Consider the following 55,455-nt stretch of genomic DNA (forward strand, 5'->3'; position numbering starts at 1 on the left):
GGTCGGCCGCGTCCGGTTGCCCGCCCGGGCGTCGGGGCCGGCCACCACGCCGGTTCCGGCCGTGCTGCTCGCGGAAGGCCGACCTGATGCCCACCACCACCCAGCCCGGCCCTGACGGCGGCGGCCAGGCCGACGGCCACAGCCGGCGCCGGCGGCCACCCCTCGAAAGCGGGGTGGCCGCCGGCGGGGTCCGCGGATGGTCCCGGTGGGCCCGGTGGATCGGCCTGAGCCGTTGTCAGCGGGCGTCCGGGGACGGCAGGAAGCGGGTGTCGCGGAAGTAGGCGAGGTAGCGGGCGATCACCTCCGCGGTGAGCGCGGGCGCGTGGACGCCCAGGGCCGCGACGGTGGCTGCGGTGGCGCGGGAGTCGAAGTGCCGGGCCTCGGTGGTGCGCGGTGCCCGGCCGGGCTCGCCCAGGAAGAGCTGGGCGGCGTTGTCGGGGGATGCGGCCACGGCGTGCTGCCACTGTTCGGTGGGGAGGGTGTCCACCCGGTAGCCGGCGGTGCGGGCGGCGTCGAAGACCGCGTCGAGGGCGGGCGGGTCGGGGTGGGTGTGCTGGAAGGTCTCGGTGCCGTCGCGGTCGGTGGTGCAGAGCGCGACGATCGAGGCGCTGACGAAGTCGACGGGCACCCAGCCGGTGGAGCCGGGGGGCAGGTCGGGGACGGCGTGGGCCTGGAGGCAGCCCTTGACGAGCTGCCAGAGCAGGTCGTGCTCCTGGCAGGCGCCGGTGCCGGTGTCGCCGCTGATCCGGCCGGGGCGGTGCAGGGTGACCGGCAGGCCGCGTTCGCGGGCGAGACCGACCAGGCCCTCGGCGACCCACTTGCTCCGGGAGTAGCCGTCCGGCAGGGCGTGGGCCGGGCCGGTCGGGGTGCGCTCGGTGATGCGGGCCGGACCCCCGGTCGGGGCGTGGACGCCGGTGGTCGACACGTAGTGCAGGCCGGGGGAGCCGGAGTCGGCGAGCAGGCGCAGCAGCTCCTCGGTGCCGGCCACGTTGGCGGGGCGCAGGTCGGCGTAGCCGGCCGCGAAGTGCACGCGGGCGCCGTTGTGCAGGACGGGGCCGAGGCGGCGGACCAAGGCGGCGCGGACCTCGGGGGTGAGCGCCAGGCCCGGGGTGGCGAGGTCGCCCGGGACCGGGTGGATCAGGGGGCGGTACCGGTCGTGCCAGAGGCCGTAGTGGCGCAGGTTGGCCTCCAGGCGGTGGGCTCCGTCGTGCTCGTCCCGGGCGCGGACGAAGCAGTCGACGGGGCCGCCGGTGGCGTCGAGGAGGTCGCGGAGCAGGTACGCGCCGAGGAAGCCGGAGGCCCCGGTGAGCAGGGGCCGGGAGGAGGGCCGGGAGGGGCGGGCCCGGCCGGTGATGTCCGGGGCCAGGCGGACTTCTGACGCCCAGTCGATCCGTTCGGGGGCCGTGCTGCTGCCGCCCAGCAGACCGGCGACGCCTTCGACGGTCGGGGCCGCGAACAGTGCGCGCAGCGGCAGCCGTCGGCCGAAGCGCTCCTCGATCTGCCGGGCCAGGGTGACGGCGAGCAGGGAGTGGCCGCCGAGGGCGAAGAAGTCGTCGGTGGCGCCGACCGCAGGCAGCCCGAGGGTCTGCGCGAAGACCTCGCACAGCGCGCGTTCGCGCTCGGTGCGCGGGCCGCGTCCGGTGGTCCGGGGGTCGGCGGGTGCGGGCAGGGCCCGGCGGTCGGTCTTGCCGTTGGGGGTGACCGGCAGGGCGTCGAGGCGGACGTGGGCGGAGGGCACCATGTGCTCCGGCAGGACGGCTGCCAGCAACTCCCGTACCCGGTCGCCGTCCGGGGCGTCGTCGGACCCGTGGGCGGCCACGGTGTAGGCGACCAGGCGCCGGTCGCCGGGACGGTCCTCGCGGACGACGGCGCAGGCGGCGGCGATGCCGGGCAGGGCGGTGAGGGCCGCCTCGATCTCGCCGAGCTCGATCCGGAAGCCCCGCAGCTTGACCTGGTCGTCCACCCGGCCGAGGTACTCCAGCTCGCCGTGGCGGTCCCAGCGGGCGAGGTCGCCGGTACGGTACATCCGGCTCCCGTCGGCTGCGGCGGGGTCCGCGACGAACCGGGTGGCGGTGAGCCCGGGCCGCCCGTGGTAGCCCCGGGCCAGGCCCTCGCCCGAGACGTACAACTCGCCCGCCATGCCCGGCGGTACGGGTACCAGCCGGTCGTCGAGGACCTGGACCCGGGTGCCGTCGACGGGGGCGCCGATCGGCACCGTGCGGTCGGGGGCGAACGGCCCGTCGGGGTGCTGGAAGTCGCTCATGGTGGCGCAGACCGTGGTCTCGGTGGGCCCGTACGCGTTGACCAGGTGCCGGCCGCGGGACCAGGTGCGGGCCAGGGCGGGCGGGCAGGCCTCGCCGGCCAGCACGATGGTCGTCCCGGCGGGCAGGGAGTCGGGCGGCAGCACCGCGAGGGCGGCCGGCGGGAGGGTCAGGTGGGTGATGCCGTGGTCGCGGACGCGGTCGGCCAGGGCCGGGCCGGGGAGCAGCGCCTCCTTCGTGTCGAGCTCCAGGCAGGCCCCGGCGAGCAGGGCCATCGAGAGCTCCCAGAAGGCGGCGTCGAAGCTCACCGAGGCCAGCTGCAGGACGCGGGCGGCCGGGGTGACCCGGAGGCGTTCGCGCTGGGTGGCGGCCATCGCCGCGATGCCCCGGTGGGTGACGACCACGCCCTTGGGGCGGCCGGTGGAGCCCGAGGTGTGGATGACGTAGGCCGGGTGCTCGGGGCGGGCGGTCGGCAGCGGCCCGGACAGGGCGGGGTGGTCGTCGCCCGGGTACAGGTGGGGGACGGTGCCGGCGGGGAGGCGGTGGTGCAGCTCGGGGGTGGTGAGCAGCAGCCGGGGCGCCGCGTCCGCCAGCATGTGGGCCAGCCGGGCGGCCGGGTAGTCGGTGTCCAGGGGCAGGTAGGCGGCGCCGGCCTTGAGGACCGCGAGCAGGGCGACGGGCAGGGCGGCGTCCCGGGGCAGCGCGACCGCGACCCGGTCCTCGGGGCCGACGCCGTGGGCGGCCAGCTGCCGGGCCAGGGTGTCGGCGCGGGCGTCGAGCTGACGGTAGGTCAGGGTGGTGTGCGGGTCGCGGACGGCGGGTGCGTCGGGGGTGTCGCGCACCCAGGCGGACAGCAGCTCGGGGAAGGTCGCGACGGCGGCGTTGGGGCCGGTGCCCCACCGGGCGAGCCGGGCCCGGTCGGTGGGGTCGAGCACCTGGTAGGCGTGCAGGGGCAGGTCCGGGTCGGTGGTGACGGCGTCGAGCAGGCGGACCAGCCGGTCGGCCAGGGTGTGGACGGTGTCGGCGTCGAAGAGGTCGGTCGCGTAGTCGACGCTCCCCAGCAGCGTGCCCGGTACGGGCCCGGCGTCCGGCGTCTCGGCGAAGGTGAACGACAGGTCGAACTTGCTGGCGCCGAGATCCAGCGGCACCGGGTGGACGGTGAGGCCGGGCAGGTCGACGGGGGTGGCCCGGGTGTGGTTCTGCAGCACCAGCATGGTCTGGAACAGCGGGTGGTGCTGGGCCCGGGCCGGGTTGAGCAGCTCGACCAGCCGCTCGAACGGGACGTCCTGGTGGGCGTGCGCGGCCAGGTCGAACTCCTTGACCCGGTCCAGGAGTTCGCCGAACGTCGGGTCGCCGGAGAGGTCGGTGCGCAGCACCAGGGTGTTGACGAAGAAGCCGACCAGGTCGGCGGTGGCCGCGTCGGTGCGCCCGGCCACGGCGGTGCCCAGCGGGACGTCCTCCCCAGCGCCGTGCCGGGACAGCAGCAGCGCCAGGGCGGCCTGCAGCACCATGAAGGGGGTGCACCGGCCGGCCCGGGCCAGGGCCTCGATCCGGCGGGTGGTGTCGGGGCCGACGGTGAAGTGGTGGGTGGCGCCGTCGTGCCGGGCGACGGCCGGCTGCGGGCGGTCCCGGGGCAGCTCCACCCGCTCCGGCAGCCCGGCCAGGGCCTCGCGCCAGAAGGCGAGTTGACGGCCCACCGGGCTGTCGGGGTCCTGCTCGTCGCCGAGCAGTTCACGCTGCCAGAGGGTGTAGTCGGCGTAGTCGACGGGGAGCGGGCTCCAGGCGGGGGCCGCTCCCGCCAGCCGGGCCCGGTAGGCGGTGCCGAGGTCGCGGACCAGCGGAGCCAGCGAGGAGCCGTCGGCGGCGATGTGATGGATCACCAGGACCAGGACGTGGGTGCGCTCGGCGAGCCGCAGCAGCACCGCCCGCAGCGGCAGGTCCTGCTCGACGTCGATCGGCTCGGCGACGGCGGCCGCGATCCGGTCCGCGTGCTTCTCCTCGTCGACGGACTCCAGCGTGAACGGCAGCCGGACCTCCTCGGGCGGGAGGACGTGCTGCACCGGCCCGTCCGGACCGGCCGGGAAGACGGTGCGCAGGGCGGAGTGCCGGAGCAGGACGTCGCGCAGCGCCAGCCGCAGGGCGTCCGGGTCGAGCTCGCCTTCGAGGCGTACCGCGAAGGGGATGTGGTAGGTGGCGGAGGGGCCGTCGAGGCGGTGCAGGAACCACAGCCGCTGCTGGGCGGGGGAGAGCGGGAGCGCCTCGGGGTGCGGGCGGGCGGTCAGGGGCGGCCGGGCCGGGCGGCCGGCGTCCGCCAGGGCGGCGGCGAGCGAGGCGACGGTGGGGTGCTCGAAGAGCGTGCGGATCTGCGCCTCGGCGTCCAGCGCGGTGCGGATGCGGCCGACCAGCAGGGTGGCGAGCAGTGAATTGCCGCCGAGCGCGAAGAAGTTGTCCTCCGCGCCGACCCGGGCCCGGCCGAGGGTCTCGGCGAAGAGCGCGGCGAGGATCTCCTCCCGGGCGCCGCGCGGCGCCCGTCCGGTGGCGGCGGTGGTGGCCCCGGTGGGGGCGTCGGGTGCGGGCAGCGCGGCGCGGTCGAGCTTGCCGTTGGCCGTCATCGGCAGGGCGGCCAGCACCTGCACGCTCGGCGGCACCAGGTGGGCGGGCAGCCGGCGGGCCAGGTGGGCGGTGAGAGCGGCAGGGTCGGCCGTGCGGCCGGCCGCCGGGACGACGTACGCCGCCAGGGCGCGGTCGCCGGGCCGGTCCTCCCGCACCACGACGCAGGCGGCCCGCACCGCCGGGTGGTCGCGCAGCGCGGCCTCGATCTCGGCGGGCTCGATCCGGTGGCCGCGGAGCTTGACCTGCTGGTCGGCGCGGCCGACGTGGACCAGACCGATGCCCGGGGCGCGGCGCACCAGGTCGCCGGTGCGGTACATCCGGCTCCCGTCGGCCGCGAAGGGGTCGGCGACGAAGCGGGTGGCGGTGAGGCCCGGCTGCCCGAGGTAGCCGCGGGCCACGCCGGGGCCCGCGAGGTACAGCTCGCCCTCGGCGCCGTCCGGGGCGGGGCGCAGCGCGCCGTCCAGGACCAGCGCCCGTACGCCGTCCAGTGGTCGGCCGATCGGCGGGACGCCGCCCGGGGCGTGCTCGGCGGGGACGCGGTGCAGCAGGGCGAAGGTGGTCGCCTCGGTGGGCCCGTACGCGTTGAGGACGCGGGTGGCGGGGTACGCGGCGGCGAGGTGCTGGAGCACGCCGGGGGCGGCCGCCTCCCCGCCGCCGGCGGCCAGCCGCAGCAGGCCGAGCGCGCCGGGGTCGGTCTCGGCGAAGACGTTGAACAGCGCCGTGGTGAGGAAGGCCGCGCGGGCGCCGTGCCGGGTGACGGCCTCGCGCAGCTGCTCGGGCTGGAGCACGCCGTCGGGGGCGAGGACGACCCGGCCGCCGCGCAGCAGCGGGACCCAGAGCTCGAAGGTGGCGGCGTCGAAGGCGTAGGCGGAGTGCATCAGCACGGCCTCGCCCGCCCCGTCCCGGCTCCAGGTGCGGTCGGCGGCGAGTGCCGCGATGTCGCCGTGGGTGACGCCGACGCCCTTGGGCCGGCCGGTGGAGCCCGAGGTGAACATGGTGTAGGCCAGCCGCTCGCCGCCGGCCGGGGCGGGCAGCGGACCCGGGGCGTACGGCCCGCCGCTGGTGACGCGGCCGGTGTCGTCCACCGTCAGCACCCGTACCCCGGGGCCGAGTTCGCGCACCCAGGGGTGGGTGGCGTGGGCGGCGTCGACGATCAGCAGGCGGGGGGCGGCGGCCGCGGTCACCTGGCCGAGCCGCTCGGCGGGCCAGCGCGGGTCCAGCGGCACGTACGCGGCACCGGCCCGGAGCACCCCGAGCGGGGCGGTGACCTGGGCGGCGGAGCGGCTCAGCAGCAGGCCGACGCCCTCCTCGGGTGCCGCACCGAGACCGGTCAGTGCCTGGGCCAGGAGGTCGGCCCGGGCGGTGAGCTGACGGTAGGTCAGGCCGGTGGCGGAGCCGGTGACGGCGAGCGCGTCCGGGTGGGCGGCGGCCCGGCGGGCGACGGCGGCGGGCAGGTCGGTGGCGCGGACGTCCGCCACCGGCTCCGGGCCGGCCCCGGCGGCGAGCAGGGCCTCGGCCTCGCCGTCCAGCAGGACGGAGACGGTGTCGGCGCGGACGTCCAGGCCGTCGGCCAGCGCGGTCAGCAGCGTCCGCATCCGGGCGGCGGTGCGGGCCGCCCAGGCGCCGTCCAGCAGCTCGGGGCGGTGGGCGAAGGTGAGGCGCAGGGTGGCGCCGGGGGCGATGGTGAGGGTCAGCGGGTAGTGCGCGGCGTCGGCGCCCTCGATCCCGGTGACGGCCAGCCCGGGCAGGCGCCGCCCGGCGGCGGCCAGGCCCTCCTGGTCCAGCGGGTAGTTCTCGAAGACCGCCAGGGTGTCGAAGAGGGTGTCGAGCCCGGTCGTGCCGCTGATCTCGGCCAGGCCGGTGTGCTGACTGCCCAGCAGCCGGGCCTGCTCGTCCTGGAACCTGGCCAGCAGCCCGGCGAGGCTCTCCCCGGCGCGCAGGGTCAGCCGGACCGGCACCGTGTTGATGAACAGTCCGATCATCGACTCGACGCCGGGCAGCTCCGGCGGCCGTCCGGAGACGGTGGTGCCGAACACCACGTCGGACCGGCCGGTCAGCCGGGCCAGCAGCAGGCCCCAGGCGCCCTGCACCAGGGTGTTGAGGGTCAGCCGGTGGGCACGCGCGGTGGCGCGCAGCCGCTCGGTGGTGTCCCGGTCCAGTTCCAGCACCACGCGCTCCGGCAGCCCCCCGACCCGGCCCTGCTCCGCCGGGCCGCGCCCGGCCAGCAGGGTGGGGCCCTCCAGCCCCGCCAGCGCGGTGCGCCAGGCGTCCAGCGCGGCGGCCCGGTCCTGCCCGGCGAGCCAGGCGAGGTAGTTGCGGTAGGGGGTGACGCGCGGCAGGGCGGAGTCGTCGCCGTGGCGGGCGTACAGCTCGAACAGCTCGCTCAGCAGCAGCGGCAACGACCAGCCGTCCAGCAGCAGGTGATGACTGGTCATCACCAGCCGGTGGCGGTCCGCCCCGGTGCGCAGCAGGGCGAACCGCATCAGCGGCGGATCGGCCAGGTCGAACCGCCGGACCCGGTCGGCGGCCAGGAACTCCCGCAGCCGGTCGGCCACCCCGCCCGGGCCCTCACCCGCCGTCAGGTCGTACGTGCGCAGCGGCACCGGCACCTGCGCGGCCACCGCCTGCACCGGCTGGTCCAGGTCCTCGTGCAGGAAGCCGACCCGCAGGTTGGCGTGGCGCCGCAGCAGCGCCGCGACGGCGGCCCGCAGCGCGGCCGGGTCGACGGTGCCCTCCAGGGTGAGGACGAACTGCGCCGTGTAGACGTCGATCGCGGCCTGGTCGTACAGGGCGTGGAACAGCATGCCCTCCTGCAAGGGCGTCAGCGGAAGTACGTCCTCGAGTTCGAACCCGGTCATGCGCGTCCACCCCACTTGGTCTTCAGTCGGTCGAGTTGGCCCTGGTCGAGGGTGACCAGGGGAAGGTCGGACGGCGTCAGGCCGCCCGCGCCGGGCTGCTCCGCGTGGTCGGCCAGCGCGCGCAGGGCCCGGTCGAAGGCGTCGGCCAGGGCGCCGACCTCCGCCCGGTCGAGCAGCTCCGCCGCCCAGGTCCAGCGCACCACCAGCCGCGGGCCGGCCGGGCCGTCCTCGGTGTGTGCGTTGATGTCCAGGACGTGGTGGACCGGCATGTCCCGGTCCTGGGCGGCCGGGGCACCGCCGTCGGGCAGCACCTCCCAGTCGCCGCCCTGCCCGGCCGCGGCGTACCGGCCGAGGTAGTTGAAGCCGATCTGGGGGTCGGGCGCCCCGGCCAGCCGGGCGGCCGCCACCGGGTCGAGGTGGCGGAGCACGCCGTACCCGATGCCGTGGTCGGGCACCGCCCGCAGCTGCTCCTTGACGCGCTTGACGGCGCGGTCCACCACGGCGGCGTCCAGCCGTTCCGGGTCGCGCGGGTCCGGCGGGCCCGGGTCGAGCAGCACGGGGTAGAGGCTGGTGAACCAGCCGACCGTCCGGGAGAGGTCGAGCTCGGCCGTGAGCTGTTCGCGGCCGTGGCTCTCCAGGTCGATCAGCACACCGTCACCGGCCTCACCCCGCTGGGCCCGCAGGCTGCGGACGGCGAGTGCGAGGGCGGTGAGCAGGACGTCGTCCACCCCGGCGTGGAAGGCGGCGGGGACGGTGCTGAGCAGCGCCTCGGTGGCGGCGCCGGCCGGGTGGGTGGTGAGGGTCCTGGTCCGGGCCGCGGTGTCCCGGGCCGGGTCCGGCTGACGGGTGCTCAGGGGCGCGGCCACGGCGTGGGCCTGCGCCTCCCAGCGGGGCAGCTCGGCCGCCCGGGTGCCCTGCTCGGCGGCGGTGGCGAGCAGCCGGGCCCAGGCCCGGTAGGAGGTGGGGACGGATGGCAGTGCGGCCCCGGGTCCGGAGGTCCAGGCGGTGACCAGGTCCTCGGCCAGGATGCGCCAGGACACCGCGTCCACCGCCAGGTGGTGCACCAGCAGCAGCAGCCGTCCGGGCACCCCCGGCCCGGCGTCGCACCAGACCGCCTCGACCACCTCGCCGTGCGCGGGCCGCAGCCGGCGCCGGGCCTGCTCGCCCGCCTCGGTGAGGACCGCGCGGACCTTGTCCTCCGCGTACCCGGCCGTGTCGATCCGGGCGAGGCGGGGGGCGATCCGCACCGTGCCCCGGGGCAGCGTCTCCAGTCCGGGGGTGCCCCCGGCGGTGCGGGTGACGCGGACCCGGAGCATGTCGTGGTGGTCGACCAGGGCCTGCAGCGCGGCGGTGAGCCGCTCCTGGGTGGCGTCGGCGGGCGTGCGCAGCACCGCGGACTGGTTGTAGCCGTCGGTCGGCCCCGGACGGTCCAGGAACCAGGCCGCGATCGGGGTCAGCGGCATGGTGCCGACCCCGTCGTCCACCGGGGCCGCCGTCCGCGCGCCGGCGTCCTCGGCGACCAGTGCGAGCGCCTCGGGCGTGCGGTGCAGGAACACGTCCCGGGGGGTGATCCGCAGCCGGAACTCGCGTACCCTGCTGACCAGTTGGATGGAGAGGATGCTGTCACCGCCGAGCGCGAAGAAGTCGTCGTCGGTGCGCACCCCGGGCAGCCGCAGCACTGCGGCGAACGCCTCGCACAGGGCTTGCTCCCGCTCGGTGCGAGGCCGTCCGCCCGCCCGGTCGGCCACCGGGGCGGGGAGCGCGGGCGTCGGCAGCGCCCGCCGGTCGGTCTTGCCGTTGGCCAGCAGCGGCAGCGCGTCCAGCCGGACGAAGACCGACGGGACCATCGACGGCGGCAGCACCGCGGCCAGCCGGGCGCGCAGCTCGCCGTCCTCGGGGACGGCGGCCCGGCCGGAGGCGGCCACCGTGTAGGCGACCAGCCGCTGTTCGCCCGGACGGTCCTCGCGGACCAGCACACAGGCGGCCCCGACGCCCTCGACCGCCGTCAGCGCGGCCTCGATCTCGCCGGGCTCCATCCGCACGCCGTGCAGCTTGACCTGGTCGTCGGCCCGGCCCAGGTAGCCGAGCCGCCCGTCCGCGTCGCGCCGCACCAGGTCGCCGGTGCGGTACATCCGGCTGCCGTCGGCGGCGAAGGGGTCGGCGGTGAACCGGCCGGCGGTCAGGCCGGGCCGGCCCAGGTAGCCGCGCGCCAGGCCCTCGCCCGCCAGGTACAACTCGCCCACCACGCCCGCCGGGACGGGGCGCAGCGCACCGTCCAGGACGTACGCGCGGGTGTTGTCGACGGGGTGCCCGAGCGGCACCGAGCCCTCGCGGTCCCCGCCGCCGTACCGGTGGGCGGTGGCGTCGATGGTCGCCTCGGTCGGCCCGTACAGGTTGTGCGTCTCCACGCCCCAGGCCCGTACGGCGCGCTCGGCCAGCGCCACGGGCAGCGGCTCACCGCCGCACAGGACGGCCCGCAGCGCGGCCGGCGGCTCCTCGTGCTCGGTCTCGCCGAGCACCAGGGCCAGCAGCGAGGGCACGAACTGAGCCACCGTCACCCCCTCGGCCCGCATCCGGGCCAGCAGCGCGGCCGGGTCGTGGGTCAGGTCCGGCGGCACCGGGCAGGTGGCACCGCCGTGCAGCAGCGGCAGCCAGGTCTCCCAGACCGAGGCGTCGAAGCCCGGCGAGGTGCGGGCCAGCACCCGGTCGGCGTCGGTGAGTTCGAGGTGGTCCGCCATCCAGGCCATGTGATTGGTGAGCGCGGCGTGGGTGACCACCACGCCCTTGGGGCGGCCGGTGGAGCCGGAGGTGTGGATGACGTACGCGGCGTCCAGCGGCCCGGGGGTGTCGAGGTCCGCCTCCGGGCCGGTGGGCGCCCCGTCCACGGTGAGCACCGGGACCGGCAGCACCGGCAGCGCCGCGCGGACCTGCTCCGAGGTGAGCAGCAGGACCGGCCGGGCGTCCTCGACCACCGACCGGAGTCGGGCGGCCGGATGGTCCGGGTCGAGCGGCAGCCAGGCCGCCCCGGCCTTGGCCACCGCCAGCATCGCCACCACCTGGTGGGCCGTGCCCGGCAGGGCCAGCGCCACCACCTCCCCGCGTCGGACACCCCGGCCGCGCAGCAGCCGGGCCAGCGCGTCGGAGCGGAGGTCGAGTTCGGCGAAGGTCAGGCTGCGGGCGCCGTCCCGGACAGCGAGCGCGTCGGGGGTGCGGTCGCGCTGGGCCCGGAACGCCCCGGGCACGGTGCGCTCGGGCACCCGACGGACCGCGCCGTGCCCGGCCCGCAGCAGGGCGGCCGTCTCCTCCGGCGCCAGCACGGTGACCGCACCCACCCGCTGTGCGGGGTCGGCGCCGAGCGAGCCCAGCAGCCGGACCATCCGGTCGGCGAGCGCGCGGGCGGTGGCGGGCGCGAACAGGTCGGTGGCGAACTCGAGCGTCCCGTCCAGGCCGTCAGGGCCGCCCCGCTCGTCCCGGCGCTCGGTGAAGGTGAAGGTCAGGTCGAACTTGCTGATGCCGGTGCGCACCTGCTGCTCCGTCACCGTCAGGCCCGGCAGTTCGACGGCCGCGCCGGCCTGGTTCTGCAGCACCAGCATGGTCTGGAACAGCGGGTGGCGGCTCTGGGTGCGCTGCGGGTCCAGCGCGTCCACCAGTCGCTCGAACGGCACGTCCTGGTGGGCGTAGGCGGCGAGGTCGAAGTCCCGCACCCGGTCCAGGGCCTGATCGAAGGTCGGGTCGCCGCTCAGGTCGGTGCGCAGCACCAGCGTGTTGACGAAGAAGCCGACCAGCTCGTCCAGCGCCTCGTCGGTGCGCCCGGCCACCGGGGTGCCGAGCGGGATGTCCTCGCCGGCCCCGTGCGCCCGGAGCAGCACGGCGAGTGCGGCCTGGAGCACCATGAACAGACTGCTGCCGCGCGAGCGGGCCAGCTCGCCGAGCGCGCGGTGCGTCGCGGCGTCCACCGGGAAGGCGAACGCCTCGCCCCGGTGGCTCGCGACGGCCGGGCGCGGCCGGTCGAGCGGCAGGTCGAGCAGGTCGGGCAGGCCGTCGAGCGCGGAGCGCCAGTACGCGAGCTGCCGCGCGGCCGGTGTGGCGGGGTCGTCCTCGTCGCCGAGCAGCGCGCGCTGCCAGAGGGTGTAGTCGGCGTACTGGACGGGCAGTTCGGGCCAGTCGGGGGCAGTCCCGCCGGTGCGGGCGCGGTAGGCCGTGCCCAGGTCGCGGGCGAGCGGCTCCAGCGACCAGCCGTCCCCGGCGATGTGGTGCAGCAGCAGCACCAGGACGTGCGCGTCCTCACCCAGCCGGAGCAGCCGGGCCCGGACGGGGCGCTCGCGGCTGACGTCGAAGGTGTGCGCGGTCTCGGCGCTCAGCACGGTGTCCAACTGCGCCGGGTCGACCTGGCGGGGCGTCAGGTCGAGGTCGGCGCCCGCCGCGTCCAGCACCCGCTGGCTCGGCACCCCCGCGGTGTCCGGGAAGACGGTGCGCAGGCTCTCGTGCCGCCCGACCAGGTCGGCCAGGGCCCGGGCGAGGGCGTCCCCGTCCAGCGGCCCGTCCAGCCGGAGCACCAGCGGCACGTTGTAGGTGGCGCTCGGCCCCTCGAAGCGGTGCAGGAACCACAGTCGCTGCTGGGCGGGGGAGAGCGGCATCGGGTCGGGCCGGTGGGCGGCCCGCTCGAGGCGGGCGCGGGCCGTGTCCGCGCCGTCGAGGGCGGCGGCCAGCCGGGCCGGGGTGGGGTGGTCGAAGACGGTCCGCACCTCGACCTCCAGGTCGAGCACCGCGCGCAGCCGGGCAGCCAGCCGGGTGGCGAGCAGCGAGTGGCCGCCGAGGGCGAAGAAGTCGTCGTCCGCGCCGACCGCCGGGCGGCCGAGCAGGTCGGCGAAGACCGCGCAGACCACCTCCTCCCGGGCGGTGCGCGGCGCCCGGCCCGGGACGCTGGTGGACTGGGCCGGGGCGGGCAGGGCGGCGCGGTCCACCTTCCCGTTCGGGGTGAGCGGGAGCGCCGCCAGCGGCACGATCGCGGACGGCACCAGATAGGCGGGCAGCACCCGGGCCAGCTCCAGGGCGAGCTCCCGGGCCAGCCCGGCCGGGTCGGCGCCGGTGCCGGCCGTGGGGACCACGTACGCGACCAGCCGACGGTCGCCGGGCAGGTCCTCGCGGACCAGAGCGAAGGCGTCGGCCACCTCGGAGTGGGCCGACAGGGCTCCTTCGACCTCGCCCAACTCGATCCGGTAGCCGCGCAGTTTGACCTGTCCGTCGGCCCGCGAGACGTAGGCGATCTGTCCCTCCGGGGTCCAGCGGACCAGGTCGCCGGTGCGGTACATCCGGCTGCCGTCGGCGGCGAACGGGTCGGCGACGAAGCGTCCGGCGGTCAGGCCGGGGCGGCCCAGGTAGCCGCGGGCCACGCCCCGGCCGGACAGGTACAGCTCGCCGACCACGCCCGGGGGCACGGGGGCGAGGGCGGCGTCCAGGACGTGCAGCCGCATGCCGTTCAGCGGCCGCCCGATCGGCGGCGGCCCGGCCGGGAGGTCGGCGGTGACGGCGTACCGGGTGGCGAAGGTGGTGGTCTCGGTGGGTCCGTAGACGTGCAGCACCCGGGCCCCGGGTGCGGTGGCGGCGACCCGCTGCATGGCGTCGGGCGAGGCCAGCTCGCCGCCCGCGCAGACCACCCGCAGGCCGGTGAAGGCGCCCGGGTCGGTCTCCGCGATCACGTTGAACAGCGCGGTGGTCAGGAAGACCGCCGTGACGCCGTGGTCGTGGACGGCGGCGTCCAGGGTGCGGGCCTCCAGCAGCCCGTCCGGGGCGACCACCACCCGGCCGCCGTTCAGCAGCGGCGCCCAGATCTCGAAGGTGGAGGCGTCGAAGACGTACGCGGAGTGCATCAGCACCGCGTCCGCGGCGCCGTCGGACCACGCGGCGTCCTCCGCCAGGGCGGCGACGTCGGCGTGGGTGACGCCGACGCCCTTGGGCAAGCCGGTGGAGCCGGAGGTGAACATCACGTACGCCAGGGAATCCGGGCCCGGCACCCGCTCCGGACGGCTGGGCCGCCCGGGCGCGCCCCGCAGGACCCGGCCCTGACGGTCCAGCACCACCAGCGGCAGGGTGGCCGCCCGGCCGGCCACCCACGGGGTGGCGGCGCTCTCCTCGTCGACCAGCAGCAGGCGGGGCTCCGCCACGGCGGCGACCCGGTCCAGCCGCTCGGCGGGCCAGCGGGCGTCCAGCGGGACGTACGCGGCCGCCGCGCGGACCGTGCCGAGCGAGGCCGTCACCACGGCGGCCGAGCGACCCAGCAGCACGCCGACGGCGTCCTCCGGGCCGATGCCGTGACCGGCCAGGACGACCGCGAGCTCGGCGGAGGCCCGGCTCAGCTCGGCGTAGGAGAGGGTGACCGCGCCGTCGGTGACGGCGGGGGCGCCGGGCGTGCGGTGCGCCTGGCGGGCGAACAGCGCGGGCAGGGTGGTGGCGGCCGGCGGCAGCGGGTGCGCCGCGCCCCAGTGCGAGACCCGGCGGTGCTCCTCGGCGGTGAGCAGCTCGTACCCGGACAGGCGCTGGTCCGGTGCGGCCACCGCCTGCTCCAGCAGCCGCACCAGCCGGGCCGCCAGCGCCTCGGCGGTGGCCCGGTCGAACAGCGCGGTGGCGTACTCGAGCCCGGCGGAGAGGACGGCGGCCGTGCCGTCCGGGCCCGGCTCCTCGCCGAAGGAGAAGGTCAGGTCGAACTTGCTCAGGCCGTTGTGGACCAGGCGCTGCTCCACGGTGAGGCCGGGCAGTTCGGGGCGGGTGGCCTGCTGGTTCTGCAGCACCACCATGGTCTGGAACAGCGGGTGGTGGTCCCGGGCCCGGACCGGGTTCAGGCTCTCCACCAGCCGCTCGAACGGCACGTCCTGGTGGGCGAACGCCGCCAGGTCGAACTCCCGCACCCGGTGCAGGAGCTCACGGAACGTCGGGTCGCCGGAGAGGTCGGTGCGCAGCACCAGCGTGTTGACGAAGAAGCCGACCAGCTCCTCCAGCGCCTCCTCGCCGCGCCCGGCCACCGGGGTGCCCAGCGGGATGTCCTCGCCCGCGCCGTGCCGGTGCAGCAGGGCGGCCACGGCCGCCTGCAGCACCATGAACAGGGTGCTCCCGGTGCCCCGCGCGAGGCCGAGCAGCGCGGTGTGCAGGGCGGGCGGGAGGTCGAACTCCACCACCGCGCCGCGGGCGTCTGCGGTCGCCGGTCGGGGGTGGTCCAGCGGCAGGTCGAGCAGGGCGGGCAGACCGGCCAGCGCCCGGCGCCAGTGGTCGAGCTGACGGGGCAGCAGCTCCCCGTCCTCGCGCAGCAGTTCGCGCTGCCAGAGGGTGTAGTCGGCGTACTGGAGCGGCGCCGCCGGGAGCGCTCCCGCGGCCTGCGGGCCGGTCAGGCGGGCCCGGTAGGCCTCGGCGAGGTCCCGGGTCAGTGGGCCGAGCGACCAACCGTCGCCCGCGATGTGGTGCAGCACCAGCACCAGCACGTGGTGCCCGGGCGCGGCGCGCAGCAGCCGGGCGCGGAGCGGCGGGTCGGTGAGCACGTCGAAGGGCTCGCCGACGGCGGCCAGCACGGCCGCCTCCAGGTCCTTCGGCGCGGTGCTCTCCACCGGTGGCCGGGGCGCGGCGGCCTCGGCGGGGAGGACGAGCTGACGGGGCGTGCCGTCCCGTTCGGGGAAGACGGTGCGCAGGGCCTCGTGCCGGTCCACCACGTCGAGCAGGGCGCCGCGCAGGGCGTCCGGGTCCAGGGTGCCGCGCAGCTCCAGGACCAGCGGGAGGTTGTAGGTGGAGCCGGGGCCGTCCATCCGGTTGAGGAACCAGAGCCGGCTCTGGGCGGCGGACAGCGGCAGCGGGTCGGGGCGGTCGGCGTGGCCGGTGCGGGTGAGCGCGGGCCGGCCGGGCGCCGCCGGGTCCAGGACGCGGGCCAGCGCGGCGGCGGTCGGGTGCTCGAACAGGGTGCGCACCGTCAGGTCCGCGCCGAGCACGGTGCGGATCCGGCTGACCACCCGCATGGCCAGCAGCGAGTGCCCGCCGAGGTCGAAGAAGCTCTGCTGCGGTCCCACCGAGGGACGCGCCAGCACCTCGGCGAAGATCCCGGTCAGCAGCTCCTCCCGCAGCGTCTGCGGGCGGGCTCCGGCCGGTGACGGGGTGTCGGCGGGTACGGGCAGGGCCCGGCGGTCCACCTTGCCGTTGGGCAGCAGCGGGAGCCCGTCCAGCAGGACCACAGCGTCGGGCACCAGATGGTGGGGCAGCACCTCGGCCAGGGCGTCCCGCAGCGCGGTGGCGGTCGGGGCCGGCTCGGCCGGGACGGCGTACGCGACCAGGCGCGGCCGCCCGGGGAGGTCCTCGCGGACCAGCACGCAGGCGGCCGTCACCCCCGGCAGCTCCAGCAGGGCGGCCGCCACCTCGCCGGGTTCGATCCGGAACCCGCGCAGTTTGACCTGGTCGTCGGCGCGGGCCACATGGTGCAGCAGGCCGTCCCCGTCGAACCGGGCCAGGTCGCCGGTGCGGTACATCCGGGCCCCGGGAGCCTCGAAGGGGTCGGCGACGAACCGGGTGGCGGTGAGCCCGGGGCGGTCGTGGTAGCCGAGGGCGAGGTTGGCGCCGGCCAGGTACAGCTCCCCGGTGACACCGGGCGGCACGGGGCGCAGCCGCCGGTCCAGCACGTAGGCGCGCATGCCGTCGACCGGCCGCCCGATGGGCACCGATCCGGTGCGGGCCTCCCCGGCGTCGGAGCGGCCGACGCGGTGGGCGGTGGCGTCGATGGTCGCCTCGGTCGGCCCGTACAGGTTGTGCGGCTCGGCCCGCCAGCGGTCGGCGACGGCCTCGGCCAGGGTGCGCGGCAGCGTCTCGCCGCCGCACAGGACGGCGCGCAGGCCGGCCGGCGGTGCGGCGTCGGTGTCGTCGGCGTTGTCCGCGAGCAGCAGGGCCAGGTGGGAGGGGACGAACTGAGCCACCGTCACGTCGAAGCGGCGCATCCAGGCGAGCAGTTCGCGCGGCTCCCGGTTGGCTCCGGCGGGCGTCACGCAGACCTCGGCGCCCTGGGTGAGCGGCAGCCAGAGCTCCCAGACCGAGGCGTCGAAGCTGGTCGAGGTACGCGCCAAGACCCGGTCGTCCGGGGTGAGGTGGAGGTGGTCCGCCATCCAGTCCATGTGGTTGGCGAGGGCCAGGTGCGGGACGACCACACCCTTGGGGCGGCCGGTCGACCCGGAGGTGTAGATGACGTAGGCCGGGTCCGAGGGGCGCGGACGGGGGAGGGGGCCGGGAGCGGCCGGGGCGCGGAGCTCCGGGTCGTCCAGGCCGAGCCGGGGGAGGTCGCCCGCCGGGAGGTCGGCGGGGACTCCGGCGCCGGTGACCAGCAGGACGGGCCGGGCGTCCGCCAGCATCTGCCGGACGCGGGCGGGCGGGTAGTCGGGGTCGACGGGGACGTAGGCGGCCCCGGTCCGCAGCACGGCCAGCATGGCGACGGCGGTGTCCACGGAGGGCGGGACGGCGAGCGCGACCAGCGTGCCGGGCCCGGCACCGCGCCGGCGCAGGGCGTGGGCCAGCGCGTCGGCCCGGGCGTCCAGCTCGGCGTAGCCGAGCCGGGTGTGCGCGTCCCGGACGGCGGGGGCGTCCGGGGTGCGGGCCGCCCAGGCGGCGACCGCCTCGGGCACGGTCCGCGAGGGCAGCGGGCGGCGGGCGCCGAGCCCCAGCTCCAGCACCCGCGCGCGCTCCTGCGCGGTGAGCGGGTCGAGGTCGCCGACCGTCCGGTCGGGAGCGTCCACCGCTTCGGCCAGCAGATGGGCGAACCGGTCGGCGAGCGCCCGGGCCGTGCTCCGGTCGAACAGGTCGGTGGCGTACTCCAGGTACCCGCCGAGCGCGGTGCCCGGGCCGTCCCCGTCCCCGGTCCTGGCCGTCCCGGCCGTCTCGGCCAGCGAGAAGGTCAGGTCGAACTTGCTGGTCCCGGGGTGCCGGGACAGGTCGCGGACGGTGACCCCCAGCAGGTCCAGCTCCGCGCGCTGCTGGTTCTGCAGCACCAGCATGGTCTGGAACAGCGGGTGGTGGCCGGCCGAGCGCTCCGGGTTGAGGCCCTCGACCAGGCGCTCGAACGGCAGGTCGGCGTGGGCGAACGCCGCGAGGTCGAACTCCCGCACCCGGGTGAGCAGTTCGCGGAAGGTCGGGTCGCCGGAGAGGTCGGTGCGCAGCACCACGGTGTTGACGAAGAAGCCGACCAGCTCCTCCAGCGCCTCGTCGGTCCGGCCGGCCAGTGCGGCGCCGACCGGGATGTCGGTACCGGCACCGTGCGCGCGCAGCGTCACCGCGAGCGCGGCCTGGAGCACCATGAACGGCGTGCAGCCCGACTCCCGGGCGAGCCGGACCAGGCGCGCGTACGCCTCGGCGGGCAGCTCGAACGGCACCGCGTCGCCCCGGTGGCTCGGCGCCGCCTGGCGCGGGCGGTCCAGGGGCAGCGACAGCAGGTCGGGCGCGCCGGCCAGGGCGCCCCGCCAGAAGGCGAGCTGACGGGAGGTCAGGCTCTGCGGGTCGTCGTCGGCGCCGAGCAACCCGCGCTGCCAGAGCGCGTAGTCGGCGTACTGGACGCGCAGGGCCGGCCAGTCGGGGGCGGCGCCCGCCGTCCGGGCCCGGTGGGCGGTGGCGAGGTCCCGGCAGAGCGGGGCCAGCGACCAGCCGTCCGCGCAGACGTGGTGCAGCACCAGGACCAGCACGTGCCGGTCCGGCCCGGCCCGCAGCAGCCGGGCACGCACCGGGAGGTCGGTGGTGAGGTCGAAGGGCGCCGCGGTCAGCCGGTCCACCACGGCCCTGGTCCACTCCTCGGCCGGCTCGCCGGGCGGGAGCGCCTCGACGGTCAGCGGGACCAGCGGCAGGGCGGCCTGCGGGGTGAGCACGCTCTGTTGCGGCGTGCCGTCCCGTTCGGGCAGCACCGTCCGCAGGCTCTCGTGCCGGGCGACCACGTCCCCGAGCGCCGCGCGCAGCGCCGCGGTGTCCAGCGGCCCGTCCAGGGCGAGGACCAGCGGGAGGTTGTAGGTGGCGTCCGCGCCCTCCGCCTGGTTGAGGAACCACAGGCGGCGCTGCGCGGAGGACAGCGGTACGGGTTCGGGCCGGGGCCCGGCGGCGACGGCGGGCCGCACCGGCCCGGCCGGGCCCAGCACGGCGGCCAGCCCGGCGACGGTGGGGTGCTCGAACACCTGCCGCAGGGTGGGCTCGGTACCCGTCGCGGCCCGGATCCGGCCGATCAGCCGGGTGGCGAGCAGCGAGTGGCCGCCGAGGGCGAAGAAGTCGTCGTCGACACCGACGGCCGGCAGCCCGAGCACGTCGGCGAACAGGGCGGCGAGCAGCTCCTCCTGCGGGGTGCGCGGGGCGGCGGCCCCGGCAGCGGTGGGGCCCTGCGGGGCGGGCAGCGCCTGCCGGTCGAGCTTCCCGTTCGCGTTCAGCGGCAGCGCGTCGAGCAGCACGAACGCGGCGGGCACCAGGTACGCGGGCAGCACCCGGGCGAGCGCACGGCCCAGCTCCGGACCGTCCGGCCGGGCTCCGGCGGCGGGCACCACGTAGCCGACCAGCCGGGGGTTGCCCGGGACGTCCTCGCGGACCAGCACGCGCGCGTCCCGCACACCCGGGAGGGTGAGCAGGGCGTACTCGATCTCGGCGAGCTCGATCCGGAAGCCGCGCAGCTTGACCTGGCCGTCGGCCCGTCCGACGTACTCGACGGTGCCGTTCCCGGTCCAGCGGACCAGGTCGCCGGTGCGGTACATCCGGGCGCCGCCCGGGGCGTGCGGGTCGGCCAGGAACCGGGTGGCGGTGAGGCCGGGGCGGCCCAGATAGCCGCGGGCGACGCCGGTGCCGCCCACGTACAGCTCGCCGACCACGCCGGCCGGCACCGGGCGGAGCGCCTGGTCGAGCACGTACAGGCGGGTCCCGTCGAGCGGGCCGCCGATCGGCGGCACCCCGTCGGGCCCGGGCCGGACGTGGTGGCGGCTGGCGAAGGTGGTGGTCTCGGTGGGGCCGTAGACGTGCAGCACCCGGGTCTGCGGCGCCGCCGCGGCGGCGCGCTGCATCAGCTCCGGCGAGGCGGCCTCGCCGCCCGCCGCGACCACGCGCAGGCCGGCGAACGCGGCCGGGTCGGTCCGGGCGATCTCGTTGAACAGCGCCGTGGTCAGGAAGAGCGCGCTCACTCCGTCCCGGGCCACGGCCGCCGCCAGCGCCCGGGCGTCCAGCACCCCGGGCGGGGCGACCACCACCCGGCCGCCGCGCAGCAGCGGGGCCCAGATCTCGAAGGTGGAGGCGTCGAAGACGTAGGCCGAGTGCATCAGCACCGCCGTGCAGGTGTCGCCGCTCCATGCGCTGTCGGCCGCCAGGGCGAGCACGTCCGCGTGCGAGACGCCGACGCCCTTGGGCAGGCCGGTGGAGCCGGAGGTGAAGACGGTGTACGCGAGCCGGTCGGCGCTGATCCGCCGGGGCAGCGGGCCCGGTCGGTCCGGGGCACCCCGCAGCACGGTGCCGAGCCGGTCGACCACCAGCACCGGCAGCCGCCCGGCCGCGCCTTGCACCCAGCCGCTCCCTGCCGCCTCCTCGTCCACCACCAGCGCGCGGACCCGGCCGATCTCGGCCACCCGGTCCAGGCGCGCGTCCGGCCAGGCGGCGTCCATCGGCACGTACCCGGCACCGGCGGTCACCGCACCGAGCGAGGCGGTCACCACGGCGGCCGAGCGGCCGGTCAGCACACCGACGCCGTCCTCCGCCCGCAGGCCCCAGCCGACCAGTTGGCCGGCCAGCGCGGCGGCGGCCAGCTCCAGCTCCCGGTACGAGAGCGTCAGCGGGCCGTCCACCACGGCGGGGGAGCCGGGCGCGCTGCGGGCCTGTGCCGCGAACGCCTCCGGCAGGCTGGTCACCGTCAGGTCGGCGGGCAGCTCGGTCCCACGGCCCTGGTCCAGCAGCTCCGCCGCGGCCCGGCCCTCCGTCAGCGGCAGGTCGTTGACGAGGGTGGCGCTGTCCGCAGCGGCGAAGGCGGTCAGGAAGCCGATCACGGCCTGCTGGTGCAGCCGGACGTCCTCGGGGTCGTACAGGTCCGGGTTGGTGTCGAAGCCGATCAGCGGGCCGGTGCCCTCCGACCGTTCCGACACGAACAGCGAGACGTCGTCCACCGGGCCGATCGACAGCACCCGGGAGGTGGCCCGGCTGCCCGCGAACTCCAGGTCGTAGTCGTACCCCATGATGTTCACCACGAGGTCGGTCAGCTGTGCCACCCCGTCCGCCTGGTGGAGTTCGCGTGCCAGCTGCTCCCGGGAGAAGCGCCGGTGGCGCAGGGCAGCGCGCATCTCGCCGGCGACACCGCGCACCAGCTCCTCGACCGTCAGCCCGGGAGTGAGCGCCAGCGGTACGGGAAGCACGGTGGCGGTCATGCCGATCGCCTCCCGCAGCCCGCCGGGGCGCCCGTGCGAGGCCAGGCCGACGCAGACCTCCCGCCGCCCGGTGACCCGCCCGGTGTACGCGGCGAGCGCCGCGACCAGCACGGCGCTCCAGGTGGTACGGCCCGCCTTCGCCAGCCGCCGCAGGCCGTCGAACACGGCGAGCGGCAGCGTCTCCCCGGTGTGCAGGGCCGTCGCGGTCCCGCCCGGGCCCGGCAGGCCGGTCCGCCTGCGCAGCAGCGGGAAGCCGCCCCCGTCCTCGTTTCCATTGCCGGCGCCCGCCCGCCCGGCGAACCGCTCGGTCCAGTAGGCGCGGTCGGCCTGGTACCGGTCCGAGGCGCGGTACTCCGCCTCGTCCGCCACCAGGGCCCGCAGCGAGTCACCGGGCGGCTCCGCCGACGTGAGGTCCTCGCCGCCCGCCGCCCGGGTGTAGAGCTCGGCCACCGACCGGGCCACCAGGGCGCCGCTCAGGCCGTCCATCGCGATGTGGTGGTACCGGACGTACCAGTGGTGCAGCTCAGGCCCCAGCCGCAGCAGCGCCCAGTGGTGGGTGGGCGACGCCAGGTCGTCGACGGCGGCCATGTCCTCGGCCATGTACCGCTCCGACGCCGCCCGGGGGTCCTCGGCGCCGGCCAGGTCCACCAGGCGCAGCCGGTTCGTGACCCGGGCCGGGCGGACGATGCGCTGGTAGGGCTGCCCGTCCTCGGTGACGAACGCCGTGTTGAGGCTCTCGCAGTGGTGGACCACGCGGTCGACCACTGCGGCGAAGAGTCTCTCGTCGAGCGTTCCTCTGATCTCCAGGCATTCTCCGATGTTGTACTTCGGACTGCCGGGATCGAATAATTGGCCGTACCACACTCCCTCCTGGGCCGCAGTCAGGGAGAGGAGGCCAGGGGCGGTTTCCACCGTGCGGACAGGGCTGTTTTCGGGCATGCCGACGACACCTTCGGTGAGGTTTTCCAATGGTGAATGGATGGATTGACGCAGGGCGCCGGTCAGCCGCACACGGCTGACCGGGCACTACCCCGAGGCGGTCAATCCAACGACCGGGAAAATGCGTTCGAATCTCCGGGGAGCACTGGACCCGGCAGCGAACGCTCGCGCCAGTCCGACGGCGCGTCAGCCCGCGTCAGCCGGCGTCGGCCTCCATGGCTGCCACCAGGCTGGCGGGGCGCATGTCGGTCCAGGCGCTCTCGATCAGCTCCAGGCAGTCCTGTCGCGAACCCTCTGCCCCCACGCGCCCCCAGCCCCCCGGCAGGTCGAGCTGTGCGGGCCACAGCGAGTACTGTGCCTCGGAATTCACCAGTACGACGAAGCGTCCGGATTCGTCATCGAATGGATTGCTCATAGGTCCCCACCCCTTGTCGGTAGTTCGTCGCCCGTCCTCGACAGGCCGTGGTCCCGAGTGCGCCGGTGCGCGTATCCCCGATTTGCATGCGCCGGGCCCGGGCGTGCGGGCCGTGCGGGCCGTGCGGTACCCGTGACGGCGTACAGCTTCCCTCGGAAAACATATCTATGCATGTCACTTATGAAGATTAATCCTGGGCAACATGGGCCTTGCGATGATCGCCGGAAGCCAATCGGTCATGTGCGCGAATGGAGCGGCATCTTTGTCATATGCCTGTGGCCAGTCCAGGCCGTGCACTTGATGTCGAGACATCGATTAATCATAGTCTGTCCATATTTATCCACCAGGGGTTGGCCGGCGTGCAGCCGGGCACGTGATTGCTCCCCTGGCCCCTGTTCACTCCGGTGGCGCCTCCGCGCGCCTCATCTGCGCCTGAGTGCACCGGGTGATCCGGGCATCGGTCGGCCGACTGTCCGCTCCCGTTCGCTGGCAACAGCCCGTCGCCGGCGCGGGGGCAGGGCCGGGTGCCGGCCGGCCGACGGCCTCGGGCGGGGGCGCGCTGTGCAGGTTTCTCCGATGTGCCATGACGCAGTACCACCTCCAGGTCCGAGTCAGCCCCCTATCGACCAATCCGATCAGGTGTTCGAATAAGATCGCAACTCGTTACCGCAGGTAGAGCAGCCGTGACGCCCGTCCGGCGTCGGCTGGTGAGCGTGCGGCAAGGCCGTTGCCTTGGTCTCCCCGACCGACCCGCCGACCGGTGGCGACCGGTGCGGAGACCACCCAGAGGCGTCCGGGTGGTGAGGATCCGGGCGGGGTGGTGCTATTCGTTCAGGGGGTCCCGCGGAGTGTGAGGGAGCCGGTGATGGCCAGGCCGATCTGGTCGGGTGTGCTGAGTTTCGGGCTGGTGACGGTGCCCGTGGCGTTGTACTCGGCGACGCAGTCCCATTCGGTGTCGTTTCGGCAGTTGCAGCGCGGGACGGCGGACCGGGTGCGCAACAAGCGGGTCAATGAGCGCACCGGTGACGAGGTGGGGTTCGGCGACATCGTGAAGGGCTACGAGCTCACCGAGGGCCAGTACGTCGTCGTCGAGCCCGAGGAGCTGGAGCGCCTGTCGCCGGGGCGCTCGAAGACGATCGAGATCACCGCGTTCGTCGACCTGGCGGAGGTGGACCCGATCTTCTTCGACACCACCTACTACATGGGCCCCAAGGGCAAGGAGTACGTGAAGGTCTATCACCTCCTGCTGAAGGCCCTGGAGAAGTCGAACCGGGCCGGGCTGGCGCTGTTCGCGATGCGCGGCAAGGAGTACCTGACCGCGGTGCGTGCCGAGGGCGGGCTGCTGGTCGCCCACACGATGCACTTCGCCGACGAGGTCCGTGACCCGCGCCGCGAGGTCGACAACCTCCCCGACCAGGACGCGGCCGTCAACGACCGGGAGCTCGCCGCGGCGCAGCAGCTGATCGACATGCTGGCTGTGGACTGGGACCCGGAGGCCTGGCATGACGACTACGCCGAGCAGGTCCGGGCGCTGGTGGAGGCCAAGGCGGCGGGGGAGGAGATCGCGGTCTCCGAGGGCCCGGCGGAGAAGGCGACCAACGTGCTGGACCTGATGGAGGTCCTCAACCGCAGCCTCGAGAGTGCCGGTACCCCGGCCAAGGCAGCCAAGACCACCGCGAGTGGAGGCGGCGCTCGCGCGGCGAAGTTCGCCGGCCGTGCCTCGACGGCTTCTGCCGGTTCCTCCTCGGGTCTGGCGCCGAAGGCTGTCGGGGGGAAGAAGACCACGTCCGTGAAGGCCGCCTCGTCGAAGCCGTCCACCAGCGCGACCGGCAAGCGCCGCAGCGCGGCGGCCGGCCGGGCGAAGGAGGACCTGGGTGCTCTCACCAAGGCGGAGTTGTACAAGCGGGCCACTGACCTCGGCATCGCCCACCGCTCCACCATGACCCGCGACGAACTCCAGAAAGCCGTCGCCAGTGCCTCCCGCCACCTGCGTGCCGCCTCCTGACACGAGAGCGGCCCGGGACGTGCGGCGCGGGGCTGCCCCGGGATCGTCAGTGGGCCCGGCTACCGTCGCGCACGTGAGCTGCGAACCTCCTCCCACCGACCCGGGCCCTCCCGGCGTGATGCCAGTGGACACCCTGGTGGCCGACGTCGTCGCCGACACAGTGCTCACCGCCGATCTGGCGGCCGGCCGGTGGCTGGCTGCCGAGCTGGACCGCCAGGGCGACCAGGTGTTGTGGGAGGGGCTGCTCGCTGTGCTGCGCCCACTGGCGGCCCGCCCGTTCCACGGCAGGTCGGAGCAGGAGGGCGTGGAGTACCTGCGGCGAATCGCACGGGGGCCCTGCGATCCGGTGACCGCCTGCTGCTTGGGTCTGTCGGCTGCCTACCGGGAGCTCGGGGAGTACGCCGCGCACGAGGTCTGGGAGCGCGCCCCCGCTGACTTGCACCGGCCGGTGTTTCTGCAGAAGCTCGTTTCCTATTGCACATCGATCGGCACGCCGGAGGGGGAGCGTCTGCGTGCGGCCCAGGCCGTCGCGTTGTCCCGCGGCGTGTACCGCAACGGCCCATAGTCGAAGGCGATGAGCCGCTCGCTCTCCCGGCTGCTGCTACCCTCGGTCGCCCCCGCGTCGGCGACCGGGAACTGGGCAGGTCAAAGCCGGTGACATACAGGTGGGGCCGATCTACAGTGCGCTGTACACGATCAGCGAGAGCGGGGAGGCCGGCCGATGGCAGGCGAACAGCGGCGGGACAGCCTGTGGGGCGCGGTGCCGGACTCCGAGTGGGACGCGGTAGGCGGGGACAGCAGCTGGGGCTTGGCCGACTTGGCCTGGGGCGGCTTCGCGGCCGACAGCGTGTGGGGCGTGAGCGGGCGGGACAGCTCTTGGGGGCTGACCGATTCGAACTGGGGCGGGTAGGCTCCCGCCACCACACTGCCGGGGCGGGCCCCACACCCCCTGGCGCAGCCGGCGTCTGGCCGAGCAGTAGCCAGGCGCCACCGTTGGGTCCCAGGCAGCGCCTGGGACCCAACGTCGTCTCCGGGGCGGTACTGCTCCGGCCGTCAGGCGCCGGCGCCGCTGTGGAAGCGCACGGTCAGGCCGTACTCGATCGCGATGATGACCTGATGCCTGACCTGCAAGGGTGCCACCACGGTCCGGGCCTGCGAGTCCTGGAAGAAGAAACACGTCGTCCATTTGTTCGCGATGCAGGGGCACGTGCGGGGCGAACTTCCCCGTGCGGCCCGCGCGTTCCCTGGGCCGGGGTCATGGCCCAGGGGAACGCGGGTGCCATCAGCTGTCCTGTGCGTCGTCCGGCTTGCGGAAGCGGTGCAGCAGCAACGCGCCGATAGCTGTCAGGAGTGCGCCGGCGCCGGTGGAGGCGCCGATGGGTGCGCCGGTCTCGGCGAGCCGGCCGACGTCGCCGGACCCGCCCTCGTCACGGGTTTCGCCGTCGGGGTTGACGTGCGGGTGGATGACGGGCGTGACCGGGTCGGGCCGGGGAACCGGCCGGGGTTCGGGCTTCGGCTCCGGCTTCGGTTCGGGCGTCGGTTCGGGCTTGGCGTTGGGGTCGGGGACGTTGACGTTGAACGTGGTCGCGGAGTCGATGGAGCCGTCCCCGTGAGTATTCTCGGCCTTGCCGACCAGCAGCCCGAACGCGGAATCCGGGTCGACCCTGTACGTCACCGTCCAGGCGGTGGCCCAGGTTTCGCTTTGCGTAGCGGCCATGCAGGTGGCGGTGGATCCGTCGTCGGCGATGATTTTGGCGTGGGTGCGGTCCTCGCAGGGGGAGATGTCGGTGATGACGACACCGGGCGGGGCGGTGAAGACGACCCGGTGGGTGTTGTATGCCGCAGTGCCGTCGAGTTGCTTCAGGGTGAAGTCCGCCGTCCCGGTCTGGCCGCGCCGGGTGCTGGGCACCGCGTCCTGGGTGAGCCGCCCGAGCGAGTCGGGGACGTTGACGTTGAACGTGGTCACCGATGCGGAGGAGCCGTCCGCCGCGAACAGCTCGGCACGGCCCTGCAGGAGACCGAACGCCGAATTGTCGGAGACGTAGTACGTCACCGAGTAGGCCGTCGCCGAAGACCCTGCCAGGGTGGTGCAGGTGGCGGAACCGGCGTCGGGGGCGATGTCCTTGGCCGCGGCCGTGGGGCAGGTGACGTCGGAGATCCCGATACCGGCCGGGGCGGTGAAGACGACTTTGCCTGCGGTGACCGCGCTGCCGTCGGCCTGCTTCAGGGTGAAGGTGGCCGTGCCCTCCTCGCGGCGTTTGCTGGTGGGCACCGCGTCCTGGGTGAACCGCTCCCCGGCCCGGGGCTTCCGCGGCTCGGCGTCCGGCTTGTGGGGGGTTCCGGGTTCAGCCGGCAGGGCGGGGTTCGGGCCGGTGGGTGCCACCCCGGCGGCCGGCACGGCTGCGGGTACGGTCCCGACCGCCACCGAGGACGCCACCGGGGACGGCACCGGGGCCGCTGCGACGGCCTCCGGAACGGCGACCGGCCCGGCGGCCTTGGTGGCCGTACCCGCACCGGTGGTGGCGGCCCGGACAGGGGCGGCCAGCCTGGCTGCCGCAGTGGTGGTGGCCTTCTCGGCTGGCGGCTGCAGCGTGGCCGGAACGGTGACGGCCTTGGCCGCGGACGGCTTCGACGGGCCGGTGGCCGGCAGATGCCTGGTCAGGGCGTTGCGGGCCGGGGCGCTCAGGACCTGCTTCACGGGAACGGCCGCGTCGTGCGCCGCGGCGCGTTCGCGGTGTCCGTCGCCGACTGCCGCGGCCGCGGTCCCGGCGGCGGGGGCCAGAAGCCCGGCAGCGACGACCAGGCCGGCCAGGGCCCGGGTGTGGTTCTGCGTCATGGGTGTGTTTCCCAGAGGGTCGTGTGCCGGTGTCGTGCAGCCGCCCGGTTGGCGTCGCACGCACACAAGACCATTCCTAGGACAATCGGACGGACATTGGCCGGTGCGGATGAGGCGTGTTCACTCGTTTGCCGCACCGCACTGGGCTGGATGCCGGATCCTGCCGCTACCTGTGTTCCAGGTCGTCGGGCCGGTCGCGCAGGAAGGCCCTCAGCTGCACAGGCACGACTTCGCCATCTCATCCCCGGCTCCCACAACTCGACATGCCCGTCCCACCACGCCGAACCAACCACCGGGTAGATCGAAGACGACCCCTGAGCCCCTACCTCCGTCAGCGGGCGAGGGTGACGGTGAGGTCGGTGTTGTCGCAGTCGGAGGCGAGGTTGCGCAGGGCGTTGTGTTCGGTGGGGTCGACGGTGAGGTTCCAGCGGGTCTTGATGGCGGTCCAGTCCTGCAGGTAGGTGCAGCGGTAGGCGGTGGCGGTGGGCAGCCACTGGGCGGGGTCCTTGTCGGCCTTGGACCGGTTGGACTGGAAGCTGACGCCGATCAGCGCCCGGGGCTCATCGAGGTCGTTGGCGTAGGTCTGGCGCTCGGCGGCGGTCCAGGCAGATGCTCCGGAGTCCCAGGCCTCGGTGAGGGGGACCATATGGTCGACGTCGATCTTCGAGGCGTCGGTGTGGTGACGTCGTCGTACAGGGACAGCCACTGCCCGCCGGTCAGCGCGCACTTGGCGCCGACCGTCGGCGCGACAAGCGCCTCGGCGAGGATGACCTCCTTGCGGGCGTCGCACCCGTCGCGGTCGGCGTCCACCCAGTGCCGGAACGCGCTGCGGACGTATCCGGTGCGGTCCTCGTCGGCTTCGGTGAGCTGCTCGATCGCCTCGTACAACGGCACGGTGACGATCTGTCCGTCCTCCCGCCGCGCCCCAGCCGGGGATCCGCCGGCGGCCTGGGCGGGCGCGGCGGCCAGGGTGGCGAGCAGGGCCGCTCCCGCGGCGATGGTGAGCGCTGTCCTGGCCAGGGCAGGGATCCGCAACGTGACTCCTTCGTCGACGACTTGTCGTGGACCTTCCTATCGCCCTGGTACGGATCTTGAGTACCCGTCAGCTGGCGGGCCACCCCAAAGAGGGAGAAGTCATATCGGCCCGCAGCCGTCCGCGATCAAGGGCCTGCTGCCAGGCCGCGACCGCGACCAGGACGGGCATCGCGTACTGCTATGGCTGTCAGTCGTAGGTCAGGGGCCGCCACTGGTACGAGACGGCATTCATGACGAGCCCGCTCCTGACCCAGGTTGCGCCAGCGATCGAACCGTTCGCCCTCTCACCGGGCCCGGAAGCCCGGGCTGCACTGAGGCCCGGTATGGACGTGCGTGAGGTGGCGTGGCCCTTCACTGAGGTGGACATCACCGACCTCGACGCCTTCATCGACAGGTGGCCCACCTGGCTGGCCAACGCCGCAAACGGACAGCTGAACCAGCCCAGCACCATGCCGGAGCAGCCGACACAAGGAACCTGGAGATAACCACGAAGCGGAGGCCGGGTCCGCCCGGAGCACCTCACTATCAGAGTTGCAAGAAGCCGTTACCCGCAGGGTGACGGCCTCTTGCAACATCCCGATCCGGTTCCCCAGCGCCCGGCCCTCCCTGACGCTGCGCCAGGGTGAGCACTGGGTCAGGCTGGGTCGGCCGGGATGAGGGTGATGCCGTTGTCGGTGACGATCAGGATGTTGCCGTCCTGGTCCTGGCCGGCGCAGTCGGGGCAGCAGTCCTCGGCCGAGAGCAGGCCTGCTTTGTACGGGTCGGGGGCGAGGACCAGGCCGAGGGCCCACACGCAGGCTGTGCGGCGTTCGGCTTCGGTGAGTTCGACTGCGACGGGGTGGACGGCCTCGTCCGGGAGGCCGGAGCCCCAGGCCCGTTGGTAGAGGGCGGCCATGGTGTTGAAGGCGGTGCTCTGGGGGCTGTTGTGGGCGAGCAGTTCGTCGGGGAAGCCGCCGTAGGTCTCGGACACGATCAGGCAGGCCCAGCCGACCAGGCAGGCGGTGGTGGCCGGGTCGGCGGCGACCGGTTCCAGCCCCTGCTCGATGCACGGCTTGCAGTCGTCGATCGTCGCGTCGTAGAGCGCGGCCACCGCAGCGAGGTTCACCGGCAGTCTCGGTGAGGGGTAGGGGATGGAGTACCTGCGGGCGTTGTCTTGGCTGTGGTCGTGCACGTGGTCCGCCGGCATCTGCCGCTCCTCGGCTCGAAGGCTGTCTTCCCAGCCTTCCATCACCCCCGCGCCCGGCGGGCACGGTCACCCGATCGAGGGCCGTCCGGGCTGTTCCCGCCCGCAGGGGCGGCCGGGCAGGGGATGATCGGCGGGTGCTCGCTGACCTGACCACTGCCCGACGGCGGCTCGGCGGTGCCGCCCGCGAGCGCGGCAGCCTGCTCGGGGCCGGGCTGGTGATCTGGTGCGACACCCTGGCCGCCCCGCAGAGCGTGGACGAGGTGACCGCCGACCTCACGCTGCTGGAGATCCCCCACCTGGCGCTCCCGGTCGCCCGGGCCACCGCGGCGGCCCGGCCTGCGCCCCCGGCCCGGCGCCGACGTCCGGATCGCCCAGGGCCGGCCGCTGGAGGCGGTGCGCCGCCAGGCGCCGTCCCTGCTCCGCTCGGCCGCCCACGGCGCACCGGTGGACAGTGAGTTCGACCTGGCGGTGTGGGACCTGGACTCGGACGGGGTCGCGGTGCCGGCCGGGGCGGTCCAGGGTTACGCGGCGGACTGGCCGCACTGGCTGGGTTGGCAGGCCACCGAGATGGGGCTGACCTGTCCCTGCCGGAGCGACCTGCGCCCGCAGGCGCCGGACGACTTCCGCCGGGCGTTTCGGGTGCCCGGCGGAGGGCTGGGGTGGCCGCTGCGGCTGCTGTGCGAGGGGTGCCGCTGGGACCTGGCCGACCCGGCCTCCGCCGACAGCCGCTGACCCGCCCGACCACGATTAACAATCTTGGCGAGCTCCCTGCGGCCGGTGAAGGCCGTGCCGGCGGGGAGCCCGCCGAGGTTCGTCAGGCGGTCAGGCGATCTTGAACAGGACGGTGGCGTTCTTGCCGCCGCCACCCTCCCAACTGCAGGAGCGCCCGGCCGGGGCGTCGCAGCCGTAGGAGTTCGAGCCGGAGAACGGGTTGTTCCAGCGAATGGTGAGGGTGCCGCCACCCTCCATCGAGTACACCGCCTGGCCTTCCGTCCCGGTGGCGAACCCCTGGGACTCGGTCTGCCAACTGGCCACGGTGTAACCGCCGTTGGAGCCGATCGTGTAGGGAAGCTCCTGGCCGCTGCTCCAGATGCCGTGGGACAGGCTCCAGCTGGGGTTGAACAGAGAGAGCCTGGAGGCGTTGGCGACGTTGACCTTGACGCTCCGCAGCGGAGTGACGGCCGCGACGGAAGCGGAGTCGGCGTGCACCGCGGCAGTGGGCGCGGCCTGTGCGGCTGGGGCGAGGACCGAGCCGGTGCCGGCGACGGCGGCCAGCGTCAGTGCCACGGCGGACAGACGGCGAGAAGGTGCGGGGCGTGCGAACATCTGAGGCCTCTCTGAGGGGAACAGCGAAGATCGTTTCCCCGCTCAGGCCATCGTTCGTGCTCCGCCCGTAGGCCGTCCATCGTGGAAGACCACGGGATTAGGCCACGGCGAGCCGTCCGGTCGTCCTCCCGCTCGCTTCTCCGCGCCCGGTCCGGCCGCCCCGCCGAGCCCGGAGCAGCTGGATCGCCAGGCGCGGAACGGCGTCCCGGCGGAGGCTTCCACCACACCCTCGACCCCGACGCCGTGCGGCCGTGCCGGGTGGAGGCTGACCCGCCCGCCGTCGGAGCTGCTCAGCTGGGGCCGTCCGCTGCCGGCTAGGGAGCGTATCGAGTCGTGATCAATCTGTGGGATGTGCCTTCGTGGCACGGCCCGGTCCGGTAGACCGTCTTGCGTGACGCGAGTTCAACTGACTGATGATGAGTGGGAGTTCATCGAGCCGTACCTGCCGATCGGCGAGTACGGCCCGTACCCCGAGCGGCTGCGGCAGCAGTTCGAGGGTGTGATCTGGCGGTTCAAGACGGGCGGGCAGTGGCGGGAGATGCCGACGGAGTTCGGCGCCTGGTCGACCGTCCACAACCGCTTCCGGCAGTGGCGCAACGCCGGGGTCTTCGAGGCCCTGCTGGAGGGCACGATCGCGGAAGCCGCGAAGCGCGGTGAGGTAGATCTGTCCCTGGTCAGCATCGACTCCACCACCGCCCGGGCCCACCACGACGCGGCCGGCATGCACCTCGACGGGGACGTCGTCACCGCCCTGGAGAAAGCCGCCGCCGAGGAGGAGAAGGCTAGGTCAAAGGGGGCGGCCTCGAAGAACAAAGCGGGCAGGAGGCCGAAAGCGATCCCGCGCGAGAGGAGCGAAGACGCATCCGGCGTCGGCACGGACTCCGACTGAAGGCCGCCCTGCTCGGCAGGTCCCGGGGCGGACTCACCAGCAAAATTCATCTCGCCGCGGACCGCGGATGCCGTCCGCTTGCACTTGTCCTGACCGCCGGACAGGCCGGGGACAGCCCGCAGTTCATCCCCGTTCTGAAGAGGGTGCGGGTGCGCGGGCCCGTCGGCCGTCCCCGCACCCGGCCGGACGCGGTCGCCGGGGACAAGGCCTACTCGTCCCGCGGAAACCGCGCCCACCTGCGTAAACGCCGAATCAAGGCGGTCATCCCGGAGAAGAAGGACCAGGCCGCCAACCGGAAGAAGAAGGGCTCCGGAGGCGGCCGCCCCGTCAGCCACGACGCCGACCTCTACAAGGAGCGGAACACCGTCGAGCGCGCGATCAACAGGATGAAGGCGTGGCGCGGCATCGCCACCCGCTACGACAAGACTCCGGGCAGCTACCTCGCCGGCCTCCACCTCCGCGCCTCGATTATCTGGATCAAGGACCTCACGCGAAGCTCCACTTGATCACAACCAAATACGCTCCCTAGGGCGCGGGTGTGCTGGGGGTGGACCGGCACACCGGTGCAGCAACTGGGAGGTTGTGTGCTAGGAACAGGCATGGCATTGAAGATCGAGCGTACTGACGCGCGTACGTGGCCCGACGAGCAACTGAAGGAACTCTTCAGTGAGGGCTTCCCGGAGTTCATCACCGCTGACCGTCTGGTGAAGAACTACATCGGCAGGGTGAGTGAGTGGTTCGCCGCTCTGGACCTCACCCTGGTGGACGAGCATGAGGTGCCGGTCGCATCGGGATGGGGTGTACCGATCCACTGGGACGGCCTGACCGAGACGCTCCCCACCGGTTACACCCAGGCCCTCGTCCGCGCGGTCGAAGGCCGCGAGCAGGGAACCGAGGCCAACACCCTGGTCATCTGCGGAGCAGTCGTCACCCCGTCCCTCAAGGGGCGCGGGCTGGCAGGAGAGGTCCTCCGAGCTTTGCGTCGGACCGCCGAGGAAGCCGGCCTGGCCCAGGTCATCGCGCCGGTCCGCCCGACGCTGAAGGCCCGGTATCCGTTGGTGCCCATCGAGACCTTCATGAGGTGGGGCCGTGAGGACGGGATGGCCCTTGACCCATGGATACGGACCCACCAGCGTCTCGGAGCCGAGATCCTCGCGGCGGCTCCGGCTTCGCAGACGATGACCGGCACGGTTGCCGAGTGGGAACGCTGGACCGAAATGGCCTTCCCCGAATCGGGCGACTACGTGATCCCCGGAGGATTGAGCCTGCTTCGAGTCGATCGGTCCGCCGATCACGGCGTGTATCGAGAGCCCAACATCTGGATGCGGCACAGCTGAGCGGGAGGAGCCTGGCCGCCAGGCCTGAATCAACCCCTCACGAGTAGTGGTGGTCGTGTCGTCGGACCGGTCCCTAAGGGGTGGACTCTGCCAGAGCGCCTGCTGCTGTCGGTGCCGGCCCGGTAGAACGGGGGGTGTGACGGACGTGGGGAAGCAGGAGATGGTCGCAGCGATGTGGCGGGCAGCCGATCTGACCCGGGCCTACCTGACCGAAGACCGCGCGGCGGTGGGGAAGTGCCTTGCCGGGGTGGAGGCTGATGGGCTGGACCGGCTGCTGGCCTGGCTGGTCCTGGACCACGACTGGTTCTTCACCGAGTTGGGGGAGCCGGCGGTGCCAGTGCTCTTGATCGAGGCGATGGCGGCCCTGGCACCGCCGGAATCGGAGTTCGCGGTCACGACCGCGGTGCGCCGGGTCGCCTCGGGTGAGACCGGGCTCGCCGCGGCGGTGGAGGGCCTTCACCACTGTGTGGACCAGGTCCACGCGGTGGCGGTCTGCACAGTGGTCATGCTGGTGGAGGCCTTCGGCCGTGCCGGCGCTCTGGATCTGCTGGACGGGGACGCCGCCGAGTTCGTGAGCAAGGGCTACCGCCGGTGGATGTCGCACGTGATCGAGCGTCAAGTGGTTGGTGTCCAGGCAGCGTCAAACAGCTGGCTGCAGACGTACCGGGCCGCTGAATGTGCCTCATGTGACAGAACGTCTGACTCTGCGCTGGCCTGCGAAATTAGGCTGAGAGCCCGTTGTCCAATCGAGAAGTTCGCTTGGTGATCGAACATGGGCTCCCATACTGCGGCCATGAGCATCCGCTGCACCGAAGGCGCTTTCAGCGTCGCCTCTCGCTGCGCCAAGTCCGACAAAGTATCCCAAATCCGGCACCTGCAACAAGAGGGCACTCAATGAACGGCAACAGGGTAAACAGGTAGCTGACCACAAAGGCCGCCGTCGGGTCTTCCGCTCTCACGTTTGGATCTGAGAGGGCTGCGAAGTCGATAAGGAGAACTACTGCGCCCGCAGCCGCCGACGCCGCGAAGACTGGCCATGCTCGAGCACGCCCGAGCATGAAGCCGAACAAGAGCGCCGGAGCTACGCCCAGCATCAAAAGGCCCAGGAGAACACTCGCGCCCGCAAGGTCATTGGCGAAGAAGACCCTGATGAGCCATGGGCCCACAGCGACCACTCCGACCCAACCCGCAGAGGAAAGACGCACCCAACTTGGAGTCGCCTTGAAGCCCCCCATCACTGACCGATTCCGTGCGGCCTTCACCACCACGCCCCCCAATACGACCTGTCGCTGACATCATCCCCCAACTATTGAACATGTTCAACATGAGTCTGGGGACGTTGTCGCACCCGAGAAGCACGCCTGCCGGTCGAACGAGGAATCCCGGCCTCATCCCGACCGGGTGATCTTCCGGTGATCCGGGCATGAAGGCGGGGCCTCCTGCACAGCTCGTGGGTGCGAAGCCATCCGAGCAGCGGGGAGACCCCGTTGCCGCAGTTCTACGCGCCTGCGTCCCGCGAGTCCAACTCGCCTTCCCCATCGTGTGATTGTCTCGCGCATGTGTACGGGAACGCGGGTGACCGTCCGAGCCGGATGCGGTCCTACCCCTCCGACATGACGGACGCCGAGTGGGCAGCCGTTCGCGACCACCTGCACGTGCCCGCGTGGATGAACGGCAAGGGCGGGCAACCGGAGGGCTACTGCCACCGGCAGATGATCGACGCGATCCGCTACCTGGTCGCGGGCGGCATCACCTGGCGGGCGATGCCGGCCGACTTTCCCGCCTGGGACCGGGTCTACGCGTTCTTCCGACGCTGGCGCGCGGGCGGGCTGATCGGCGAGTTCCACGACCGGCTGCGCGGGAAGGTCCGCGCGAGCGAGGGCCGCGACGCGGAGCCGACCGCGGCGGTCATCGACTCGCAGTTGGTCAAGGGCGCCGCATCGGTGCCGGACGCCTCACGGGGCTTCGACGGCAACAAGAAGATCAACGGACGCAAGCGGCACGTCATCGTGGACACGCTCGGCCTGCTGCTGATGGTGCTGGTCACCCCGGCCGACTGCACCGACCGCGACGCCGCCTGCGGCATGTTGGACCGGCTCCGCACCCGCCACCGGAAGATCACGCTGGTGTGGGCCGACGGTGGCTACACCGGCCGCCTGGTCGACTGGGTGAGGGAGAAACTCCGGGTCACTCTGGAGATCGTCAAACGCTGCGACGATCAGGTCGGGTTCGTGGTGCTGCCCAGACGGTAGGTGGTGGAGAGGACCCTCGGCTGGCTGATGCGCTCGCGGCGGCTGGCCCGCGACTACGAGACGCTGCCCGAAAGCAGTCAGGCCCTCGTCCTGTGGTCCATGACGATGCTCATGGGCCGCCGCCTCGCCCGTCACCGCGAGAAGAAGGTCACCCCTCCGCGCGTCGCGGCGTGAACACCCCAGGACGCTCCTCGGCCCACCAGCCCCGCTCCACCAGCCGCTTCGCTTTCGATCGCACCCCCTCGACCTTCGCCGGCACTCGCGCCAGGCCCAGCCGCCCGGCCAACTCCCCGGCCCGCAGCCCCGCCCCTCCCGGCTCCGCCTCCAGCACGCCCACCAACCGCCGGTAGTCCAGCGCGAGCACGTCCATGCTCAACCCCTCCCGCCACACAGGCACCCCCGACCCCGCCACTGGGACCTTCACAACCACCGGCACCGACACCGGACGCACCGGCTCCTCCACCCCCGGCCCGGCCAGCGCCTCGGCCAGCTCCGCGCAGGCGATAGTCCGCCGCTCCAACACGGCCTGAGCATCGGCCAGTTCGGCCAGCACCCGGTCGACCTCCGCACGGAGTTCTTCGACCCGCACCCGCGCAGCCGTCTCCCGAACCTCCAACAAGCCCATGACCGACGCCACCGACCACCTCCGTGTCATCCCGGACGAACGCGACGGCCCGACTCTTCCTCGGCACCACGGAGTTCACGCCTAACCAGCAGACACCAACCGGTCGCATCCGGAAAGACAACGGCTACTGACAGCCCCAGATAATGGTCGAGGTGGTCTGGGTGGGGGCGTTCGACGAGCTGGACGAAGGTGTGCTCGCCGAAGCCGCCCAGGAAGCGCGCCAGACGGGCCAGGAACCGGCCGCAGCGGTCGACCATCTGGTGCGGACCTGGTGGAGCAGCTGGCGGCCTGGGACCGCGCCAACGGCCTCCTGGGGCAGGAGCTCACCGAGGCCGCGCTCGGGCTGGCGCTGCCGGAGTGGGCGGCCGGCGTCGGCCGGATGGAAGACGTGCGGCGCAGGCAGGCCCGCCAGGCGCTGCTGGAGGCGATCGCCCGGCACCACCACCACGGCGGGCCGCGCCGGGAGCGGCCCGGCCGCCGTCCCTGGTGACCCGGGGGCGGGCCCCGCGGTCTGTGATGGTCTCGCCGGGTGGCGGGTGGGGATCTGGCGGGTGCGCAGTGGGATCGGCTGAATCCGGTGTTGCCCGGCGGTGATCGGAGTAGCGTCACCCCTATGAAGCCTCTCCTAACCGGGCTCGCGGCAGTGCTGCGGGCGGTGTCAGCGAAGTTCCGCCGGCCTACTCCCGACTACCTCCAGTTCGAAGCCGACCGTCGGCAGAGGATCGAGCGCGGGCGCGCCGTGGCCAGTCACCGCTCCGTCCCCCAGTACGTAGGCGGCTCTCTCTCCAGCAGAAGGCAGTGAAGCGCTGAGGGCCCCCGAAGATCGGGGGCCCTCAGCTTTGTCCTACCTTGTCAAAAGTCCCGAAGAAATCCCTCGGCCACTGATGGTTAAAGCTGTGTGAGTTCCAGGTTTTCGAGTGAGGTTTGGATGAGCACCGACCTGCTGAGTTCGTGAGTGCGGCGGGAAGTTCGGCTCGCTGTTGGCGTGCTGTTCTCGGCCGGTCGGCCGACCGGCCCCGACGGATGCCGACCTGTCCTCACCTGCCGACCTCGTGGGCGCGCGGGGATCACGTGAGTATCTCGAGGGCCCCACTGGCTATGGCACCGCCCACTCGATGCCGTGTTCGGCGAGCTGCGCGAGCTGACCGGCCGTCAATTTCGACCGCCTGGCCTTGGCGTTGTTCAAGAACGCCCCCAGGGCAACTTCCACCACGGCCTGGTCCTCCCCGTCGGCACCGTCCACCCTCTGCCGGTGTGGGCGCGGCACGCGCACATGTCCGTGCTCGGCGACGAACGCCGCCAGCGCCGTCACCCCGAGCGCGAACCGGTCCGACCTGGACGCCCTCGGCTTCGCCTCGGCCGCCGCTTTCGCGGCCACCAGCTCGAGGTCCGCCTCGGTGCCGATCGCCACCAGCAGGTCCTGCTGTTCGGCCTCCAGGCCCGGGTGGCCGGCCCGCTGGGCGAGCGCCCACGGCCGCAGCTGCTCGCCCTCGAACAGCGTGGACTCCGGCAGCTGTGCCCAGTCGACCTGGCCGTCCGACTCCAGCCACCACTGCCTCGCCGCCGCGTAGGCGCGCTGCCAGGTGATCGGCCAGGCGGGGCACCTCCACGGGCTCCTCCTCCGGCGCGGCCCGCTGCTCCGGCGCCGGCGCACCCGCCTCGCCGTCCGGCACCTGCGCCGCCGACCGCAGCTCGGCCAGCCAGGTCCCGATCGCTTACCCGCCCACCGAGGCCCGCGCCGGGGCCGCGAGCGACCCGTCGTGGTCCTTCGCCCACACCTTCGCCCAGGACAGGCCGGCCTCGAACCGCGTGTCGCTCACCGACCAGATCATCTGGAACCCGTCGAGCTGCGTCACCCGCCATCACGCCAGTTCACCCGCCGCATTGTGATGTTCGGGTGCGGTGTCAGCGGGGATGCGGCTTCGCGTCAGCGGTTGCCTGGAGGACGAGCCGCAGGTGGGGCTATGCAGCCGGGCTGGAACGCTGACGCTGGCCCACACCTCTACTGACGTGTGGCCGCATCGGCCGGTGACCTCCCGTCCGTACCTCGCACCCAACGGTGCCCTGCGGTCGGAGGACTGCGGGGCACCGTGGTGGGCGTGGGAGGGGCCCCGGGGTTGGCGGGGGTGGTGCTTGGTCAGAGGCCGCTGGTGTACAGGAGCGTGTTCGGGGTGCCGTCCTCGGGCACCTCGGTGAGGGCGAGCTGGGTGGCGTTGTCCGAGAGCCAGCCGTTCAGGTCTTCGGGGGTGGCTGCGGGGTTGGTCTCCAGGTTGAGCGCGAGGACCCCGGCGACGAAGCCGGAGGACATGGCCGCGGAGCTCTCCGTGGCGGTTCCGCCGCCGCGGTTGGCCGTCAGGACGTCCTGGCCGGGGGCGAAGAGCGAGATGCAGTTGCCGGTCCTGGTTGTTTCGTTGGGGGCCGGCGTGTCGTTGCTGGTGCTCGCGGCGACGGTGATCACCCGCTGCGCGCCGGCGGGGGAGTGCTTGCAGGTGTCCGCGCTGCCGATCACGCCCGGGCCGGCGTCGACGACGAGGAGGACCCCGGCGTTGCTGACCGCTTCCGCGGCGGCGTTCAGGGCCTCCGACTTGTCCGAGCTGATCGAGATGTCGGCGACCGCGGGCTTGGCGGCGTTCTTGGCGACCCAGTCGGGGCCGGCGATCACGTTGGCGACCGGGGCCACGTTGTCGCAGCCCGTGATCCTGACGCTGACGAGCTTGGCCTGGCGGGCCACGCCGGTGCTCGCACCGCCCACCGCCCACCGCTCCGGCGATCGCGGTACCGGTGCGGGTGCTCTGGCACTTCTGGCCGTTGCCGCCGTCTCCTGTGGCGTCGAAGCCGGGCACGGCCCGGCCGCCGAACTCGCTGTGGGGGTAGTCGATGCCGGTGGAGAGGACGTACACGCTGACGCCCGCCCCGGTGCGGGTGACGTTGAACTTGCCGTCCAGCGGCAGCTGCTGCTGGTCGATCCGGTCCAGGGCCCACGTGCCGTCCACCGCCCGGCCCGCCTTGTCGGCCGAGGTGGCCCGGACCGACCGGGTCGCGCGGGCGACCGCGTCCGTCTCCACGGCCTCCACGGCGGCCTGGGCGCGCACCCGGTGCAGCTGCTGCTCGTCGAGGTGGGCGGCGAAGCCGTTCAGGGTGGTGCGGTAGACGAACTGCGGGGTCACCCCCACCGCACGGAGCACGGTGTCGGGGTCGGTGTCCTTCTTCACGGTGACGATGTAGCGGTCCGCCAGGGCGTCGGCGACCCGGTGCAGGGGCGCCGGATCCGCGGCGGCCCTGGTGGCGAGGGTCTGCGGCCCGGCCAGCGCCGAGGCGCCGGGCCCCGAGACCAGGGGGACGAGCAGCAGGGCGGCAAGGAAACGTAGCGGGCGGGCAGACGCATTCGGCACTCCGATCACGGCATGGGGGCACGAGCGCGCGCCGGCCAGGGACGGCACCGTGACCACGCGCGTACCGATTACTTCGGACACGACACGCCTCCACTTGAGGTGCCCCCGTCCCAGCCCGCGCAGCCGCCGGACCGGTGGCCGACGGCAGGAAGGACGGACCTCGGTGTGTCCGCCGTCGCCAGGACGGCTTGGTGACGGCGGTTTCGGTTCTCATGCCTTCAGCCTTTGGAACCTCGATTGCCCGAACCATCAGCGGCTGTTCCTCGCATCGAGGTTATGGGTCAGCACCGCTGATGGTTCTTCACATCCCAGCCCGGCCGCTCGCGCATCGGGTCCGATGCACCCGGACGGGAAAAGCCTATCCGGCGGCCATGGTGAAGGCCCGCGCCGGGTTGTGGACCAGCAGCAACTCGGCTGCATCCGTGCCCAGTTCACGGGCGATCCGGGGCCGTAGTCCGTCGAGCAGGTGCGGCATTCCGGGCCCCTCGCCACCGGCGGCGAGGCTGCGGGCCCTGGCGGTGGTGGTGTCGCCCCCGAGCAGCAGCTGCCGGCCGTGGCCCGCCTCGACCAGGGTGGACAGAGCGTCGAGCAGGCGCCAGTCGGTCGCGTGATGGGCCCGCGTTGGGCCGTCGAAGGCCAGGTACGCACCGCGCTCGGCAGCCTCGCGGTGCAGCCGGAGGTCGGGGAACCGGTTGAGGTGGCCGAGGATGACGCGTTGCGGCGGCACCGACAGGTCGTCACACAGCAGCGCCAGCACGTCCGCCGCCGCCGTGCCCTGCTCCAGGTGGGCGCCGATCGGAGCACCGGTGGCATGGTGCGCCTCCGCCGCGGCGGCCAGCACTGTGCGGGCGTGCTCGTCCAGCCCGTGGAAGCCCCCGGCGACCTTCACCAGGGCCGCGCGGGCGGGGAGCGGCGATCCGTCGTCGTCGTGCAGTCCGACCGTCAGCTCGTCGATGAACAGCCGCGCCGCGTTCCTCAGGACCGCCCGGACCACCCCCGGCGGGTAGTGCAGGGCCTGGTGCAGCCCGGTCGCCGCCAGCACATGGACGCCGGTGGTCCGGGAGAGCGCAGCGAGGTGCTCCGCCCGGCGACCGAGACCGTAGGGGGTCCACTGCACGACGGTGCCACCGCCCGCCGCACGGAAGGCCCGCAGGTCGACCTCGGCTGCGCGGGCGTCGTCGAGTTCCTGGCCGGGCAGCGCCGCGCTGCGGAGGAACAGGTGGTCGTGCGAGTCCACCGCGCCCAACTCCTCGGCCGGGACGTCGCCGAGGACCGTCCGTACCAGTCCGGTGCTCACGCCTGCGGCCGGGACGGAGATGCGGGCTGGGGTGTGACCTGTTCGCCGGACTGCGCGAGCACGCCTGCGGCGACCCGGAGGCCGGCCAACGCCTTGGGCACCCCGACATAGGGGGCGAGGTGCACCAGCACCTCGACGATCTCGGTCGGGGCCATCCCGACCCGAAGGCTCGCGGCGACGTGCTGCGCGAGCTGCGGCTCGACCCCGCCCATCGCGGTCAGAGCAGCGAGGTTGGCGATCTGCCGGTCCCGGAGGGCCAGCCCGTCGCGCTGATAGGTGCCGCCGAAGAGGGCGGTGACGATCCAGTCCGGGAAGCCCGGGGCGAGTTCGTCGAGGGCAGCGAGGGTCCCCTGCTGGGCCTGCTCGTCCTGGAGCGAGGCGAGCATCCGGTAGCCGGCCTCGCGGTCGAGCGGTGCGGCGGTCAACGGGTTCACGGGTGTACGACTCCTGTCAGTGTGGCGAGGCCGGGGGCGGAGAGGTGCAGCACCTCGTAGCGGTCACCGGGCTCGTCCTCGGGCACGGCGGCGGCCCAGAGGGTGAACCGGACCAGCTCCCAGTGGTGCGGGTCCAGGGCGAGGGCGGTGGTGTGGACGCCGGGGGCCGACACCCGACGGGACAGCTCCTCGGCCGCCTGCGCCATCGTCGCGGCCGGATCCTCGCCGTCCGGCACGCGCGTCCGCAGCAGCGTCGCCCGCAGCACGGCGGCCTGCGGTGCGGTCCGTGCGGGCGGGCCGGACGCCGCAGCCGCACCGATCCAGTGGCTGACGGTCGGACGGCCGAAGTCGGCGACCATGCCGCCGAAGCCGGAACCGCCCCAGAGGAAGCGGCCGAGGCCGTCGGTGTCGTTCCAGAGAGGTAGAACGGGGCATAGGCGTTGACCTGCGAACCGTCCGTCCCGCGCGTTCGGAGCAGATAGGCCTTGAGGCCAAGACCGGGGAAGTCGTCGGTGAAGTGCCCCCGGTCCCGCACCCGCTTACGGATGATCTCCATGTCGTAGTCGGCGGGCAGGGTCACGGTGTACTGCATCGCGTGCACAGGTGCCTCCGTAAGGCGTTCGGCGCAGGTTCCGCTCGGCGCAGGGCAGCGCGCTCAGCGCAGGGCGCGGGCGGCGAGCAGCGCCACCACGCCCTCGACGGCGTGGTGGAACGGCTCGACCGAGCCCTCCGCGCGGGCCAGCACGTACCCGCCCTGGATCACGGCCGCGACGGTGGCGGCGGTGTCCTCGACGTCCAGGGTCGGATCGAGTTCGCCCAGCGCCTGACCCTCGGTCAGAACCGCTGCCAGGCGGCCCCTGAGGTGCCGGAAGGTCTCGGCGACGGGTGCCCGCAGGGCCGGGTCGGCGACCACGTCGGGGTCCTGGGTGAGCCTGCCGACCGGGCAGCCGCGCAGCACGTCCCGTTCGCGGCGCAGATAGCCGGCGATGCGCTCGACGGGCGTGCCGGGAGCGGAGAACTGCTCCTCGGCGAGGGCCATCCGCTGGTCGGCGCTGCGCTGGATGGCGGCCAGCGCCAGGTCGGGCTTTCCGGTGAAGTGGTGGTACATGCTGCCCTGGCCGACTCCGGCCCGCTCCTGGATGGCCTTGGGGCTGGTGCCCACATAGCCGCGCTCCCAGAGGAGTTCCCGGGTGCTCTCGATCAGGCGTTCAGGGGTGCTCATGAGACGACTGTACCTACTAGTATGTACAGTCGGCAAGCGGTGCCCCTGGGTCACCTGCGCTTCCTGCGCAGTACCGAGACGGCGCAGGCCAGACCCACCGCCACCAGCACCGCGCCCAGCAGCACCAGCAGGTTCCGCAGATAGGCCGGCGGCATCAGTTATCTTGGGTGCCCAGCAGCCGTGAGGCGCATGGGAATTGACCGCCGGCCGGGTACGTGTCTGGTGGATATCTGGGGGTTTGTCAGGCGCGTGAGGTACATCAGTGGCGGGCGGGCCCGGCGGCGTGGACGATGTCGGCGGCGAGGTCCGGGCTCTCCCGGTTCCAGCGCCGAGGTGCGGCCTTCCAGTCGGCCCGGGCCGCCGGTGAGGGTGCGGCTGCGGTCAGACCCGGGTGGTGAGTCGTGCGAGTGCCGTGTCGTACCGTGCCTGGACTTCGGCGTCCGATGCTGCGCGCAGGAGGGCGGCGAGGTCGAGTTGGGTGGCGCCGTCGGTGTGGTGGCCGAGTCCGAGGAGTGCTTCGCCCTTGATGATGAGCAGCAGGATGTGGGGGATGTCGGTGGCGCCGGGGCAGTAGCCGAAATCCTGGGCGCGGGTGGCGGTGGCCAGGGCGTGGTGCCAGTGGCCGGCGTCGGCTTGGTGGCGGGCGAGGTGCTGGGTGGCGAGGCGTTCGATCCTGCGGTCGCCGATGTGGCGGGCGAGGTCGGCGGCGCGCTCGCAGCTGGTGGCGGCTTGGTCGAGGTCGCCGAGGGTGGCTTGGGCCAGGGCGAGGACGATGAGGGCGTTGGCCTCGGCGAAGGCGTCGTCGGCGCGGGTGGCGAGCGCGACGGCGGCTTCCAGGTGGACGAGTGCTTCGGGGGTGCGGTCCTCCTCGGTGAGGACCCAGCCGAGGACGTTGAGCACCCGGGCCTCGCCGTGGTGGTCGGCGTCGGCGCGCGCGGCGGCGAGGGCGGTCTGAAGGAGCGGCGCCCAGCCGTCGCGCACCCGCCAGACGATGAGCGGCCACATCGTCATGACGATGCGCCAGGTCCGCTCGTGCAGGCGGGCGGTGTTGGCGGCGGCGATGGCCTGGGTGAGGTTGTCGCGCTCGGCGGTGAACCAGGCGACGGCGGCGGCCCGGTCGGCGAACTCCCGTACGGCGGCGGGCGCAAGGAAGTCGGGCGGGAGGGGGAAGCAGTCCTCCGAGCCAGGCTCCGCCGCCGCCACCACGGTGGCGGTGGCGGTGGCGGTGGTGATGTAGTGGTCGAGGACGCGCTTGAGGGTGTCGGGGTGGGCGTTCAGGCCGCGGGCGTAGAGCCGCATGAGGTCGTGCATGGCCCACCGGCCGGGCGCCGTCTCGGTCACCAGGTGGGCGGTGGCGAGGTGCTCGAGGGCTGTCTCGGCGGTGGTCGGGTCGGTGGCGGCCAGGGCGGCGGCCGTGTAGCGGTCGACGTGGCTGCCGGGGTGACGGCCGAGCGCGGCGAACAAGTGGCGGACCGGCTCGGGGAGCTGGCGCAGCGTCAGGTGGAGCGCGGCGCGTACTCCTGTGTCCTCCAGGTCCAGCAGGCCAAGGCGGCGTGTCTCGTCGGCGAGCTCGTCGGCCATCGAGGCCAGGGTCCAGCCGGGCCGCCCGGCCAGGCGGGCGGCCGCCACGCGCAGGGCCAGCGGCAGGCCGCCGCACAGCTTGGCCAGGCGCAGGGCGGCGGCCGGCTCGGCGTCGATGCGGTCGGTGCCGAGGACGCGGGCCAGGAGCGCGGTGGCGTCCTGGGGGGTGAGGACGTCGAGGGCGACGGGGCGGGCGGTGTCGGTGACGATCAGGGCGGCCAGGCGGTGGCGGCTGGTGACGACGGTGACGCAGCGGTCGCCGCCCGGCAGGAGCGGGCGGACCTGGTCGGCGTCGCGGGCGTTGTCGAGGACGACGAGGAGCTGGCGGTTGGCGGCCAGCGAGCGGAACATCGCGGCCGAGGCCGTCTCCGCGTGCGGTATCCGCTCGGCCGCAACGCCCAGGGCGGCAAGGAACCCGCGCAGCACCTCGACCGTGGCCGGCTCGCCGGTGTCGCTGAAGCCGCGCAGGTCGGCGTAGAGGCGCCCGTCGGTCAGGCCGGCGGGGTCGTGGTGGGCCCAGTGCAGGACGAGGGCGGTCTTGCCTACTCCGGCGGGCCCCACCACCAGGCACACCGGGGCATCGCCCGCAGTGGCCCGGGTCAGGGCGGCGAGCTCGGCCGCCCTCCCGTGGAAGCCGCGCGGCGCGCGCGGAAGCAGGTCCGGTGCGCTCGCGTTCACGGTGGGCTCCGATGTCAGGGCGGGCGCGGGGACGTCCGGCGCGGTGGCGACCGTCGTGCGGGTGGTGCGGGGCCGGCCCGCGCTCGCGGCCTCCTCCAGCCCCCGGGCACCGGCCGCGTCCAGGCCGAGCGCCTTCGCCAAGGCCTGGACGGTGCGGCGCTGCGGCCCACGGGAGCGGCCCTGCTCCAGGTAGGACAGGGTACGCACGCTCACCCCCGCCGCGTGCGCCAGGTCCTCCTGGCTGAGCCCGGCCCGGTGGCGTAGCGCGCACAGCAGCGTGCCGAAGGAGTAGTCGGCCGGTGTGGTCGAGGTCATGCTGATGATCTTCCCCTGGTTCGACGTGGCCCCGCCGAACCGCCAACCCAACCCGCAAAAGTATGCGGTACGTACCTTTGCGGGCGAAATTGCATGGTTCACGCCAGCCCGGCCGGGTGGGATCGAGATCTGAGGAAGACAGCCCCGCAACCACCCGGGGACCCCCTTCCGCCGACCCTCGATCCCACCGGGACCAGGGGTGCGGCGGGCGGGGCCGCCAGCCGCTCCCTCAACCGTCCGTCCCGCGAGAGCGCCCCTGCCCCGACGCAGCGGCAGGCGTTCACGAGGGTCTTCGCCGCGCGACCCACACCCGCGCGCAAGAACTTTCAGGAGAACCACCCGATGCACCTGCATCCGACATCCACCATGCGCCGAACCGGAAAGCAGCTCGCGGTCCTGCTGCTCGCCCTGGTGTCCGCGTGCAGCGTGCTCTTCGGGGCCGCCGCCCCCAGGCCCACGCAGAGGTCCCCCAGAGCCAGGGGTTCACCACCATCGACTGGCACCTGTACGCGTACGGGGACCAAAACCGGAGCAGCCGGTCGCGTGACAGTTCTGACGACTACAACGCGATGGTGAACGCGCTGCGCAACGCCGCCGGCCACCAGATGGACAACGTCGACCAGAGCTCGGCCTACATGGACACCACGAGGCGGACCAACAGCAACCGTGTCATCCGGGTCCTGGTCTGGACCACCGAGGCGGACGGCGACCACGCGCACCTCGCGCTGTACTTCAACGTCGACAACCTCTACTTCCTGGGCTTCTCCGCCCGGGGCCAGCACTACCGCATCGTCCCCCGCGCCAACCAGGCCGCGGCCGCGTACACCAACCACCTGCCGGAGGAACTCCGCCGCGCCTCCCGCCCCGTTCCGCCGGTCGCCCCCCTGTTCAACGAGATCACCGGCGACGGCAGCTACGCGCAGATGTCGGCTCCCCCTGAGTGGCGGGGTGCCCAGCCCTACGACCGGACGACGCTGTACCAGCAGGTGCAGAACCTCACCAGCGCCCGGCCGGACAGCCGCAACTCGACCACGGTGAACCGGGCCATGGCCTACCTCATCGGCGCCACCGCCGAGGCCGCCCGCTTCGGCTGGATCCAGAACCGCGTCGCCCAGAGCATCTTCGCCGGCGGCGACGCGGGCGACCCGAGTTTTCCGGCTCACATCGGCGCCTTCGGCACCGACCTCGAACTCAACTGGAGCGCCCTGTCCCGCATGGCGCACAACACCGCGGCCGGCCGCGCCGACCAGGGTGTGACGATCAACAATCGCACGTACCGCGACGTGTTCGACATCGGGATCCCTCAGGGCGACCGTCCCCGCCTGACCCCCTTCCTCGCCCTGTACGGCAGCGGACGCTGAACCCCTGCCCGGCCGGTTGCACGCGCTCCCACACCCGCGAGCGAGCAGGCGCCCCACGCCTTCAACGCCCACCCGACGGCGGAACGCCCTAACCAAACCGAGACTCCCCTGGCGCCAGCCGCATGACCGAGCACAGCAGGGAATGGAGCACCCACTGCCTCATGTGCCTCAACCGATCAGATGGCCACTGATCTGCGAAGACTTGCACTCCACCCCAGATAACGACCGAGCTCTACCGCGACCACCGGGACGGCGCGGTCCACCCGGCCGCCTGGCACACGGCCGAGCTGGTCGAGTCCGGCTTCCGCGAGGCGGGCGTGGCCTGGCGCTCGGTGGACGACTCGCTGGTGGCGGCCGTCGTCTGACACGGCGTCATGCTTGCCGGGCGAACGGCAGCTGCCGCCCCGCTCCTGACGGTCATCCGACGTGCTGGTCCGCGCCCGGGGCGGCGGGCCACCCCGATACTCCGAGGCGGCCCGCCGTCCCTCAGCCGGACACGGACTCCACCAGCTGGTGACGGAAGAAGGCCACCGCGTCCGCGGCGACCCGACGGCGGGCCGGCTCGCCCGGCTCGCTGCCGTCCACGAACAGGTAGTGGCCGACGTCCTCGCCCACGCAGACCACCTCGGTGCCGGGGATGTGCTCGGCGTAGTACAGGGCGTTGCCGGGGCCGGGCGAGTTGTCGTCGGCGCCGCCCCAGCGGATGGAGACCGGCCGGGCCACCGCCTTGAGCGACTCCTCGTCGATCAACCCGCCGATGCCGGGGGAGATCAGGAAGGCGGCCTCGACGGCCGGGACGGAGCAGTCCGCGCCGGACTGCCGGACCATCGCTTCCAACTGCTCCGGGGTGTAACGGGCGTTCATGGCCTCCAGCAGGTCGGGGAACTCGGGCAGCGGCGGCATCGGCACCAGCCCCTCCGCGACGGCCCGGAAGCGCTCGGGGGCGATCCGCGCGCCGACGGTCGCGGCGGCGGTGTAGCCGCCGGCCGAGAAGCCGATCGCGCCCACCGCACCCAGCGGACGCTCCCGCCGCAGTTCCTCCACCAGGAAGCCCAGGTCACGCGGGCGCTCCCAGTTGAAGGCGAAGCCCTCCGGGAGGTAGTCGTCCACCCAGTTGTTGCCGTGGTGGTCCACCCCGGCCACCAGGAACCCGGCTTCGGCCAGTGCCTCCGCCAGCCACGCCAGGTCACGGGCGCTGCCGCCGGTTCCGTGCGACATCAGCAGGAGCGGGGGCGGGTCGACGGCGGATGGCGCGGGTGGTTCCCAGAGGTAGGCCCTGACCGGACGCGGGGCGTCGGTGGGGGCCTCGGGCGACCAACTGCGGCGCGTGCTGTCCTCGAACTCGCGGATCACGGGATCTGTCATGATCCGGAGCCTATGCAGACGGAGCCGCCGAATGCGGGCGGATTACGGCCCCCGTCGGAAGCCCCGCACCCGGCGTCCCGCCGGCTCCGGGTACGCCACGGTCCCGTCGGCGGCGCTCTTCGGGACGAGGAGGGTGTCCGGGTCCTCGGGGTCCGGCGCGGGGATGTGGGCGACGGCCCTGCCGATCGCCGTGGCGCAGCCGACGCACAGGGCGGGGTCGAAGTAGCCGCGGCCGGTCACGTCCGCCAGGTGCACCGCCCAGTCGTCGAAGCCCATCGGCTTGTGGCAGGCCATGCACCGCACGCCCCGGGCCGATTCGACGGCGATGAGGGTGGAGTCGGTCAGCACCACACTGGAGGGGATCTCCGGCCGGGGCCGCTGCATCTCCCGCTGCTCCCGTACCCGGTTGAGGGCCTCGTGGTAGCTGATGCCCTCGGCCTGCTGCAGTTCCCGGGCGCGCTGCTGGTCGGTATTGCGCTTCGTCACGATCGTCTCCTCGGAGACCGGCACTGCGCCCACGCCATCGGCCGGTGAAGAAGAGGATCCGACGGTTCATGAAGTCCGGACGCCTGGATCCCGCAGGGCCTTCTCCCGGGACTCGCGCGGCGTGGGCGCACGACAACGGGATGGGCGCTCAGCTCGCCGGCGCCAGGCTATCGGATGCTCACCATCGAATGAGCTGGTGGCCGCCCTCCGGCCGGTCCGGTCGTCCGGTCGGGCTGCGCCTGGTCGTCGCTGCTGGCCGTCGTCGTCGCTGCCGGGCCGCTGCTGGTCGCCCTGCTGGCCGCTCTGCCGGGCCCGGCGAGGTGCTGTCGCGGTGGGTGTCGCGTTGGGGGTGCTGTCGCGTCGGTGACGTGGGCGAAAGAGCCGGATCCCCCGTGCCGGTCCGGTCCGCGACAGCCGCGACAGGGGCCGCGGCCGGCCCCTGCTCCCGGGCTGGGACAGGGGGTGTCCCAGCCCTGTCCCACCGCCGTCTCACCGTGTCCGGTTATGTCCGTTTCGCTAGGACAGTCTCAGGCCATATCCCCAGGTAGGAGCGTTTTCGGCCCTGGCCTGAGACAGGACTGGGACACGGCCTCGCTGTCCTCTGACAGGCGATCTTGACCGATTGCCAGGTGACTTTGACTGGCTCCCCGGGCCGGTGGTTGGTGAGAGCGGTGGCGGGTGGTCCGGCCCGCGACCGGGCCGGACCACCCAGTCGATCAGTGCCCGATGAGGTGACCGATGCCGCCGGCGACGGTGCCGGCGGCGTGCTCGTTGCCGTTGCTCTGCTTCGAGTAGTTGCTCAGCTCGCTGTTGAGCATGGCCCCGAGGAGATTGGCGTTGTTGGCGACACTGCTGGCGCCGCCCAGGCCGTTGAGGATCGAGGCGTGAGCAGGAGCGGCCATGAGCAAGGGCAGGGCGGCGGCGAGAGCAGCCGCCCCGAGGACTGCGCGGTTCATCTTCATGCCGTGACCAACGTGACCTGCCAGCCGCAGGGCACGCCACTACGTCCGAACAGCCCGCAGCGGGATCAGCGTCGCCGCAGGCGGCCAGTCAAGATCACCTGTCAATCGGTCAAGATCGCCTGTCAGAGGACACTCGCTGCGGTCCGCCGCCCGGTTGCCGGTGCCGGAGCTGCTGCTGCCGGGCCGTCAGTGCCTGTTCCTCATCCCCATCGCCGCAGGGCAGGGCCCGATCCTAGGAATCCTCTCCAAGAGACGCGTTCGGGGAGCGGTCACAGTGACCGCTCCCCGAACGGAAGCTCTGGTGTACGCCGAGCCTGTAGGGGCCTCGATGGTGGGCCGGTAGCCCGCCAGTGGCTCCCATTGCCCCGTTAGGGGTATTCGATCTTGAACTCTGCCAGATGCAGGTTCGGGCTCTTGCCCGTGACCTTGGCCTCGACCTTGATCCGGCCCTCGGACTCGCTGGCGAGATCCAAGGTCAACTGGTGGCCTTCTTCGTTGCCATCCCACTTCCCGATGGCCATGACCTTGTAGGTGATGCCGTCACGGGCCGAGAGGGTAGAGGCGACGAAGTTGGGGACTTCTTCCTCGCGCGTGTTGGTGGGTTTGATCATGGGAAGCTCCAACGTGTCGTCAACTCAGGGTTGATACCGAATCGATCTTGCCAAGCAGGATAGGTGCCGGAGGCTTGACAGGCTGGACATCACGGAAGTGGTCACCACTGGTGAGCGATCCCGGGAAGCAGTACCGACCGAGAGATCCATGCGGGACGCGTCTGCTGGAAGGATTCCCTGGAATCGGGCCCTGAGCTGCGGCGATGGGGATTGGGAACAGGTACTCAGCTTGTGCTTTATCCTCCGTCGCCGGCATGCGGCGGCAGGGGGATGCTGTAGGCGGCGTCAAGCTTGTTGATGATCTTCCGGAGTTCGCGGGCGCCCCGGGGTGACATTGCGTTCATCACCGTGTCGAGGAGGGCGCGAGCCTCCAAGGGGTTGCCGCAGCAGTACCAGTGCACGTTGCCCCACTCGTAGTCGTGCCACTGCTGCCGCTCGGAGCGGCGAACGTGGTCCCGCCACAGGCGCACAGCGACGGTGACATCCCCTGGTTGCAGGTAGTTCCGGGTGCGTTCGAGGTGGGCTACCTCGGAGAGTGCCCGCGAGGAGACACCGTCGATCGCGGGTCTCGAAGCCTGTGTCCGGTGCGGGGGGAGGCTGGTCCGGACGTCCGTCGGCCGTCTACGCGGCATGGACCTTTCGGTTCGTCATCACGCGGCCCATGGTGTCACGATCGCGCGCGCTTCTCGAACGAGTTCACTCATCCGGGAGTTCGCCGGACGTGGACACGGCCTTCGCCTGACCATGTGCTCCGACCAAGAACGCACCTGAACTCGACGAAGGCCGTGGGGGGAAATGAGTCTGCTGTACCGCGATGTCCAGCGAGAGCCGTTCGCTGAAGCGTCACACTTCCGGGAAGACTTCTACGGATGCCTGACCGCGCGGCGCGACGAACTGTTCGAGCTCGCGGACGCGTTGCTGTGCGCGGACGGGCCAGTTACGTCGCCGGTGGAGCTGACGCTGGCGGCCGAGCACCGGCGTGGGCACGGCGCGCTGTACGACGCTCTCAACCGCGGCCGCCTCGACACCGCACGGCTGCGGCGAACGCTGGCCGCGCTACCCCAGCCGAAGGCCGCCGACGACCGCCTCGTCCTGGTGGTGGACGTGAGCAACTGGCTGCGGCCGGACGCCGAGTGCAGCGCGGACCGGCTGTTCTGCCACACCTACGGCCGCGGTCGGGACCAGCACCTGATGATCCCGGGCTGGCCGTACTCGTTCGTCGCCGCGCTTGAGAGGGGCCGCACGTCCTGGTGCCAGCTGCTGGACGCCGTGCGGCTCGGCCCCGAGGACGATGTCGCCGAGGTCACCGCCGTCCAGGTGCGCCGGGTGGTCGAGGACCTGGTCACAGGCGAACGGCGGCGCGAGGGCGATCCGGACGTTCTGGTCGTCTTCGACGCCGGCTATGACGCCCCGCGCATGGCCCGCCTTCTCAACGGACTGCCCGTCGAGATCCTGGGCCGGATGCGCTCGGACCGCGTCATGCGCCGACCGACACCCACGCAGCTGGAGTACGTCAAGGCCTATCCCCAGGGCGGGCGGCCGCCGAAGCACGGCAAGGAGTTCCGCTTCGCCAGGCCCGACACCTGGGGCGAGCCCAACAGCGCGACCGTCCAGGTCACCGACCGCTACGGCACCGCGAAGGCGATGGCCTGGGACCGTCTCCACCCCAGGCTCACCACCCGCTCCGCCTGGATCGACCACGACGGTGAACTCCCCATCATCGAGGGGACGTTGATCCGCCTCCAGGTCGACCGCCTGCCCGGCGGCGGAGACCCGCTGCCGGTGTGGCTGTGGTCCTCCGCCACCGGCATGACCGGCTCTGACGTCGATCTGCGCTGGCAGGCGTTCCTGCGGAGATTCGACCTGGAGCACACATTCCGGATGATCAAGGACACTCGGCTGGATCCGACCCAAGCTCCGCACACCGGAAGCAGCGGACCGATGGACATGGCTGATCATCGTCGCCCACACCCAGCTCCGCCTCGTCCGGCCGCTCGCCGAGGACATCCGCCGGCCCTGGGAGAGACCGGCTGGGCCGAACAGGCTCACCCCGGCCCGGGTCCGCCGGGGGTTCAGGAACCTCCGCCCGACCTTGCCCTGCCCGGCCCGTGTGCCCAAACCCACCCGGCCTGGCCCCGGCAGGCCGCTCGGCTCGAAGAACCAGCGGCCCGCCACCCGCTACGACGTGGGCAAGACCGCCCGGCGCCCCGAGACCATCATCGAACGCGACCGGATCAGACCATAAAGAACAAGCTCAGGCCGGGCCCGGCGTACCGGTGCTGCCGCTCCGTCAGGCGCCACCCCTGCCCCGGGGGGCCGCAGGCCACCGCCACCGCCCCGTCACCGGCCCCAGTGCCCCGTCACCGGCTCGCCCGCCACCGCCCCGGTGCCGCAGGCACCCGGACCCGCCACCAGCCCGCTGCCGGGCCGCCAGGCCGCCAGGCCCCGGCCCCCCGGCCACCCACCGGTCCGGCCGCCAGGCCGGCACCCCCACGCGGCCGCAGGCCGCCCGCGCGAGGACCAGGAGGAGCTGGAGGGCCAGGAGGACCGGGTGGTGGTGCCCGGCTGCGCCCCACCCCGCCCCGCCCTGCTCGGCGTTGTACGGATTGTCGGAGACCGGCCCCGAATTCCACCGCCCGCGCCGCTCGCGAATTCCGTTCAGGTGCTGCCGGTCCGGGGCGGTGCTGCGCCCGTCTGCGGTGTTCTCTGGCCGTCCCGGGATTCACGCTGTGAAGCAGTGGTCGGTGATCCCTGTTCCGACACCCGGTCATTCGGTCTGCCGGACGTGCTCCGATGGTCTCCGGAACGCACCATGATTCCGACGGACAGGCTTCCCGGATTTCCGCCAGGAATGATCGCCTGGAGCATCCCCGGTGGTCCGCTCGATTCCCTGGCCGGTTCCACTGTCGGCCCCGGCCGCGTTCGGCTTCCGTAAGCCGGTTTGCCTGCCGCCGCATGCAGTGCTGGAATCACCGCCGCTTTTCACGCCTGCTATCAGTGCGGGTTTCCCCGGCGGGGCGCCTTCAGGAGGTTTCTGGCGGTCTCGCTCATGTGATCTGTGGGGTGGTGAGGCAAACGACCCTGTCCGCACCCCGGGTCCCGTTCTTTACCGTGCGGGCGACCTCACCGCTGCGAGCCTATCCCGCGCTCAACCTCCGCCGCCTCGCCCGTCCGCGCGCTGCCGGGCCTTCAGGCTCCGGCAAGGGGCTAGCCGGCCGCCCGGGCACACCTCGCGCGCCCCGCTGCTCCCGGCCCCGAGGAGAGGACGTCCGCTGCCGGTCCGCAGGCCACCCGGCCCGGCTACCACCACCCCGACACCGCCCCGCGCCGACCACGCTCTGCTGCGCCCCGCCGGGGGGCCGTAGGCCACCGCCTGAGCCCGCCCGCCACCCTCGCCGGTGCCGCAGGCCCGGCCCCGCCACCCGCGTCTGCTGCCGGGCCGCCAGGCCCCGGCACCCCGGCCACCCACCGGTGCGGCCGCCAGGCCGGCACCCCGACCGCGGCCGCCAGGCCGCCCGCACACGCGGTGGTTGCCGTTGGAGGAGCGGGTGGTGGTGCCTGGGGCAGTGTGGTGCCTGGCTGCGCCCCGGTCCGTGTTCGTTCCTGCTTCGCCGAGTGTGTGGTGTTTCTCCCCGCGCCGCCTGCGGGGCCGGGGGTGGGGTTCCTGACAGCTTTTGCATCCGGCACTGGACGTCCCGACACCTCTTGCATGTTGGTCCAGCCGCAGGTGGGCGGGTTGCTGGTGTGGCTTGCGGAGGGGTTGCCGGTGCGGCTCACAGTGGAGGGGGCGGGTTCGGCTGCTCGGCCGGGAGTGCCGTCGCGCTCTGCCGCAGGCCCTCGCCGCACCCGTCCGGTGCTGCGCGCCGCGCTGCGGTCGTGCCCGCCGTCGCGCCCTCGGCAGTGGGTTGAGATCGGCGCGTGGTTCTCAGTGGCTCGGCGTGGCTGTTCACTGGGCCGACGGGGTGTGCCGGTGGTGCCCGGTGGGTGGCTCGGCGAGCGCCTGGTGCCCGTCGTCGTCACGGCGGGGCCGGCCGTCTGCCTGCCGCGCACCAGCACCTGCTGCCCGTGCCGCCGACCGCCACCCACCGCCCGCTGCTCCCGCCGCCCTCCCGGGCTCGCCACCCCACCCACGCCGCAGGTGCCCGCCTCCCTCCTGCCGCCGCTCACGGCCCGCTGTGGTGCCCGCCAGGGCGCCGTCCAGCCCTCCGCCCGCCCCTGGAGGCCGCAGGCCGCCGACGCCCCGCCATGAGGGCCGCAGGGCCCCCGCGCCCCACCGCTGCGCCCCGGGGGAGGGCGCTGTCGGGGCTGACGGCGGGCCGCCGGCCTGAGTCTGCGGTTGGTTGTCACTGGGGAATCGGCTGGCGTCACCGGAATCTGGAGGCGGCCGGTGATGCTGGGGTGGCCGGTCCGGCGGGCTTCTGATACTCCGGTGGCGACCGGGCCGGCACCGTCGAGTGGTACGACTACTTCCTCTACCGCGGTCGTGCCCGGCTGTACTTCCCGAGCCGCTGCCATTGCGCCGTGTTGCTGGCTTGTCCCCGCCCTGGCCCGGCTCGAACTCGGCTGGTCCCCTCCACAACGGACCGGCGCTTAGGGGTGTGGGCGCCGGTCGACGCAGGGCTGCGCGTGAGTCTATGGGCGTCCGTCAGGGCGCCGGACAGCGCGGCCCTCAGGCCGCCCGCCCCCTGCCCGGTGCCGCAGGCACCGGGCCCGCACCACCGGCTGCCGGGCCGCCAAGCCGCCCGTCTCGAGGACCGGGTGGCGATGCCGGGCTGCGCCCCGGCTCGCGCCCGCTCCACCGCTCGCCGACTGTGCGGTGCCTGTCCCCGCCTTGCGCTTGTGGCCCGGGTTGGAGTCCCTGACACCTCCTGCATCCCGGATCCGATCCAGGTCGGAGGGTTGCCGGGGCGCTCTGCCGAGGGGCGGCTGAGGTGGCCGGGCACGGGTTCGGGAGGCGGGGCCGGGGAGCGACTGCCGCGTCCCGGCGGAGGCCCCCGCCGAAGCCCGGGAGCGTGCCTCACCGGACCGCCGGGAGCCGGGGCTGCGCGATGCGGTGTGCCGGTGGTGCCCGGGCGGGTGGTTCGGTGAGCTCCTGGTACCCGCCGTCGCGGCCGGGGCCGGCCTTCGGTCCGCCGCGCACCGACTGTTCCTCCCGCTGCTCCTGGCGGGCTCCTCGCCCCACCCCGACCGCAGATGTCCACCCTCTGCTCCCGCTCCCGTTCACGGCCCGCTGCGGAGCCCGCCAGGGCGCCGCCCCCTCCTGGAGGCCGCGAGCCGCCCAGTGCCTGCCGGGTGCCGCAGGGCACCCAGGCCCCGCCGCTGCGCCCCGGGGCCTATCGGGGGATGGCTCGCTACCGACAATTCGCGGGATATCGTGAACGAAAGGCCCGCCGGATTCCGCCGCCCCGTCAGGGATGGCCCCTCTACCGGGTATTCGCGCGACATCGTGCACGCGCCTCGGACACCCCGTCAGGGGAGGCCCCTCCACTGACAATTCACACCACATCGTTAACGCTCCCGGCCGCAGGCCGGAACGGGCCCCGATGGCGGGCCGCAGGCCCGTGCCGCTTTGACATCGGCCACCCGATGAGTTGAGGCCCCGCCAGGGGCCGCCCCAGAAAAGCCAATTCGCCATCGGCGAATTGCCCCCCGCCACCCACCCCCGGCCCGGCGCAGCCGCAGCCCGCCGAGGCGCAGCCTCGGCCCCGTGACGCACGGTGACGCCGCAGGCGGCACCCCCGCACCTGACGGCGCGTCAGCGCCGTGACGGGCCGTCAGGCCCGTGGGCAAGC

Annotated in this window: 32 protein-coding genes and 4 pseudogenes; 15 read left to right on the forward strand and 21 right to left on the reverse strand. The window is 73.5% G+C overall.

Annotation, left to right across the window (positions count from 1 at the left end):
• Positions 1-235: 235 nt before the first annotated feature.
• The 3 genes from OHV05_RS34940 to OHV05_RS34950 form a co-directional block, all read right to left on the reverse strand.
• Positions 236-7,732, reverse strand: coding sequence for an amino acid adenylation domain-containing protein (locus OHV05_RS34940; RefSeq protein WP_405021331.1), 7,497 nt, complete (start codon positions 7,730-7,732; stop codon positions 236-238).
• Positions 7,729-22,053 carry an amino acid adenylation domain-containing protein gene (locus OHV05_RS34945; protein WP_405021332.1) on the reverse strand — a complete coding sequence of 4,775 codons (14,325 nt, stop codon included), beginning with the start codon at positions 22,051-22,053 and terminating at the stop codon, positions 7,729-7,731. The genes OHV05_RS34940 and OHV05_RS34945 overlap by 4 nt, the downstream gene beginning before the upstream one ends.
• Before the next feature lie 196 nt (positions 22,054-22,249).
• A complete protein-coding gene (locus OHV05_RS34950) occupies positions 22,250-22,468 on the reverse strand; it encodes an MbtH family protein (RefSeq protein WP_403046046.1) in 219 nt (72 codons plus the stop codon).
• 865 nt (positions 22,469-23,333) lie between these two features.
• Here OHV05_RS34950 and OHV05_RS34955 point away from each other — a divergent pair.
• From OHV05_RS34955 to OHV05_RS34965, 3 genes are all read left to right on the forward strand, one after another.
• A complete protein-coding gene (locus OHV05_RS34955) occupies positions 23,334-24,473 on the forward strand; it encodes a Ku protein (protein ID WP_405021333.1) in 1,140 nt (379 codons plus the stop codon).
• A 136-nt stretch (positions 24,474-24,609) separates the two neighbouring features.
• Entirely contained in the window at positions 24,610-25,038 is a 429-nt protein-coding gene (locus OHV05_RS34960; protein WP_405021334.1) for a hypothetical protein, read from the forward strand.
• Between the two features lie 156 nt (positions 25,039-25,194).
• Complete coding sequence (locus tag OHV05_RS34965; RefSeq protein ID WP_405021335.1) at positions 25,195-25,383, forward strand: hypothetical protein; 189 nt, start codon at positions 25,195-25,197, stop codon at positions 25,381-25,383.
• A 372-nt stretch (positions 25,384-25,755) separates the two neighbouring features.
• On the opposite strand, the gene OHV05_RS34970 is transcribed toward OHV05_RS34965, so the two are convergent.
• Positions 25,756-27,309, reverse strand: coding sequence for a hypothetical protein (locus OHV05_RS34970; RefSeq protein ID WP_405021336.1), 1,554 nt, complete (start codon positions 27,307-27,309; stop codon positions 25,756-25,758).
• Between the two features lie 331 nt (positions 27,310-27,640).
• Positions 27,641-28,015: an HNH endonuclease family protein gene (locus OHV05_RS34975; RefSeq protein WP_405021337.1), complete on the reverse strand. Its 375-nt coding sequence runs from the start codon at positions 28,013-28,015 to the stop codon at positions 27,641-27,643.
• Between the two features lie 559 nt (positions 28,016-28,574).
• Here OHV05_RS34975 and OHV05_RS34980 point away from each other — a divergent pair.
• Positions 28,575-28,829: a hypothetical protein gene (locus OHV05_RS34980; protein WP_405021338.1), complete on the forward strand. Its 255-nt coding sequence runs from the start codon at positions 28,575-28,577 to the stop codon at positions 28,827-28,829.
• Positions 28,830-28,978: 149 nt separating this feature from the next.
• On the opposite strand, the gene OHV05_RS34985 is transcribed toward OHV05_RS34980, so the two are convergent.
• Entirely contained in the window at positions 28,979-29,530 is a 552-nt protein-coding gene (locus OHV05_RS34985) for a hypothetical protein (RefSeq protein WP_405021339.1), read from the reverse strand.
• 134 nt (positions 29,531-29,664) lie between these two features.
• Between OHV05_RS34985 and OHV05_RS34990 the strand changes: the two genes are divergently transcribed.
• Complete coding sequence (locus OHV05_RS34990; RefSeq protein WP_405021340.1) at positions 29,665-29,985, forward strand: hypothetical protein; 321 nt, start codon at positions 29,665-29,667, stop codon at positions 29,983-29,985.
• Positions 29,975-30,262, forward strand: a complete 288-nt coding sequence (locus OHV05_RS34995) for a hypothetical protein (RefSeq protein ID WP_405021341.1) — start codon at positions 29,975-29,977, stop codon at positions 30,260-30,262. The genes OHV05_RS34990 and OHV05_RS34995 overlap by 11 nt, the downstream gene beginning before the upstream one ends.
• A gap of 90 nt (positions 30,263-30,352) precedes the next feature.
• Here the strand turns inward: OHV05_RS34995 and OHV05_RS35000 are convergent, their stop codons facing one another.
• Positions 30,353-30,856 carry a hypothetical protein gene (locus OHV05_RS35000; RefSeq protein ID WP_405021342.1) on the reverse strand — a complete coding sequence of 168 codons (504 nt, stop codon included), beginning with the start codon at positions 30,854-30,856 and terminating at the stop codon, positions 30,353-30,355.
• 391 nt (positions 30,857-31,247) lie between these two features.
• Here OHV05_RS35000 and OHV05_RS35005 point away from each other — a divergent pair.
• The 5 genes and pseudogenes from OHV05_RS35005 (at position 31,248) to OHV05_RS35025 (ending at position 35,508) form a co-directional block, all read left to right on the forward strand.
• Positions 31,248-32,251 (forward strand): annotated as a pseudogene (locus tag OHV05_RS35005) (IS5 family transposase).
• 93 nt (positions 32,252-32,344) lie between these two features.
• The gene (locus OHV05_RS35010; RefSeq protein WP_405021343.1) at positions 32,345-33,082 is read left to right on the forward strand and encodes a hypothetical protein; all 738 of its coding nucleotides are present in this window, start codon (positions 32,345-32,347) and stop codon (positions 33,080-33,082) included.
• A gap of 145 nt (positions 33,083-33,227) precedes the next feature.
• Entirely contained in the window at positions 33,228-33,848 is a 621-nt protein-coding gene (locus tag OHV05_RS35015; RefSeq protein ID WP_405021344.1) for a hypothetical protein, read from the forward strand.
• Between the two features lie 847 nt (positions 33,849-34,695).
• Positions 34,696-35,334: an IS5 family transposase gene (locus OHV05_RS35020; RefSeq protein ID WP_405021345.1), complete on the forward strand. Its 639-nt coding sequence runs from the start codon at positions 34,696-34,698 to the stop codon at positions 35,332-35,334.
• 3 nt (positions 35,335-35,337) lie between these two features.
• Positions 35,338-35,508: a hypothetical protein gene (locus OHV05_RS35025; protein ID WP_405021346.1), complete on the forward strand. Its 171-nt coding sequence runs from the start codon at positions 35,338-35,340 to the stop codon at positions 35,506-35,508.
• Here the strand turns inward: OHV05_RS35025 and OHV05_RS35030 are convergent.
• The gene (locus OHV05_RS35030; RefSeq protein WP_405021347.1) at positions 35,483-35,971 is read right to left on the reverse strand and encodes a hypothetical protein; all 489 of its coding nucleotides are present in this window, start codon (positions 35,969-35,971) and stop codon (positions 35,483-35,485) included. The two genes, OHV05_RS35025 and OHV05_RS35030, sit on opposite strands and share 26 nt — an antisense overlap.
• A gap of 259 nt (positions 35,972-36,230) precedes the next feature.
• Between OHV05_RS35030 and OHV05_RS35035 the strand changes: the two genes are divergently transcribed.
• Positions 36,231-36,449: a hypothetical protein gene (locus tag OHV05_RS35035; protein ID WP_405021348.1), complete on the forward strand. Its 219-nt coding sequence runs from the start codon at positions 36,231-36,233 to the stop codon at positions 36,447-36,449.
• 606 nt (positions 36,450-37,055) lie between these two features.
• On the opposite strand, the gene OHV05_RS35040 is transcribed toward OHV05_RS35035, so the two are convergent.
• The 8 genes and pseudogenes from OHV05_RS35040 to OHV05_RS35075 form a co-directional block, all read right to left on the reverse strand.
• The gene (locus tag OHV05_RS35040; RefSeq protein WP_405021349.1) at positions 37,056-37,613 is read right to left on the reverse strand and encodes a helicase associated domain-containing protein; all 558 of its coding nucleotides are present in this window, start codon (positions 37,611-37,613) and stop codon (positions 37,056-37,058) included.
• 483 nt (positions 37,614-38,096) lie between these two features.
• Positions 38,097-38,711, reverse strand: coding sequence for a S8 family serine peptidase (locus OHV05_RS35045; RefSeq protein ID WP_405021350.1), 615 nt, complete (start codon positions 38,709-38,711; stop codon positions 38,097-38,099).
• Between the two features lie 304 nt (positions 38,712-39,015).
• Positions 39,016-39,432, reverse strand: a pseudogene (locus OHV05_RS35050) (protease inhibitor I9 family protein); the annotation flags it as partial.
• Between the two features lie 277 nt (positions 39,433-39,709).
• Positions 39,710-40,648: a phosphotriesterase gene (locus OHV05_RS35055; RefSeq protein ID WP_405021351.1), complete on the reverse strand. Its 939-nt coding sequence runs from the start codon at positions 40,646-40,648 to the stop codon at positions 39,710-39,712.
• Entirely contained in the window at positions 40,645-41,082 is a 438-nt protein-coding gene (locus OHV05_RS35060; protein ID WP_405021352.1) for a carboxymuconolactone decarboxylase family protein, read from the reverse strand. Before OHV05_RS35060 ends, OHV05_RS35055 begins: the two co-directional genes overlap by 4 nt.
• Positions 41,079-41,683: pseudogene (locus OHV05_RS35065) on the reverse strand (DUF4865 family protein). Before OHV05_RS35065 ends, OHV05_RS35060 begins: the two are co-directional and overlap by 4 nt.
• A 54-nt stretch (positions 41,684-41,737) precedes the next feature.
• Positions 41,738-42,304 (reverse strand): TetR/AcrR family transcriptional regulator, encoded by a 567-nt coding sequence (locus OHV05_RS35070; protein WP_405021353.1) that lies wholly within the window; start codon positions 42,302-42,304, stop codon positions 41,738-41,740.
• Positions 42,305-42,685: 381 nt separating this feature from the next.
• Positions 42,686-44,878, reverse strand: coding sequence for a helix-turn-helix domain-containing protein (locus tag OHV05_RS35075; protein WP_405021354.1), 2,193 nt, complete (start codon positions 44,876-44,878; stop codon positions 42,686-42,688).
• Between OHV05_RS35075 and OHV05_RS35080 the strand changes: the two genes are divergently transcribed.
• Positions 44,865-45,011, forward strand: coding sequence for a hypothetical protein (locus tag OHV05_RS35080; protein WP_405021355.1), 147 nt, complete (start codon positions 44,865-44,867; stop codon positions 45,009-45,011). The genes OHV05_RS35075 and OHV05_RS35080 overlap by 14 nt on opposite strands.
• A gap of 286 nt (positions 45,012-45,297) precedes the next feature.
• Positions 45,298-46,239, forward strand: a complete 942-nt coding sequence (locus OHV05_RS35085; protein ID WP_405021356.1) for a ribosome-inactivating family protein — start codon at positions 45,298-45,300, stop codon at positions 46,237-46,239.
• Between the two features lie 486 nt (positions 46,240-46,725).
• Here the strand turns inward: OHV05_RS35085 and OHV05_RS35090 are convergent, their stop codons facing one another.
• From OHV05_RS35090 to OHV05_RS35110, 5 genes are all read right to left on the reverse strand, one after another.
• Entirely contained in the window at positions 46,726-47,604 is an 879-nt protein-coding gene (locus tag OHV05_RS35090; RefSeq protein ID WP_405021357.1) for an alpha/beta hydrolase family protein, read from the reverse strand.
• Positions 47,605-47,646: 42 nt separating this feature from the next.
• Complete coding sequence (locus tag OHV05_RS35095; protein ID WP_405021358.1) at positions 47,647-48,090, reverse strand: hypothetical protein; 444 nt, start codon at positions 48,088-48,090, stop codon at positions 47,647-47,649.
• Between the two features lie 716 nt (positions 48,091-48,806).
• Positions 48,807-49,046, reverse strand: coding sequence for a hypothetical protein (locus tag OHV05_RS35100; RefSeq protein ID WP_405021359.1), 240 nt, complete (start codon positions 49,044-49,046; stop codon positions 48,807-48,809).
• A gap of 374 nt (positions 49,047-49,420) precedes the next feature.
• Positions 49,421-49,663, reverse strand: coding sequence for a hypothetical protein (locus tag OHV05_RS35105; RefSeq protein WP_405021360.1), 243 nt, complete (start codon positions 49,661-49,663; stop codon positions 49,421-49,423).
• A gap of 236 nt (positions 49,664-49,899) precedes the next feature.
• Entirely contained in the window at positions 49,900-50,295 is a 396-nt protein-coding gene (locus OHV05_RS35110) for a hypothetical protein (protein ID WP_405021361.1), read from the reverse strand.
• A gap of 163 nt (positions 50,296-50,458) precedes the next feature.
• Here OHV05_RS35110 and OHV05_RS35115 point away from each other — a divergent pair.
• Positions 50,459-51,908, forward strand: a pseudogene (locus tag OHV05_RS35115) (NF041680 family putative transposase).
• The last annotated feature ends 3,547 nt before the right edge of the window (positions 51,909-55,455 follow it).

The organism is Kitasatospora sp. NBC_00070 (assembly GCF_045041205.1).
Lineage (GTDB): Bacteria > Actinomycetota > Actinomycetes > Streptomycetales > Streptomycetaceae > Kitasatospora.

What these genes read in the sequence shown, in the direction of transcription:
- OHV05_RS34970 (WP_405021336.1), bottom strand. Translation starts at nt 27,309, where the DNA reads ATGACGCAGAACCACACCCGGGCCCTGGCCGGCCTGGTCGTCGCTGCC.
- OHV05_RS34950 (WP_403046046.1), bottom strand. Translation starts at nt 22,468, where the DNA reads ATGAGCAATCCATTCGATGACGAATCCGGACGCTTCGTCGTACTGGTG.
- OHV05_RS35070 (WP_405021353.1), bottom strand. Translation starts at nt 42,304, where the DNA reads ATGAGCACCCCTGAACGCCTGATCGAGAGCACCCGGGAACTCCTCTGG.
- OHV05_RS34940 (WP_405021331.1), bottom strand. Translation starts at nt 7,732, where the DNA reads ATGACCGGGTTCGAACTCGAGGACGTACTTCCGCTGACGCCCTTGCAG.
- OHV05_RS35010 (WP_405021343.1), top strand. Translation starts at nt 32,345, where the DNA reads ATGGCATTGAAGATCGAGCGTACTGACGCGCGTACGTGGCCCGACGAG.
- OHV05_RS34980 (WP_405021338.1), top strand. Translation starts at nt 28,575, where the DNA reads ATGACGAGCCCGCTCCTGACCCAGGTTGCGCCAGCGATCGAACCGTTC.
- OHV05_RS35020 (WP_405021345.1), top strand. Translation starts at nt 34,696, where the DNA reads ATGACGGACGCCGAGTGGGCAGCCGTTCGCGACCACCTGCACGTGCCC.
- OHV05_RS35100 (WP_405021359.1), bottom strand. Translation starts at nt 49,046, where the DNA reads ATGAACCGCGCAGTCCTCGGGGCGGCTGCTCTCGCCGCCGCCCTGCCC.
- OHV05_RS35105 (WP_405021360.1), bottom strand. Translation starts at nt 49,663, where the DNA reads ATGATCAAACCCACCAACACGCGCGAGGAAGAAGTCCCCAACTTCGTC.
- OHV05_RS35110 (WP_405021361.1), bottom strand. Translation starts at nt 50,295, where the DNA reads ATGCCGCGTAGACGGCCGACGGACGTCCGGACCAGCCTCCCCCCGCAC.
- OHV05_RS35000 (WP_405021342.1), bottom strand. Translation starts at nt 30,856, where the DNA reads ATGTTCGCACGCCCCGCACCTTCTCGCCGTCTGTCCGCCGTGGCACTG.
- OHV05_RS35075 (WP_405021354.1), bottom strand. Translation starts at nt 44,878, where the DNA reads ATGACCTCGACCACACCGGCCGACTACTCCTTCGGCACGCTGCTGTGC.
- OHV05_RS35090 (WP_405021357.1), bottom strand. Translation starts at nt 47,604, where the DNA reads ATGACAGATCCCGTGATCCGCGAGTTCGAGGACAGCACGCGCCGCAGT.
- OHV05_RS34965 (WP_405021335.1), top strand. Translation starts at nt 25,195, where the DNA reads ATGGCAGGCGAACAGCGGCGGGACAGCCTGTGGGGCGCGGTGCCGGAC.
- OHV05_RS34945 (WP_405021332.1), bottom strand. Translation starts at nt 22,053, where the DNA reads ATGCCCGAAAACAGCCCTGTCCGCACGGTGGAAACCGCCCCTGGCCTC.
- OHV05_RS34955 (WP_405021333.1), top strand. Translation starts at nt 23,334, where the DNA reads ATGGCCAGGCCGATCTGGTCGGGTGTGCTGAGTTTCGGGCTGGTGACG.
- OHV05_RS34985 (WP_405021339.1), bottom strand. Translation starts at nt 29,530, where the DNA reads ATGCCGGCGGACCACGTGCACGACCACAGCCAAGACAACGCCCGCAGG.